Below are 56,846 nucleotides of genomic sequence, written 5' to 3'. Positions count from 1 at the left end.
GTTCCCGGTGCTGGGCAGCGTGATGGCGGTGTTTTCCCAGCAAACCCGTGGCCCGGCGTTTACCGCCGCCTTGTTGCGCGCCACGGCCACCGGCATGTATTCATTCAGCGCGTTCTGCCTGGTCCTGGCGCTGACCTTACCGGGCATGGGCCTGAAGGCCTTTGGCCTGGGCGTCGCGGTGTCGGTCGCCATGCTCGGCGTCACCCGGCGCCTGTTGGCCAAACCGGTGGCAACGCCCACAACCCGTTCAACTATTTCGAACGAGTAGAACAACAACCCCGTACGTCAATCGAACGGGTTTCGCCCACTATCAGCCTCAGTTCCTGACCAACCACTGACTGAGGCCTACACCATGAAATTCTTTTTCCACCCTTCGCCAAACCCGATGAAAGTCGCCCTGCTGCTTGAAGAACTGCAAACGCCGTACGAATTGATCGGCGTCGACACCTTCAAGGGCGAGCAACACCAGCCAGCCTTTCTGGCGATCAACCCGAACGCCAAAGTGCCAGCGCTGGTCGATGGCGACGCCACCGTGTTCGACTCCCAGGCGATCCTGTTGCACCTCGCGCAAAAACATCAGCGCTTCCTGCCGACCTCCGTTGCCGGCCAGGCCGAACTGTTGTCGTGGCTGATGTTCATCGCCACCGGCCTGTCGCCATTCTCGGGTCAGGCGGTGCACTTCCTGCACCACGCACCGGAAGACCTGGCCTACGCAAAAAACCGTTACCTCAAGGAAGTCGAACGTCATTACCGCGTGCTCGATCAGCGCCTGGCCGACCATCAATACCTGGCCGGCGACACCTACAGCATCGCCGACATGGCGCTGTGGGGCTGGGCCAATTACGCGCCGTACATCCTCGGCGAAAACGGTTTGGCGGCGTACCCGAACGTCAAGCGCCTGTTCGATGAAATCAGCGCTCGCCCGGCAGCCGTACGTGCTCACGGCCTCAAAGAGAAGCTGGTACTGAAAGCGGAATTCGACGAAGAAACCCGTCGCAATCTGTTCCCGCAAAACCAGGCGCAGTAATCCATTCCCCACGTGCGAAGGTGATGAAATGAGTGATCAAGTCGCGTTTATCGTTTACCTGCCAGCCAAACCGGAACGCTTCGCCGAAACAAAGGAGCGCCTGCTGGACGTGGTGCACCAGATGTCGGCCGAGCCGGACTTCGTCAACACCTGGGTCCACCAGTTGCAGGACGAGCCGAACACTCTGGTGCTCTATGAAACCTGGAACTGCAGCAAGGAAGACTTCATCACCCGTCACCTGAGCAAGCCGTATCGCCAGGACTACGAAAAGCTGTTGCCGGAGCTGTTGGCCAGCGACCGTCGGATCGAGTTTCTGGACGTAATCGAGAGCTACCCGGTGCGCCGCGACGTGTAACAGCGTAATCCCCGTGGTGAGGGCCAGCCTCTCACCACGGGCATCCCTATTACTCGGCGGCGTCGAGTTTATCCAGCGCCTGATTCACCGCCAGCTCCCCAAGCATGATGACCTGCGCAATGCCCAACAGCGAATTGCGACGGGTCCCCTCCATATGATCCGCCAGGTCCATGGCCATGACATTGGCCGATGCCAGCGACTCGCACGCATGGCTGAGCAGGGTCTGGACATCGAGTTCCGGGTTGACGCTGAACATGCTGTGGAGTTGCCTTGGCGTGGCGTTGATCAGGGCAATGTGCGCGGCAGGATTGGCGTAAAAGTCGAGGGCGAGCTTGATGGTCTCTTCGAGCTTCTCTTGGCCAGCGCTTTGGGCTGGAGCGGACAGGTCCGGGTTGGGGGGATTGGGTGTTGGTTTGGGCATAGATGGAACTCCGACGCTACTTAGAAGGAGCCATCATCCTCTCGCTACCAAACGGAGGGTGGCGGCCATACGAAGGTTGGTAGACCGGGCATCGGAACCGGCGCCCCCGAAGGAGCCCTGCGCATGGCCACCATAAAACGCAGCCCTGAGAAAGGGCCGAACAAGGTGACGCTATGCGTCGATGCTGAGGGTCTACCAAACCCGATCACTGTGTTTTCAGCGACCGGAAAACAATAGAACCCACCCCAAAAGCGCACAAGCCGGCGGATTCTTACGTACCTGTAGGCAACGACGCAAGGTGTTGTAGCTTTCATGAAGTAACGCTGAGCGCGGTTAAACAAGCCTTCGTAAATACGTTGATTCGCCGTAAACGCGAGGTTCAAAAGCTTTTCGCTCAGCAGAACCCGACCACCCGTTAGCCCACACTGGAATGCGTCACGACCTCCATGGGATGATCGCCCCCCACCGCGAGACCACCCTGGAGATTTTGAATGTCACTGTTGAGTAAAAAAGCCGTTGCCCTGCTGCTGGCACTGGCTGCCAGCCTGGGGGCTTTGAATGCACAGGCGGCTAAAGAGGCAGCGCCCGCGCAGAACGTCTCGATGCTGGGCGGAAAATTCAAATTCAACCTGCCCAAGGGCTTCGTTGCCAACCCGCTGCCGGCGGACGCGACCGGTGCGAGTGGCACCATGTACACCAATGCAACCACGAAAACCGTGGTGATTGCCGCTGAAAACACCATTCCTGGTGGCGTCAACGCCAAGGACAACGACGGTGAGTTCCTCGATACCACGGCGTCCGACTTCGCCACTCAACAAGCCAAGGCGCTGCCGGATTTCACCAAGCTCAGTGAGAAAAGCCTGACCCAGAAAGGCACCGGCCTCGGTCTGCGGGAGATCGACAGCATCGCCACCCAGGGCGGCGGCAAGACCCTCGATACCACGCTGATGGCCGCCTCGGGCACGCGCATGGCGCTGGTAAAGGTGATTTCCCGTCTCAGCGACAATGCCGGCCACGAAGCGCTGGTTAAACAGATCGTCAGCGGCAAGTAAGGCTCAGGGGTTGAGGCGCTGCAACCAGGCGCTCAAATCCTGCATTTCGGCGGCACTGATGTTGTGGCCAACACCTGGGTAGGCATGAAATTCAGGCTTGAGTGACAGGCTCAGCAACAGGCTGTTCGCCTCGGTGCCGTCGTTGAAGGGAAGGCGTTTGTCCGCCGTGCCATGCCCGATGAAAATCGCCAGTTTCTGAAGACTTTCATCGGGCTTTAGCTCGGACTTGAGCACCGGCAAAATTCGCCCGCTCAACGCCGCGATCCCGCCCACGGCTTCGGGATGACGCAACGCGACCTCGTAAGACATGATCGCGCCCTGGCTAAAGCCCACCAGGAAAACCTTGCTCGGTGCTGTGTGATATTTCTTCGCAGCCTGTGCGACGAAATCCAGCAACACCGGGCCGCTGGCCTTCAGGTCATCCGTCTCGCCGTTGTAGGCACCTTCTCCCTTCTTGCGAAACCACTGATAACTGCCCTCCTCCATGACCATCGGCGCGCGCACCGACAGGTAGTTGTATCGGGCAGGTAATTCATCCTTGATACCGAACAGGTCCTGCTCGTTACTGCCGTAGCCGTGGAGGAAAATCACCAGGGGTTGATTGACCGATTCGGGGTTGGCCTGCTCCAGGTATTTGAGCGGCAGATCGGTGTGCAGCGGGGTTTCAGCGTAGACGGCGGCGGACGCCAGGAGTGTCAGCAGAGCGAGAACCTTCAACATAAACCTTCCTTTACAGAGCGCAGGATTCGGGGTTGAGCCTAACATCTCTTTCAAGCAACTCACGCCCTCTGTAGGAGCCGGCTTGCTGGCGATTCAGGCAACGCGGTCTGCCTGACACACCGAGTGGTCTGAATCGCCAGCAAGCCGGCTCCTACAAGTGTTGCGGCGTTAGTCGTTGATCAGTTTTCCGACCCGGATCGGCTCACGCCCCGCAACTTTCGCCTGCCATGTCCCCGGTTGCGTGTACCGCCCACGATCAATCGCAAACAACACACCACTGGTACCGGCGCGCACAGTGGTCACCCGGTCGCTCAACGGGTCAACCACTTCAAACAGTGCATCGCCCTTCTCGACCCATTCACCCGCCTCGCGCAGGAAACTGACCACGCCATGATGCGGCGCAAACAGGTATTCCGTGCCTTCAAACGGCATACCTTCACAGCATTCACTCGGTACCGCCGGCCAGGTGCCTTTGATAAAACCCTGTTCGGCAAGGAAGCCGAGAATGGCCTCGCAATTGGCCTGAGCCTGATCGACCCGGGTATCGCCCATGCTGCCCAGCTCCAGCGTTGTCGCCAGGTTGGCCGGTGGAATCGCCGCCTCGGGGAATGCCCTGGCCAGGCGCAACCATGGTGAAGAACAGGATTCATCGAAAGAACTGCCGCCGGAATCCTCGCACAGCAGCGCAACGCCTGCCTTCAGCCGAGCCGCCAGGGACTTCCATTGCGACCAGTGTTGCGGCAGCGCATAAATATGAATCGCCGCTTCGAAATCGCAATGCAGGTCGAGGGTGATGTCGGCGTCACAGGCATGGCGCAGCAGCAAGCGATGCATGGCTTCCAGCTGCGACTTCGGTGCAGGCAAACCGTCGAGAACCTGGCCCATGGCCTGGCGAATCAACGCGATGTTGGCCTGGGCATCGGCGCCCAACTGATCGCCGATCAGCTCACCGACCGGCGCGCTCAGTTCAACGAACGAGCGGTTGAAATTCTTGCCACTGCCGAGTTCGAAACGGCCCATGTGACTGCCTTGCAGGTGCTGGTCCAGGCCGATGGGATTGGCCACGGGAACCAACTCGATCACGCCTTGCAACTGACCTTGGGCTTCGAGTTCGGCCAGGCGTTTTTTCAGCTCCCACGCCGTGCGCATGCCCGGCAGTTCGTCCGCGTGAAGGCTGGCCTGGATGTAGACTTTGCGCGAGCCCGTGCCGTAACGAAATACGCTGAGGGTGCGTTCGGAGCCCAGGTGGCTCCAGGGCAATGGGTGGTCGATGCGTTGCATAAAAACTCCTGAACATCAGAACACTGAGATCCCCTGTGGGAGTGAGCCTGCTCGCGATAGCGGTGTGTCAGCCAATGTTTTGTTTCCTGACACTCCGCTATCGCGAGCAGGCTCGCTCCCACAGGGTTCTCATTTCATTAAAGAGAACATAAAAAAAGTGGCAACCGCCTTCACGGTTGCCACTTTCTTATACGGCTGGATTACTCGCCGTAAACATCAAAATTGAAGTACTTGTCCTGCACTTGCTTGTACTTGCCGTTGGCACGGATTTCAGTGATGGCGGTGTTGAATTTGTCCGCCAGCTCTTTATCACCCTTGCGCACAGCGATGCCGGCACCGCCGCCGAAGTACTTGGCGTCTTCGTAGGTTGGACCCACAAAAGCGAAGCCCTTGCCCGCGTCGGTTTTCAGGAAACCGTCGTCGAGGTTGACCGAGTCGGCCAGCATCGCGTCGAGGCGACCGGAGACCATGTCCAGGTTGGCTTCCTGCTGCGAGCCGTAACGCACCAGGATAATACCGGCCGGTTGCAGCACTTCAGTGGCGAAGCGGTCGTGGGTACTGGCGCGCAGTACACCGACTTTCTTGCCCTTGAGCTCGGTCAGCGGGTCTTTGACGTCGGTGCCTTCCTTCATCACGAAGCGCGCCGGGGTGTGGTAGTACTTGATGGTGAAATCGACGTTTTTCTTGCGGTCGTCGGTGATGGTCATGGACGACAGGATCGCGTCGATTTTCTTGACCTTCAGGGCCGGGATCAGGCCGTCGAACTCTTGCTCGACCCAAGTACATTTCAGTTTCGCCTGCTCGCACAGCGCGTCGCCGATATCGACGTCGAAACCGGTGAGTTTGCCGTCAGGGGTTTTCATCGAGAATGGCGGGTAACCGGCTTCGATACCGATGCGGATCGGCTTGGCGTCATCGGCCACAGCGGTCAGGGACAACATCGACAGTGCCAGGGCACCGAACATCACTAGCTTCTTCATTTATAACTCCTGTGGGCGGAGGCTTTTATTGGCAGCGTTCGATTGGTAGCGTTCGGTCAGCGCTTTTTTGTTGGAGAAAACCGAAGTGGCGGGCAGTCTAGAGCGGCTTCAGGCGCGTAAATTGTGCATATGCGACAAATACTTATAGAAAAGGCGAGCTGAATGAACGATGAGATTCGCACCTTGAACCTGATCCAGCACCACCCCGCCGAAGGACCGGGCGCAATTGCCGACTGGGCTGCCTCCCGGGGATTGTCGCTGAACGTCTACCGCGCCGACCTCGGTCAATTGCCGCCAGTCAGCGCGGAACCGGCGGTTTTATTGGGCGGGCCCTATGAGTCCAACGCCGGCCCCGCGTGGCTGGAGGCTGAACGCCAGTGGCTGGCGCGCAGCCTGGAACAGGGCGCGGCGGTGTTTGCGATTTGTCTGGGGGCGCAGTTGTTGGCGCTGAGTCTGGGCGGAAATGTGCGGCGAATGGATCGGACCGAAACCGGCTGGACGCCAGTGCGCTTTGCCGATGGCCAGGTATTGAAAGTGCTGGAATGGCACGAAGACGCCATCGACTTGCCGCCCGGCGCGCAGCTACTGGCCAGCAGCGATCAGTGCGAGCAGCAGATGTATCGCGCAGGGCCTGCTCGGGTGGGTTTGCAGTTTCATCCGGAGTGGAATGCCGAATCGGTGGCAACGCTCAATGCGCACTTTGCCGAGGAATCGCCGCTGCCACGGGGAGCACCGGACAGCGCCGCCCATGCCGCCGTTTTTGACTGGTTGCAGGCGACGCTGGATGAGTGGCATTCGGCAATTGCTCGATGATCGCAACCTGTAGGAGCCGGCTTGCTGGCGATGGCGGTGGTTCAGTCGACATGTTCATCGCCTGAACGGTCGCCATCGTCGGAACGCCGCCCGCAGCAAGCCGGCTCCTACAAAAGCATTTACATCAGCATTCGCAGCCGATGGTGGCTGGCCGTTGCACCTCAGTGCTCAACTCAAACCCTTCATCCAGCCACCCGGTCACTCCGCCGATCATTTCCTTGACCGGGTAGCCCAGCGCCGCGAGTTTCACCGCGGCCTTGTTGGCACCATTGCAATGTGGCCCGGCGCAATACACCACGAACAGCGTGGATTTGGCATAGCCAGCCACCCCTTCAGCGGTCAGCAGTCGCCCCGGAAGATTGATCGCGCCCGGCACATGACCACGCTCGAACGCCAGCGGACCGCGCACGTCCACCAACACAAAATCCACTTCACCTGCCTGCTGGCTGCCGTGGACGTCGGAACAATCGGTTTCAAAGGTCAGACGGTTGCTGAAATGCATCAGGGCAATCGCCGATGGGGCGGCGGGAATGTTGCGGACCAGGCTGGTCATGAGCGGTACTCCAACGTGTCAGTGGGTGTGAGAAGACTTTATCCGCCGTGCGCTTGCGGCTAAAGTGGCGCACAAGACACCTACCGGGAATTTTCCGCCAAATGCAACCCAGCCCTGGATTAGTCGCGATTCTGGCTTACGACGGCCTCTGCACCTTCGAATTCGGCATCGCCGTGGAGATCTTTGGCCTGGCGCGACCGGAGTTCGATTTCCCGTGGTACGAACACCGGATCGTCGCCGTGGATCAGGGCCCGATGCGCGCCATGGGCGGCATTCAGGTGCTGGCCGATGGCGGCATGGAACTGCTCGGCGACGCCCGAACCATCATCATTCCCGGTTGGCGTGATCGCAACGCTGCGGTGCCTGAAGCGTTGATCACCGCCCTGCGCCAGGCCCATGCGCGGGGCGCGCGGTTGCTGTCGATCTGCTCAGGCGTGTTCGTCCTGGCGGCGACCGGTTTGCTCGACGGTCACGGTGCCACCACGCACTGGCGCTACACCTCGGAACTGGCGGCGCGGTTCCCGAACATTCTGGTGGACCCTGACGTGCTCTACGTCGACTCGGGCCAACTGATCACTTCGGCGGGCAGTGCTGCAGGTATCGATGCGTGCCTGCATCTGGTGGCACGGGATTTCGGCACCCAAGTGGCCAACTCGGTGGCACGACGGCTGGTGATGTCGCCGCAACGCACCGGCGGCCAGGCGCAGTTCATTCCGACGCCGGTCAGTCCTACGCCGCGCAGCGATCTTTCCCGCGTGATGCAGTGGGTTCGGGAGCGTTTGCATGAACCGCTGGAGGTCCGCGATCTGGCCAGCGAGGCGGCCATGAGTGAACGGACATTCCTGCGTCGGTTTACCGAAGCCACAGGCATGCCGCCCAAAGCGTGGTTGCAGCATGAACGCCTGGCGCGGGCCCGTGAATTGCTGGAGAGCACGAGCAGAAACACCGACCAGATCGCCGAGCAGTGTGGTTATCGCTCGGTGGAAAGTTTCCGGGTGGCGTTTCGAAATGTGGTCGGCGTGCCGCCGTCGGTGTATCGGGAGAGGTTTGGGCGGGAGATTGAAGCGAAGATTTGAGGTGTGTTTGAGGTCCCCTTCGCGGGCAAGTCGGATCGCCGCACCGCTCGCTCCTACAAAGATTATGTATTCCTTGTAGGAGCGAGCGGTGCGGCGATCCGACTTGCCCGCGAAGGCGGCTTCATGGCTTACGCAAAAGGTACGTATCCATAATCCACCCATTAGCCTGCCGCGCCGCCTTGCGCACTCGCTCGATCTCATCCGCCACGTCCTTGAGCTTGCCGCTGATGAGGATTTCATCCGGTGTCCCCAGGTAAGCCCCCCAGTAAATCTCTGTCTCCTGATCCGCCACCTGATGGTAGGAATCTTCCGCGTCGAGCATCACCACCAGGCTGTCGGCATCGCTCACCTGCCCTGCCGCCAGCCGACGGCCCGTCGTGATTTCGAATGAGCGCCCAATCCGGTTCAGCGGCACTTTATGCTGGGCCGCCAATGCCTGAACGCTGGTGATACCGGGGATCACGTCGAACTCGAAAACGCAGCGGCCAGACGCCAGAATCGCCTGCAAGATCCGAATGGTGCTGTCGTACAACGCCGGATCACCCCACACCAGAAATCCGCCACACTGGCCGTCGGACATTTCCTCATTGATCAGCCGTTCGAAGGTCAGCTGCTTGGCAAGGTTCAGGTCTTCCACACTGGCCTTGTAGTCCACCTCTCCGCGTTCGCGCTCCGGGCTGTGGGCTTCAACGAAACGGTAGGTGTGATCAGTGATGTAGCGCTGGCAAATCTCACGGCGCAGGTCGATCAGTTTGTCTTTGCTCTGGCCCTTGTCCATGAGGAAAAATACATCGACGAGGTTCAGAGCCTTCACGGCCTGCATCGTGATGTAGTCGGGGTTGCCGGCACCGATGCCGATGACCATCAGTTTTTTCATCAACAGGCTCCCTCAAGGTCTGTGCCCAATACACGTAAGCGCCAGCGACCATTGAAGCGCAATTCGATGGCTGACAGCGGTTCGACATCGATCAGATTGAACGCGGGACTTTGCAGCACATGGGTCAGCGCCGCGCGAATGACAAAAGGGTGGGTGATGGCAACGCTGTGCCCCGGTGTTGCCTCCAGCGTTTTCAGCCAGGCGGCCACCCGCTCGCCGAGTTGCGCTACCGACTCGCCACCGTGAGGCGCCGAATGCGGATCATCGAGCCAGCTCTGCAAGGTCTCGGGTTCGGATTGCTGCAGGTCGTCGATCCGCAAGCCATTCCAACGCCCGAAATCACACTCCCTCAGCGCCTCGACAATCTCCACGTCATCGGCGAACAACCCGGCGGTTTGCCGGGTCCGCAATTCTGGACCGCAGAACAGGCGCGATGCCTTCTTGAGTCGGGAACCCAACGAACCTCTTGCCGATTGCCAATCCATCTCCACCGGCTCATCCGTAGGAAAACGCGCCAATTTCTGTGCGACGGTTCGAGCGTGGCACATCAGGGTCAAACGGGTCGCCTGCACGAAGGATCACTCGGTAAAAGGAAAGGGAAACGGCGTCACGCCGCCAACAATCACGCAATTGTGCCGTAAGAAACACGATTGGGGGCGTTTCGTTTTACCCTTTGCCAACGCTTGTCGCCCTTAAAAAACCGCTATCTCCGACCCCCCTGTAAGCGAGGACCTACAAGGCTGATCGACTTTGGTGTAGCCCCCGACATACGGGCATTTCGCCCTATCTTGGGGCCAGAAATGGCCGAGCAAAAATTCACTAGACATGGAGCGATCGTTCCATAAATACTGCCGCCACGGCTAATGTAAACAACACCCTCATCCAGCAGGAGCCCGGATGCCCGCTTCCAGCAACATGCACCACCGCCTCCGCACCCAGAACCCGACCGACAGTGTCAGCATGACGCTGCCTGCGGCAAGCAGCGACTGACTGGAAAAGAAAAAGAGTGGCGCCTGCCAAACAGCATCAAGCGACCGCCGATTCAATGCGTGGAAACCGACAGTGATAGTCAGGTTCGTGCCAACCGCCGAACCCTTTGATACAGGAGTGCATCCATGCTGGTCTTACGCCCAGTGGAGTTAACCGACCTGCCCCAGTTGCAGCGACTGGCGCAAGAAAGCCTGGTCGGCGTGACGTCCCTGCCGGACGACACCGAACGCTTGCGCGAGCGGATTCTCGACTCCTGCGCCTCGTTCGATAAAAACGTGCAACAACATGGCCCGGAAAACTACTTCTTCGTGCTGGAGGACCTGACCACCCGGCGCCTCGCCGGCTGTTCGGAAATCCTCGCCACTGCCGGTTTCGGCGAACCCTTCTACAGCCTGCGCAACCGGCATTTCACCAGCGCCTCGCGAGAGTTGAACATCGAGCACGGCGTGCCGGCGCTTTCGTTGTGCCACGACCTCAGTGGCCACACCTTGCTGCGCGGGTTTCACATCGATGCGGCACTGGTGCGCACACCGTCCTCCGAATTGCTGTCACGGGCGCGCCTGATGTTCATCGCCGCGCACCTGCCGCGCTTTGCCGAAGCGGTCATCACCGAAATCGTCGGCTTCAGCGATGAAGAAGGACGGTCGCCGTTCTGGGATGCACTGGGCAAACACTTCTTCGACCTGCCTTACACCGAGGCCGAGCGGCTTTGCGGACTGGAGAGCCGGACATTTCTTGCCGAACTGATGCCGCAATATCCGATCTACGTGCCGATGCTGCCCCAGGCCGCGCGGGACTGCATCGGCCGTATTCACCCCGACGGCCAGGAGGCCTTCGATATCCTTGAACGCGAGGGGTTCGAGACCAACAGCTACATCGACCTGTTCGACGGCGGCCCGACCCTGTATGCACGGCTCGCCAACATCCGCTCTATCGCGCAAAGCCAGAATGGCACCGCCACACCGGGCTCGACCATCGATGCCCGCGGACGCTACCTGGTGAGCAACGATTCACTGCGAAACTATCGCGCCATCGTCGCCGATCTGGACTACACCGCCGGGCAACCCGTGGTCCTCAGCGCCGAGATGTGCGAGGCACTGAATGTCACCGACGGCAGCCCGATCCGGGTGATCGCGCTGTGAGCATCCTCGCATCCAGTGCCCAACGACAGCGCTCGAGCCTGCGCGTAGAAGGAGCTGCATCATGATTGTCCGTCCGGTCCAGATCACCGACCTGCCCGCCCTGTTGGCGCTGGTCCGGCAGGCCGGCCCCGGGTTTACCACCCTGCCCGCCAGCGAGGACCGCCTGGCGCACCGGGTGCGCTGGGCGCAACGGACTTTCGCGGAACAGGTTGAACGCGCCGATGCCGACTACCTGTTCGTGCTCGAAGACGACGATCAGCAAGTGGTGGGTGTCAGCGCCCTGACGGGGGCCGTTGGCCTGCGTGAGCCCTGGTACAACTATCGAGTGGGACTGACAGTCAGTGCGTCACCGGATCTGGGCATCCGGCGGCAAATCCCGACACTGTTCCTGAACAACGAAATGACCGGGCAATCGGAGATTTGCTCCCTGTTCCTGCGTCACGATCAACGCCACGGCAGCAATGGTCGATTGTTGTCGTTGGCGCGTTTGTTGTTTGCTGCCGAGTTTGCGCACCTGTTCGGCGAGAAGCTCATCGCCGAACTGCGTGGCAGCGCCGACGAACAAGGCTGCTCACCATTCTGGGACAGCCTGGGCCGGCACTTCTTCAAGATGGATTTCAACCATGCCGATCACTTGTCGGGGCTGGGCAGCAAATCGTTCATTGCCGAACTGATGCCACGCCAACCGCTGTATACCTGCCTGCTCACCGAACAGGCCCAGGCCGTGATCGGCAAGGCTCACCCGAATACCGAACCGGCATTGAAAATCCTCACCGCCGAAGGTTTCACGCACAAGGGCTACATCGACATCTTCGACGCCGGCCCGGTCATCGAAGCACCGCTGTCGAAAATCCGCACGGTGCGCGACAGCCAGGCGCTATCGCTGGTCATCGGCACGCCAGACGACCAGGCGCCGGTCTGGCTGATCCACAACCGCCGACTGGAAAACTGCCGCATCACCGCCGCCCCCGCCAGGCGGGTGGGCAACAGCCTGATCGTCGACCGGCTCACCGCCAAACGCTTGCAACTGCAACCCGGCAACTCGGTACGCGCAGTGCCGCTGCTCAATCAACAGCAGCAGGCTGCGGCGGCTTGAAGCAACCTCACGCCTCTCAATGGCGGTTTCGATCAGGCCCGCTCTGCAAATTCGTCATCATTCTTCCCCCCTTAGCGTGATAGCCTTTTGTTTTTTCGGCGTTGACACTTCTGCTCAAGCCCTTCCATTCCATTGGTGGAACTCATATGTCCAGGCTTTCACATCAAGATTTGCGCCGTAACTTCCGTGAACTGTTCGCTTCCAAAACCTGCTATCACACCGCGTCGGTTTTCGACCCGATGTCGGCACGCATTGCCGCGGACCTGGGTTTTGAAGTGGGGATCCTGGGTGGTTCTGTCGCGTCGCTACAGGTGCTGGGCGCACCCGACTTCGCCCTGATCACCCTCAGTGAGTTCGCCGAGCAGGCCACTCGCATCGGCCGTGTCGCCCAATTGCCGGTGATCGCCGACGCCGACCATGGCTACGGCAACGCACTTAACGTGATGCGCACCATCGTCGAGCTCGAGCGTGCCGGCATCGCCGCCCTGACCATCGAAGACACCCTGCTGCCGGCGCAATTCGGCCGCAAGTCCACCGACCTGATCGGCGTCGCCGAAGGTGTCGGCAAGATCCGCGCAGCGCTGGAAGCCCGGGTCGACTCGGAAATGGCCATCATCGCCCGCACCCACGCGGGCATCCTGCCGGTGCAGGAAATCATCAGCCGCACCCAGCAGTACCAGAAGGCCGGTGCGGACGGGATTTGCATGGTGGGCGTGCGCGACTTCGACCACCTCGAACAGATCGCCGAACACCTGAGCGTGCCACTGATGCTGGTCACTTACGGCAACCCTCTGCTGCGCGACGACAAACGTCTGGCAGAGCTGGGCGTGCGGGTCACCATCGACGGTCATGGCGCTTACTTTGCGGCGATCAAGGCGACTTACGACAGCCTGCGCGAGCAGCGGCAGATCCTCACCCAGACCTCGGACTTGAGCGCTACGGAACTGACGCATACCTATACGCAGCCTGAGGAATACATCCGTTGGGCAGAAGAGTTTATGAGCGTTAAAGAGTAATTACTGTGTGAGCCGTTCTGACGCCATCGCCAGCAAGCCGGCTCCTACAAGGGATTTGCACAGTCCTTGTAGGAGCCGGCTTGCTGGCGATGGCGGTGTAACTGCCAATGAAGAACTGACGGCCTCTTCGCCGGCAATCGCAGCTCTTACAAGGGATTTGTGCAGGCTTTCAAACCGGGTCGAACAGTTCGTGACGAGGTTCGCCCTCGCCGCTACAGATGACCCGATTGCGGCCGGTGGTCTTGGCCTGGTAAAGCGCCTGATCGGCGTCGTTGAGCCAGAGCGTCGCGTCTGTGTGCGCCAGGGTGAAAGCGGCCAGGCCGATGCTCAGGCTGACTTTCAGCGCCGGGCTCTGTTCGTAACTGAGGGTGGCAAAACGATCCCGCAGGGCATCCATGGCCGCCGCGGCGCTGCCGAGCGCAAGGTCCGGGAGAATCACACAGAACTCGTCACCGCCGTAGCGGCCGGCCACGTCAGTCGCCCGAAGGTTCTGTTTGAGCACCTTGCTCAACTGCCGCAAGACGATATCGCCGGCGACATGCCCGTAGGTATCGTTGATGGCTTTGAAGTGATCGACGTCGATCAACGCAATAGCCCCACCCCGATTCTGTCGTTTACAGCGCTGGAATTCGACTTCCAACTGGTCCTTCCAGGCACCATGGTTGAGCAGGCCGGTGAGGCTATCGGTGCGACTCAGGGCGAGCAATTCGCGCTTTTGCCGGCCAAGCGTGGTGGCCTGGCGAAAGCAGATCCAGCCCAGCGCCAACGGATAGAGACACAGCAAGGGTAAACAGGCGTAAAGCTGCAGTTGACTGGTTTCAGGAATGAAGGCCGGCGCAAACAGAAAGTATCCGACGCAAACGCCCAGAAGTTGCGCAACCGTGCCCACCAGCAGGAATCGCAAACCTCCAATGGCCACATTGTTCATCGCCATCATGGCAATGGTGGTTGCGCTGGGCAGCGGATTGAATTGCATGGCGGCGACCCAGAAGCCGCCGAGAAAGGCGTCGACCAGCAGGTTACGGTGTTCGGCGTGGTAGGGAACCTTCGCCCGACGCGCCCATTGGTAGGCCACGTGTGGCCAGAAGATTCCGTTGAAGAGCATCATCGCCCAGACCCACAATGGCGGATCGAGCGGGTACATCGCGGCGGCCACGCACACCAGTCCCGCGGCTAGCCCCAGGCTTCGCGATGCATAGAGCCTCCTGGCCAGTGAAAGTCCTTTTCCTCCCGTTTTTCCCATAAGGCCTCTGTACCGCTGAACGGAACCTGATCACACCTGGGGTTGCGGGTGTGCTCGAAGTCTAACAGGGCAACGTCAAATAGCCATCACCGGCCAGCAGTCTGAATACCGCGGTATAGACAGGAGGCGAGCCCCGAATGTTTGGCTATACCTGAAGAGGCAAATAACGAGAAAAAAGGAGGCCCATGCAGACTTTCCAAGTGTTGATCATCGGCAGCGGTTTCGGCGGCCAGTGCGCGGCGATCAATTTGCTCAAGGCCGGCATCGATGATTTTCGTCTGTTGGAACGTCGGGACTTCTTCGGCGGCACCTGGTGCCAGAACACCTACCCCGGCGCCGCCGTCGATGTGCCCTCGCCGCTGTATTCGCTGTCCTTTGCGCCCTATCGCTGGACGCAAATGTTCGCCGAACAAGCCGAATTGCACCGCTACACGCAGCACGTGGTGGAGCAATTCGGCCTGCGCGACAGGGTGGAACTGGAGGCGAACGTCGAACGCGTCGACTGGGACGACGACGCCAAACGCTGGGCGGTGCACACCGCGAGCAAAGGCACGTTCTACGCGCAGTTCCTGATCAACGCCACAGGGCCGCTGAGTCAGCCCGTCGTCCCACGCTTCGAGGGCCAGGAGCGCTTTCAGGGCAAGACTTTTCATACCAACCATTGGGATCACGCCTACGACTATCGGCATAAACGCGTCGCCATCGTTGGCAGTGGCGCCAGCGCGGCCCAGGTAATCCCGGCGATTGCTCCGGACGTCGCGCATTTGCATGTGTTCCAGCGCACACCGCACTGGGTGCTGCCACGGGGCGATCGCACTTTTGGGCCTTTCCAGCGCTGGTTGCTCGGCCTCAAACCCGCCTACAAGCTGCTGCGCTGGATGATCTACTGGCAATTCGAAACCCGGGTGATTGCCTTCAAATATTCGAAACCGGCCATCCGCATGGTCCAGCAACACGCCCTGCGCTTCCTCAAACGACAAGTGCCTGACCCTGAACTCAGACGAAAACTGACACCGGACTACGCCATCGGCTGCAAGCGGGTCATTGTTTCCAGCACCCTGTACCCGGCACTCGGCCGCGACAACGTGACCTTGCACAGCCGCGAGCAAGGCATTGCCGCCATCGACGAAACCGGCATTGTCATGCAGGACGGGCAGCACATCGACGTGGACCTGATCGTCTGGTCCACCGGTTACGACGCCACTGACGGGGTCATTTCCTACCCGGTCAGCGGAAAAAACGGCAAGCAACTCAGGGATTTCTGGGCGACCTACCCTCGTGCCTACCTCGGCACCAGCCTGCCGGACTTCCCCAACCTGTTTATCGTCACCGGTCCCAACACCGGCATCGGCCACACGTCGGCGCTGTTCATCATCGAATCGCAGATGAATTACATCCTCGACTGCATTCGCACGTTAAAAGAACAGGGTTTGCGCAGCATCGAAGTACGCCCCGAGGCAGAACGTACCTACACTGAAATGATCCACCGGGAGATGGAACGCACTGTATGGAAGTCAGGAGGCTGCCACAGTTGGTATCAAAGCAAGAGCGGTCATGTAATCGCCATGTTTCCGGGGTTCAGTTTCAGCTACCACCGATTGACCCGGGCACTGAAACCCGCCGATCACATGCTGTCCTGATCAGAGAGAAGGGAGACGCCTGATGCTTTTGTTGGTTGTTGCTATTGCGGTTTTCGCGGCCTGGAGCTGGTTGAGCTACCCGGCCATCGGTTATTGGCTCTATGACTTGAACATGGCGGCCGAAGCCAAGCTGTATCGGCTACACAAAATCGTCGTGCCCATCGCCGAAATGACCGTCTCGACCTGGCAAGGCGGGCCTTATGAAGCGTCAAGCAGTGTGCTGATGCTCCACGGCTACAGCGCCGACAAGAATATCTGGCTGCGTTTTGCCCGGCACTTTGTCGGCACCTACCGGGTGATCATCCCCGATATCGCGGGGCATGGCGAAACCGGCTTCAAGGCCGGCGGCGGTTATGACATTCCCTTGCAGGCCAAACGAATGATCCAGTTGCTCGACGTCTGCGGCGTCGAGAAGGTCCACGTGATCGGCAACTCGATGGGCGGCTACATGGCAGCCTGGCTCGCGGCCACCTACCCGGAGCGCATCGCGTCGGTCGCGCTGATCGACCCGGCCGGCGTGACCGCCCCCGAAATCAGTGACCTGGAACGCCACCTGGCCCAGGGGCACAACCCGTTCCTGGTTCACTCCCGAGAAGAATTCCGGCGCTTCTACGCCATGACCATGGCCGAACCACCGTGGGTGCCCGGCGTGGTGCTGGACGCCATCGCCCAGCGTTATGAACAGTCCCGGGATGAGTTGGCAGAAATCTTCAGCGACTTCCGCGCCAGCCCGCCGATGGAGCCAAAACTGCCCGACATCAAGTGCCCGGCGCTGCTGCTGTGGGGGCGCAAGGACCGCTTGATCGATGTCAGTAGCGTGGCGATCTGGAGCAAAGGCATCGAGGATCTGCGTGTAGAAATCTGGGACGGCATCGGCCATATGCCGATGGTCGAAGAGCCAGGGAGCACGGCGCGGTTATATCGGGAGTTTTTGGCATCCCAACGCTCGGAAAGCCCTCAGGACCAGAGGATGCATTGAGCAAGCAGTCCTTGGAAGAATGAAGTCCGTAAGATTCTTCGTTTGTCGGCGGCGCTGAAGGCTGCGATCTTTTCCGCATCCTTTACGTCACCGCGCCAGGAATTTTTTCATGAGCCACCCGAGCTTTGTCAGCCCTGACCTGATCCGCCAACGCTTCTCCAAAGCGATGTCCGACATGTACCGCGAAGAAGTGCCGCTGTACGGCGCGCTGATGGAACTGGTGGAACAGACCAACCGCCATGTACTGGAGAGCGATCCGCAGATCGCCCGACAGTTGAACAGCACCGGTGAAATCCAGCGCCTGGACCTGGAGCGTCATGGCGCCATCCGCGTCGGCACCGCCGCTGAACTGGCCACCCTCGCCCGGCTGTTTGCGGTGATGGGCATGCAACCGGTCGGCTATTACGACCTGACCCCGGCCGGCGTGCCGGTGCATTCCACGGCGTTCCGCGCTGTGCATGAAGCCGCACTGCAGGTCAGCCCGTTTCGAGTGTTCACCTCGTTGCTGCGTCTGGAATTGATCGAAGACCTGGAACTGCGCGCCTTTGCCCAATCGGTGCTGAATAAGCGCTCGATCTTCACGCCAAAAGCATTGAACCTCATTGATCGTGCCGAAACCGAAGGTGGCCTCACCGAGTCCGAGGCCCAGGACTTCGTCGAGCAAGCGCTGGAAACCTTCCGCTGGCACCACAGCGCGACGGTCACCGCCGAGCAGTACCAGAAACTCAGCGCTCAGCATCGCCTGATCGCCGACGTGGTGGCGTTCAAGGGCCCGCACATCAACCACCTGACGCCGCGCACACTCGACATCGACATCGTGCAGGCGCAAATGCCGGCCCACGGCATCACCCCTAAAGCGGTGATCGAAGGCCCGCCCCGCCGGCAGTGCCCGATCCTGTTGCGCCAGACCAGTTTCAAGGCGCTGGACGAGCCTGTCGCCTTCACCGATCAAGCCGAAAGTCGCGGCAGCCACAGTGCCCGTTTCGGTGAAATCGAGCAGCGCGGCGCGGCGCTCACACCTAAAGGACGAGCCCTGTATGACCGTTTGCTCAATGCTGCTCGCGACGAACTCGGGGACTTCCCCAACGAAGGCAACGCCGCACGCTATAACGCGCTGATGACGCAGCACTTCAGCGAATTCCCTGACACTGTCGAGGGCATGCGACTACAGGAACTGGCGTACTTTCGCTATTTCGTCACGGAGAAAGGCGTGGGAGCGCAGGCGCTTAAATCCTCGTCTCTGGAAGATCTGCTCAGCGGAGGCTATTTGCGGGTTGAACCGCTGGTTTACGAAGATTTCCTGCCGGTCAGCGCGGCGGGAATTTTCCAGTCAAACCTGGGGGATGCCGCGCAAACCCACTACGGCGAGCATTCGAACCGGCAAGCATTCGAGCAAGCCCTGGGACGATCGACCATCGATGAGTTGGGGTTGTATGCCGAGACGCAACGGCGCTCGATCGAGGAATGCTTCGCAACACTCCGTTAATCACCACCCCTGTAGGAGCCGGCTTGCTGGCGATGGGGCCCTTGGATTTGTATTGCTCTTAAGGGCCTTATCGCCAGCAAGCCGGCTCCTACAGGTTTTGTAGCGGACTTTTGTACCTATTTCAGCTTCGTCAGCAGCGCTTCAGCCGCCGCCTCGGACGACGCCGGATTCTGCCCGGTCAGCAGCAGACCATCGGTCACCACATAACTCGCCCAGTCATCCCCCTTGGAAAAAATCCCGCCCTTCTCCTGGAGCATGTCCTCCACCAGAAACGGCACCACATTGGTCAGTTGCACCGCCTCCTCCTCGGAGTTGGTGAAGCCGGTCACACGCTTGCCTTTGACCAGCGGTTGGCCATCCGCGCCCTTGACGTGACGCAACACGCCCGGCGCATGGCAGACCAAAGCGACCGGTTTACCCGCCTTGTAAAACGCCTCGATCAATGCGATCGAAACCTTGTCTTCAGTCAGATCCCACAACGGGCCATGCCCGCCCGGATAGAAAACCGCATCGTAATCTTCGGCTCGCACGCTGCCGAGCAACGCGGTGGACGCCAATGCGGACTGGGCTGCGGAATCCTTGCGAAAACGCTCCGTCGCAGCGGTCTGCGCATCGGGCTCATCGCTTTTGGGGTCCAGTGGTGGCTGGCCGCCCTTGGGCGACGCCAGCGTCAGCTGAGCGCCGGCGTCTTTGAAAGCGAAATACGGTGCCGCGAATTCCTCCAGCCAGAAGCCGGTTTTCTTACCGGTATTGCCCAATTGATCGTGGGACGTCAAAACCATCAGGATTTTCATGTCGCGCTCCTTGAATGTGGGAAATGTACGGTTATCTCAGCGCAGTTTTGACCACCCGGCTGCGCAGTTCGTTGCACTTGTTACACGGGTTCTCTCAGTGATGGCTAACCGCCTTGATGCGCAAGAAGTTGCGCAATCGACCGAGCAAATCCTCCGGCTTCACTGCGCAACATCCGGCTAATCAGGGCCTCCAGCCGAGTGCGCAAGAAGTTGCGCAGTGCTGCGCAACTTCTTGCGCACATTACGCACAGATCCTTGCGTGGCGTTTCAAAAACAGTCGCAAAACCTTCTCAAAGCTTTGTTTTATATGGCTTTTATCGTTTATGGCACGGACCTTGATAACAGTCATGCACCCACCGGGCGATACCGCCTCCCGGGCACCTTTATTTATTCAGCAAGGAGAGCATCCATGGCAACACCAGCGTACATGTCCGTCACTGGCGAAAAACAAGGCCTGATCACTGCCGGCGCCTTCACTGCCGACTCCGTTGGCAACACCTACCAGGAAGGTCACGAAGACCAGGTCATGGTTCAGGCTTTCAGCCACGACGTGATCATCCCGCGTGACCCGCAATCCGGCCAACCGACCGGTCAGCGCGTACACAAGCCAGTCGTGATCACCAAGGTCTACGACAAGGCTTCGCCTCTGCTGCAAGCTGCTCTGACCTCCGGCGAGCGCATGAGCGAAATCGTTATCCAGTGGTTCCGTACTTCGGCTCAAGGTACTCAAGAGCACTACTACACCACCAAACTGGAAGACGCGATCATCGTCGCCATCAACAACAAAATGCACAACTGCCAGGATCCAGGCAACTCGCACTTCACCCACCTGGAAGAAGTGCAGTTCACCTACCGCAAAATCACCTGGACCCACGAAGTATCCGGTACTTCGGGTTCCGATGACTGGCGTGCTCCAGTCGTTTAATTACGGCTGATCGTTACAAGCATCGGCCAGCTCTGCTGGTCGATGTTGTTTACGCCCCTCCAGAATTTCGCGTGCGTTGATCCGCTTTGCGGTTGTCGACGAACGCCGCTCCACAGCACGAGGAACAAGGGATGTTCGCGCCGGCCAATCAGACTCACTTTGCCCTGACCATCGAAGGTCTTTCCAGCGACTTCCAGGTTTTATCCCTGCAAGGTCGGGAAGCCATCAGCCAGCCGTTTGTGTTTGAGGTGGAACTGGTCAGTGAAAAGCCGTCCCTGGACCTCGAAAGCCTGCTGCACAAACCGGCCTTTTTGCAGCTCTCGCCCGACGGCAGCGGCATTCATGGCCAGATCTATCGCGCCGCCCAGGGTGATTCCGGCAAACGCCTGACCCGCTACGCGGTGACCCTGCGCCCGCAACTGTCCTACCTCGCGCACCGCATCAACCAGCGCATCTTCCAGAACCTCACCGTACCGAAAATCATCGGCCTGGTCCTCGAAGAGCACGGCATCCAGAGCAATGCCTACCAGTTCAAAGTCGGGGCGATTTATCCCGAGCGCATCTACTGCGTTCAGTACGATGAATCGGACCTGCAATTCGTCCAGCGCCTGTGCGAGGAAGAAGGTATCCACTACCACTTCGAGCACAGCGCCACGGCCCACAAACTGGTGTTCGGCGATGACCAGACGGTGTTCCCGAAACTCGCGCCCGTGGCCTATCAGCAAGACTCCGGCATGGTCGCCAGCGACCCGGTGATCAAACGCTTCGATCTGCGCCTGGAAACTCGCACCAGCCGCATCACCCGCCGCGACTACGACTTCGAAAAACCGCGCATCAACCTCGAAAGCGAACACCGTGGCGACGCCCTGCCCGACCTCGAAGACTACGATTACCCTGGTCGCTTCATCGACCGCGAACGCGGCAAGCACCTGGCCAAACGTGCCCTCGAACGTCATCGCAGCGACTTCCAGCTGGCCGAAGGCAAAAGCGATCAGCCGTTGCTGGTCAGCGGCCATTTCCTGGCCCTGACCCAACACCCGAAAGCTAAATGGAACGACCTGTGGCTGCTGACCGAAGTCCTGCACGAAGGCAAACAGCCGCAAGTGCTGGAAGAGTCGGTCACCAGCAGCACGACCAACCTGAAAGACGACTTCCATCAGGGTTATCGCAACCGCTTCCAGGCCACTCCGTGGGACGTGCCGAACCGCCCGCCGCTGACGCAGAAGAAACCGCGCATTCTCGGCAGCCAGAGCGCCGTGATCACCGGGCCCAAGGGTGAAGAAATCCACTGCGACCAGTACGGCCGCGTCAAAGTGCAATTCCACTGGGACCGCGAAGGTCAGGCCGACGACAAGACCAGCTGCTGGCTGCGCGTCTCCTCCGCCTGGGCCGGTGCTCACTACGGCGGCATCGCCATCCCGCGAATCGGCATGGAAGTGCTCGTCACGTTCCTCGAAGGCGACCCCGACCAGCCGCTGATCAGCGGCTGCCTGTACCACAAGGAAAACGTCGTCCCGTACGCCCTGCCGGCGAACAAGACCCGCACCACCTTCAAAACCCTGAGTTCACCGGGTGGCGCAGGCTTCAACGAACTGCGCATCGAAGACAAGAAAGGCCAGGAACAGATCTTCCTCCACGCCCAGCGCGACTGGGATGAAAACGTCGAACACGACCAGAAGATCCGCGTCGGCAACGAACGCCACGACACCGTGGAGAAGAACAGCTACAGCGAATTCAAGGCCGAAGAACACCACACCGTTTATGAAGACCGCAAAGTCGAAGCCCGCGCCAACGACCACCTGACCGTGGGCGTGAACCAGCACATCAAGATCGGCACCGGGCAATTCATCGACGCGGGCCAGGAAATCCACCTGAGCAGCGGCATGAAAATCGTGCTCGAAGCCGGCAGCGAACTGACCCTGATCGGCGGCGGCAGCTTCATCAAGATCGATGCCGGCGGCGTCACCCTGAGCGGCCCGGCGATCAACATGAACTCCGGTGGCGGACCGGGCAGCGGGACGGGGGCGGCGCCGATATTGCCGGGGCCGTTGAAGCAGGCGGATGCGGATAAGCCAGGCATGCCTATCGAGGCATTGGTAAAACAGAACATGGTGTTCAGGCAGACACCTTCGGGGGTCTGTGAAGTATGTGAGGCAGCAAAAGCAGCGAAAGAGGCGCACAAATGACCAACATCAATGGCCGCAATGGATTTCTGCTGATGGATGGTGCGCATTTGGAAGATGCAGTGGTTTGGCTCTATCAAAACTACCCAAGCCACCAGCCGATGCCCCTGCTACTCGGAACACCTTACGAACCCATTGCCGAAGCCGGCCCCATTCTGCTCGACGCCCCGATGGGTAGTCCCGCTTATCAGGCGTGGTCGCATGCGGATGGAAACCTGAGTAACGGGATATGGCTGCAAACCCAGCAATCGGCTAGCCAGGTATTCAATACGTTACAGCGACGAATCCGAATCTACTCCCCGGATCGAAGAGAGTTCTGGCTGCGCCTCGGTGACGCAGCACCGATACGACGAGCGTGGCTCGCAGGCGCAGTCTGGCCAATCGGCTTTTGGCATGGGATTGATTGCGTGTGGGTCAATCATGAAGGCACTGCGAAACGTGCGTGGGCAAATGAAAAACCCAAGGAAGATTGTGCCCCCAACGATAGCGGCATCAATGCGCAGATCGTTTTAACCTGGCCGTTGCTTGAGGCATTGGCACCTGATACCGATACATCACAGGAAGTCGTGTAATGACCCAACCTGCGCCAGCAAAAGCAGAATTCAAACCGGCCGGCTGCCCATTACTCACCGCCGTGATACCACTACGTTACGCCATTGGCCCAACGCCCAGCCTTGATGTCAGCGCAATGAATTTGCCGCCGCTTAACGGCAACTTTCCCGAGTTGGGTGACAAGAATGCGGTAACTCGTGGCAAGCCATTGAATTATGTCGCGCGCTTCCTCCGCAACGGTCACCTGTACGTATGGCAAACCTCCCCGGCAAAGCTGGTCGAGTTCACTGTCGAAAATACGATGCTGCAAGAAACCGCTCGCGGCGGCAAAGTCATCGACAAGAGTAAAAAACCATATTTGATGCTGCCAGCTGGTACACCGGCGATGCTCGCCTGGTCGCCAACCCAATGGACCGATCAACAGTTCGCGGCGGCTAAATCAAAAGCCAGCACGCGCACGCGGGTGATGCGAGCGTTCACACCTGGCGCCGCCCCAGCCAGCGGTAAAGCAGAGGGCATTTATGACTTCATTGGCGACTATAAAGAGCCGGAAGGTTTTCAATGGAGTTGTGAGTCATCTACCCAAAATGCGCCTAAATGGAAGCCAACCTTGCAGGCTATGCAGCGTTGCGAGCAGCAGGCGTATGTCATTGCTGATGATGCGTGGGGTGTCTGGAAAGATTTGGCCGCGATGACACGAGCCAGACAAGCTGCGTTTGACGATCTTCGTCAAAAACGCAGCGATGATTGGGCTATTGCTGGTGCGCTTAAATCACTAAGCGATAACGACTCTAAAATTAAACAAGAACTGCCTTCAATGACCCGCCATGCCGAGCTTCTGAAGGTATGGAAGGAGCAGGAAACTGAAGAGTCCAGAAACAAGGACGATATTCGGCGGATAACCCAACTTTGGAGTGATTGGCTTCAAACATTTAATACCAAGGGCCCATCCACTCTTGATACAGCGGCAGGCCATTATGATATTACCCAACCGGAGGCTCGAGTTGAGCTGGAGAAAAACTTTGCAGCAGCTTGCTTGGGACCTGCTGGCTGCAGCATCAGCGCCAAGGCTCTGGCTGTAGCACTTGACCCTGAAAAAGGAAAAGAAGGACACTCTTGGTTGATTTGGTCCTTGTTGGGGTTATCTCAGCGTATGGGCCTCGCTGAGCTGAAATCACTGTTAGATATTTCTGACTCTATTAATGACAATGGCGCTGCCATGGCTACTGCGGCGAGCAGCAAGGTCAAAGATTTTTTCGCTGCAATTAATAAAGTTGCTCATAATCTGGCCTCACATACGCCCGCCCCGATATTAGAGGCGCTGTTCCTGTCTCTTGCTCCCGTTGCTGGTAACGAGTTACATGATAACGGGAAGCCTCCAAGCACCTTGGCAAGGATTTACATGGGTGCTGCCATGGCGCGAAGCGGTCAACGCATCGAGGCTGTCAACGCCACCCCGAAACAAATAGGCGAGTGGCTAAGCGATTTGATGGGAACACGCCCAGCTGTGCCGAGTAAAAAGTTAAAATTAACGCCAATTGCTTCCGCTGTACAAGACGCACTTCCCTTCTTTATTCTTGTTCCTGCAAAAACAACAGGAGCCGCAGCTGAAAAACTTGCGTCTGTTTCTGAAATGGTTACACCGGAGACAAACCTGAAAAATTTGCTCAACCTTAGTAAAGATTCAATGGACAAAGCCCCAGTAAAATGCGTAGTTGCTTTAATGGCCGCTGTAAATTTTGGATACGCATTAAAACAACTAATTGATAAACGATCAGCGAAAGGCGTGATAAACCTTGTAGGTGCTGGCGTGGGTCTTGGAGCCGCAACAGCAGCGGTTTGGCAAAAAGTCGCCGAAGTAAACTGGGAAGCAGCAGTTAAATCTTCGGGCAACAATTCCTCAACAGCTCGAATTGCATTGGCAGATGCTCTTGGATTTAGCTGGAAAGCAGCGGGCTTACAAAGCGTTGTCTCAGCATTCGATATTGTCGTGTATGGCATGGAAGCATTTGAGTCCTATCAGGACGGGGACTTTAATACATCTGTTATCAATGCAGGCTTAAGCGTTGCGTCAGCGGCAAACCTCGCTATATATGTTCAAACTTTCCGGACAATTCGTGCTGCACGCGCGGCAGTAATATTTGGCGAAGCAGCTGCAGTTGGTCGAGGCGTAAGCCAAGCACCTCACCTGGCTTTTAAAGCAGTGGGCATAACAATAATCATTGTGGGCGGCGTCGTAGCCAGACTTTATACTCAAGACACCCCTCTAGAGAAATGGGTTAAAGGCACGCGCTTTGGCACAAGCCCAGCTGACTGGTCAAAAACTTATGCTGAGACCATGACTGAATTTTATAAAATTGTTTTCCCTATCAGTTTTGATGCATACCGTTTGAACGAACTGAACCCCTACAGGGGAATGGTAGAAAGCACCTACCTGATGCTTAAACTCCCCGGAAAAACTGAAATAACTGACAACATGATTCTTTTCGAAGGCGAAGAGATATGGGGAGGTATTTTCGGCTATGGCAGCAAGCGCGAAAAGGTAACGTGGACTGGAGACAACTTTGATCGCCACGAAGGCACCCGCGTAGCGAATGATCCAGGTGTTGCCACTTACAGGCGCGTGTATCATACCGACCGAGAAGGCCGAGCGTTAAATCGTATCCGTGGTCAATTGACCTACTCTCCACTTGAAGGTGTGTCTTTACCGCCGATAGAAATCAAGGACATCGCATGGCTCTGAAAGACCTCATAAAACAGGCAAATGCAAAATATGGAGCCCCGCCTACGGTAGTTCTCAGGGCTGACGAGCCAACAGGCAAGGCCCCTTTAGAGCTATTCATTACCGATGAGCACACCGAAAATTATCTTACATTGAAAATGAGCGGCGACGCTGAACGGGGTGCAATGACAGGCATGCTTGCAGGCATCGCATCTCCGCTTGGACTGCTTCTGTCGCTATGGATGGCGATGGAAGCTGAATGGGCGTTGGCAGCTTTATCTCTCGCCATTGCGATTCCTATGTTTGTAATTCCTTTCTTATTTGAAATCAGCCGACCTCTTCCTTTACCCGTTCTATTCAATCGCCGCACTCGTGAAGTTTACTTTGAAAAAAAAGGCGAACTATTCCATTCCCCATGGGATGGAATTCAAGCTATGGCGTGCGAATTTCAAATTGTCGGACCCTATACTGGCGGCATTGGAAATACGTCTTTAGATATAATGCTTCATCGTTTTTGCGACCCTGGCAATTCATTAATGATTAGCCTCGGATCACCAATAGGTAAAACCCTGGATATGCAAAAAGGATTTTGGGAATACATACGCTCCTACATGAACAATGGACCATGGTTTGACGAGAAAGGCAATCACAGCCAATCAGATACTTTTGTGAAAAGTCAACTAAACCTAAACACGAAACCCTCTAGCTTTCTTGCTCATTGGCGAAAAACCATCGCTGACAAAAAAACCGCAACAAATGGAAAGAACTATCTCAGTGGTATGGATGCGCTCATGCTTCTAGGACACATAATGTTCTATCCTACCCATTGGATTCAGGATTTCACCTATAACATTGCAAAACGTAAATCTCGTAATCGGTGGCCAAAGGTCGTGCTGGAGCGTTTACAGTCAGATGGCCCCACTACTAGATTGATTGATATTGAGAAGTAGAAGAAAAAATCAAGAACTTCCGCCATCTCTATCCTGGGCATGGAGTTGTGGATAGCGCTTTTAGGCCGATGGGAAGCCGTAATATCGCCAGTGGTGTTCGGAGCACCATTTTTCCTCCCCCACTCCTGTGGGAGACACTTTAGCCACCTCTACCGATACTTTTCAACCGCACGACTCGCTGCCAGAAAATAGGAAATCACATGGCTCTGGATGACCTTGTAAGACAGGCGAATACAAAATATGGAGCCTCAAAAACCACAACCCTTAGTTTTGATCAGTCAACAGGCCAACTCCCTATGGAACTGTTCATTACCGACGAGCACTCCGAGCATTTTTTGTCACTAAAAACTGGCGGAGATACAGACCGTGGGCTCATCACTGGATTAATGGCTCTCGGATCGATTCCATGCTTTCTAATAGCCCTATGGCTATTAGCGACCGGCAATTATGAAGGCGCCAGCAATGGGTTAATCGTGGCTGTGCCATTGGTAGCAATTCCCTTCCTCTGGGAGACATTTCGCCGATTACCGCTGCCCATAATTTTCAATAGACGCACTCGCGAAATCTACTATGACAACAATGGGGAGTTGTATCACGCACCTTGGGATGGGCTAAAAGCGCTGACATGTGAATTCCAGATGGTCGGACCTTATACAGCGGGCATGACTAATGCCTCTCTGGAAATACTGGTTCACCAATTCGGTAATGCTGAGAACGCGCTGATGATCAGTCTTGGTACCCCGATGGGAAAAACGCTAGACATGCAAAAGGGCTTTTGGGAATACATCCGATCATACATGAACAACGGCCCCTGGTTTGATGAAAATGGAAATCCGAGCGACTCCGACAAATTCGTTAAGACTCAGCTCGCATCGAATCTTAAACAGTCGGGATTTCTTGGTCATACTCGCAAAGTAATAGCTGACAAAAAAGCCGCTGCTAACGGTAAAAACTACTTAAGTGGTATTGATGTCGCAATGCTTTTGGGCAACCTATTTTTTCACCCCTCAAGCCTAATTCAGGATTTCACCTACAAAATCGCTAACCGTCGTTCGCGTAATCATTGGCCGAAAATCGTGCTTGAACGTTTACGGTGTGATGGACCATCATCTAGATTAATCGACCTTGAGAAAGAAGCTGACTCCTGAAAAAGTTACAGTTTCAGACAACATAAAAAAGCGGGCGATCAAACGATCGCCCGTTTTTTATGCACGCTCAGCCAATAAACTCTCTTCAACCTCATACTTGACCACCACCCGATTCTTATAAAGCCGCGCACTCTCCAATACCTGACTCTCCTGCCCCTTGCTCCTCACATCCCGCCAGATTTCATTCTCCCGAAACACCCGCCCGCCTTCACGCACAAACCGGTGTTCCCGTTGATAAACGTGATACCGAAACGCCCGGATCTGATCACACAACAACTCCCCCTCCAACTGCTGCTCAGCCACTTTCAACTTCAGCTGAAAGTGCCGATCCGTCGGGTTGTGCAACACTAGGTCGATGTAGTTGTAAAAGATTGCCGCCCCGGAACCGAATGGCAGCACGCGCCCCTCGTCAGGAAATGGGTCGAAGCTGTGATTCGATCGTTCGACTACCAGCAGCGGGGAGTGAATCGCCATCCAGTGGATCAGGTTGCTTAGTTGGCAAATCCCGCCACCGACGCCGCTGCGTGCTTCACCAAAGGACAGCTCCATGCCTTCGACGTAACCGCGTTTTCGGGTCGGTCGGCCGACCAGACGGCAGAAGGAAAAGTATTCACCGGGGCCAATGACCACGCCGTCTATTGAAGCCACCGCCAATTTCAGGTTCACGACTTTGTTGTGTTGCAGCTGCACATCGGAGTTGCCGAGTTTGCGGATCAGTTTGGAGGTGTGTTTGAGGTATCGGTACGGCAAGCGCTCAAAGGTGTCTTTCGGGCGAGCGTAACGTTTGCGGGAGAAGCGCCACGCCAGTTGGCGGAACAGTCTTTTTTGCCACACGCGCAGCCAGTAGAGGGCCGGGTGATAAAGGGAGAGAGGTTTCATCCGTGTCAGAACGGCGGCTGCCGTTTTCATCCTTTACAAGAAATGCTGGGCATCCTATCGGATTTATGCAGTGCATATTGCACTTGAAGAAGGTGTTCGCCCAGTGTAATGGCCTCGGCAATCCATGCACTGGTAAAGAGCCCTGACACTGGGCGAACGGGAGGGATTTTAATAGAAGTTGGCGGATATGTCCGTGTGCATAAACATGAAATTTGTGTACACAATGTTTAACAAAATGTCGATTGCAATATTACACCGACAACTATTAAACCCACCAGTTAGACCATTAAATCTGATCATTCCTATACAAGAAACTGTACAGGAATGATCAAGCTGTAGAGCCAAGACTCAACTTTAGTGTTGAGTGGTCACTTTCAATACATCGGTATACGTCACGACGACGCTCTGCCCTACTTTCAAGTCTTTCAGTTTTTTCTGAACTTCAGGCTTTTCAACGTTGACGGTTTTCGAGTGTCCGCGGGGCCCCTTGAAGGTCACCTGATTTTTCGCCAAATCAATTTTGGTGATTTGCAGTTGTACTTGCACCTGACGGAAGGCTTCACCCCCAGGGTTGGGGTCGTCTTTGGTGGCGCGGATTTCTCCGGTGCGTTCGGTAGAGCCCGGCAGACCTTTGTCGACATCAGTGTCGAGGTAAGCGGCAACCGAGCGGATAACCTCGACAGTGACCTTATCACCGACCTTCAGGTTACCCAGATTCTTGGCCTTGTCGCTCAGTTGTAGATTAACCTCACGGCCTTCAGCACCTTCAAGGACGACTTGATGGTTAGCGGCGTCTACGGCCAGGACTTTGGTCGTGACTTGATCGGCTTCAACGACGGCAGACAACGGAATGTCCGCCGCTACGGTGCTAAAGCTGACAGTGGACAGCACAGTGGCGAGGGCGATGGCTTTGGTCAGAGCATGAAGTTTCATAAGCGGGACATTCCCTGTGGTGGATGGCAGCAGACGGCTCTGAATCGAGGTTCGGCGCCGTCTGTGCCACTGAGCATAGACGCTGTTCAGCGATTGTCCGCCGTCTCTTGCACGGGTGGATGCGGTACGTCGGAGTATTTCGAGGCACGCGCTGTCGAGAGCTGCGACTCAATACCCGGTCATTTCCAGATAGCCCTGCCCCGCGTGACTGCCGCTCAGGCGCACGGGGCCTTCCCAGTACGGAATGCGCAAATTCATCCAGGCATTGCGATTGAGGGCATCGAGGGTGATGTCGAGGTGCTTGGCGGGAATTTTGATTGACCAGCGCACCGGCATCGAACGACCGGCGACTGTCGCGGTGTCTTGTGGCGTGAGGGTGATGTCGGCGGCGTGCAGTAACTGAGTCTGGCCCTGCGCGTCGATCCAGGTGCCGGTGAGATACGGCTCGCCGTTTTTCTGCCGCATACGGTACAGCATGACCTGTTCGCCGCTGTCCAGGTGCAGGGAAAACCAGTCCCACCCCGTCTGATTGGCGGTCAGTGGCTGGCTGCTCCACTCGCGGTCAAGCCAGGCTGGACCGCTGACCTGATAGGCCTTGCCGTCGATATCCAACGTGCCGTTGGCCTGAAAAAATGGCTGGCTGTAGTAGTACGACGCCTGGCCCTGTTCGGATTTCTGACTGAAACCCTTGTCGCCCTGCAGCACCAGCGGACGCGTAGACGTCAGCCGCAGCTGGTAGCCGAACGCCTTGTCGCGGGCACTGAGTTGAAGCTCCGCCAGAGGATCGGCGCCCTGGCTGCTGAATCGCCAGTCGTCGATCCACGCATTGAACGGGTCAAGACTCACACCCGCCTGACCAACGCCGCCCCGGGAATAGCGCTCGGCAGCATGATGCACCGCGGCAGAGGTCACCGCAGCATGCCCCAACCAGATCACCTGATTGCCCCAACCCGCCACCTCGGGTGCGGCTTTCAACGCACTGCGAAACAGCGTCCATTGCACGCCGAACTCGCGGCCCTGATCGTCCTTGAGGTTAGCCGTGACGTACCACCACTCGATCCGAAAGCCATCGTGAGGACCGTGATCCGCCGGGAAACTGAACACCCGGCCGGGCACCACCGATGTGAACGCGACGGCTTCGCCCCCGAGCCCGGCGAAACCTTTTTCAACCGGCGCCGTGTCATCGCAGCCGCTCAAAAAAAGTGCCAGCAACAGCGCGCCGAGCTTAATCCTCATGAGCAAACGTCCTCAGCAGGTCCGCCGGTTGCGAGCGATACAGCGCGTACAGCGGCCACGCCGACGCCAGCAAGGTCGCGAACAACGCCAGCCCCATCAACTGCAACAGCTGCAACGGAAAGACCCGCAACGGCAGGCGCCAGCCGAACGCCTGAACGTTGATCACCGTGTCCAGGCACCACGCCAGCGCGATGCCCAACGGCAACGCCAACATCAGCGTCAGCACCGCCAGCAGCCAGGTTTGCCCGAGGTTGAGCAGCATCAATTGTCGGCGCGTCACGCCCAGCGCCCACAGGGGCGCGAGTTGTCCGAGGCGGCTCTGGCTCTGGGTCAGCAGGCTGATGAACAGCGCCACGCCCGCAACTGCGAGGGTCAGGCTGTTCAGCGCGGCAGTGGCGGCGAAGGTGCGTTCGAACACTTGCGTGGACCAGCCCTTGAGCCGGGCCTGATCGACGATGCGACTGTCATCGAGGGCGAAGCGCGCTTGCAGGGTTTGCAGGAACGGCGCAATCAACGGCGGGTCGATGCGCAGGTTGAAACGGTTCGGCGTCAGTTGCGGCCAGCCGCGCAGCAGGTGGTTGACGTTGACCAGGAGGTGGCCCTTGGGGTTGCCGTAGTCGGCGTAAATCCCGACGATTCGCGGCGACCAGGGTCCCGCCGGTGTGGGAATCGTCAGGTGGTCGCCCAAATGCACTTTCAATCGCCGCGCCAGTTGTTCGCTGAGCATCAAGGCGTCGTCCTTGGCCAGACGGTCCCACGGGTTGTCGCCCAAGGCTTCCAACAGCGGCCAGTGCTGGCGATAGGTCGGGTGATCGATCACGCCGAACACGTCCGCGGGCCAGCCTTGCAACTGGATCGACACCTGCCAGTTGGGCAGCACCGCGCTGAGTGAGGGTTGCTGTTTGAGCCAGCTCTGCAGTTCTCGGGCCTGGGCCGGATTTTGCGGGTTCACGTACAACTCGGCAGTCAGGCGTTGTTCGAGCCAATTGCTGAAGGTCTGGCGGAAACCGGCGGTCATGCTGCCGGCGCCGATGTTCGCCGCCAATGCCAACAGCAGCGCCATCAGCGCCAGGCTCAGGGCCGGCAGTTGCTGGCGGCAATCGGCGAGAAACCATTGGCCGAGCACCGAACGGCTGCGATGCAGCGTCAGGTTCAGCACGCTGTTGAGTACTACCGGCAGTGCCAGTGCGGCACCGATCAACAACGCCGCCATCAGCACAAATCCACTGGCGAGGCTGTCGCCCCGGATCAGCGCCAGCAACGCGATCACGCCGGCAATCGCCGCGACCCAGGCCTGGCGCCGCAACCAGCGAGCGTGAGCCTGATGCCAGGCTTGCGGATCGGCCAGGGCCAGCAACGGCAGGCGCGCCGCCCGCAACAAACTGTTGGCACCGGCCAGAAACGCGCCGAACAGGCTCAGGCCGACGCCACTGAGCCACCACCATGGACTGAGGCTCAACTGCCCCGCCACTTCGGCACCGTACAAACCGCGCAAACTGGCGGCGACATCCGGTAGCAACACGCTGGCCAGCAGGTAACCGCTGGCAACCCCGGCGAGGCCGCCGATCAGTGCCAGGCCGCCCAGTTCAACGGCGAGGCAAGCGATCAACATCCGTGCGCTGACACCACAGGCGCGCAAGGTTCGCAGCAGCCCTCGGCGTTGTTCCAGCGCCAGCCCGATGGCCGCGTGAACGATGAACAGGCCGACCACGAAAGACAGAAAACCCAAGGCATCGAGGTTCAGGTGAAAGCTTTCGGTGAGGCGCGAGAGGTTGTTTTCTTCGCCGCTGCTTTTGAGTTGGAGCTGGCTTTTGAACTGATCCGGCAAGGTCGCGGTGAAATCCTTGGGCAGCAGCAGACGTGACAGTTGCTCCGGCAGCCCCAGAATCTGCTGGGCGAAGCCGATATCCACCAGCAACACGCCGGGGGCCATGTCGGTTTGAACATGCAGCGGCGGCAATGTCGCCCCGCTCAACGTCAGCGGCTGCTCGCCTTCGCGCATGCCCAACGCTTGCAACGTCTGCGGCGAAATCCAGGTGCTGCCCGGCGGGCTGAAAAACCGGACGATCTGCTCGATGTCCAATGCCCGCCCGGCCACCGCTGACCCGGCCGGCAGCGACACCGGCTCGATGCCCATCAGTTGCAAGCGCTGGTCTTCATGGCCCTTGAGCGTCACCCGCCCTTGCAGCACCGGCGACACAGGCCAACCGTCGCGGCGCAGTTCGATAAACAATGCCTGAGAAAAAGTCCCGCCACCGGGTGCGCTGAGGCTGGCCTGCGGCTCACCGCCGATCAACTGACTGGCCCGCGCATAACTTTCCCGCGCCTGACTGTTGAGCGCCTGCACGCCGGTCAGCAGGCTGGTGGCCAGCCACAGCCCGGTCAGCACACTGAAAAACTGCACCGGGTGCTGCCGCCAATGGCTGAGCAGCGCCCGCAACGTCTCGCGAAAGACCCGCACCTCAGTGCTCGTCCGCGCCAGCCAGACGGCCACGGTGCAGCACTACTTTTTCTGCGAGGCGCGCGGCCACTCTCGGACTGTGGGTGACCATCAACAACGTCGTCGGACTGTCGTCGAGCAGTTCCAGCAACAACTTCAGCACTTCATCGCTGGTGGCTTCATCGAGGCTGCCGGTGGGTTCGTCGGCCAGCAGCAATTTGGGTTGCGATGCCAGCGCCCGGCCCAGCGCGACTCGCTGTTGCTGGCCGCCGGACAACTGCTCGGGATAACGCCGCAGCACATCGCCCAGGCCCAGACGCTTGACCAGATGCGCCTGCCAGCGCGCATCATGCCGCCCCGCCAGTCGCGCCTGGAACGCCAGATTGTCTTCCACGCGCAAACTGCCGATCAGGTTGAACTGCTGGAACACCAGGCCGATTTCGGTGCGTCGCCAGTTCGCCAGTTGCCCTTCACTCATTCGTTCAAGCTGATGTTCACCACTGCGGATGCTGCCGCTATCGACCTTGTCCAGCCCGGCGATCAAGTGCAGCAAGGTGCTTTTGCCGCTGCCCGACTCGCCCATCAGCGCCAGGCTGCTGCCGGATTTCAGCGTCAGGTCGACACCTTGCAGCACCGACAGCGGACCTTGCGGAGTGGCGTAGCTTTTGAAAACGCCTTGGACCGAAAGCATGGGTGAACCTGTTTGAGGGGCGTGGGGCAAAGGATAGCTGCAGCGAAACTGGAGTTGGGGCAGATTTCAGGTTTGCGTTGCACGTTAGGGCCCCATCGCGAGCAGGCTCGCTCCCACATTGGATCTTCGTTGCGCCAAAGATCAAGGTGGGAGCGAGCCTGCTCGCGATAGGGGCAACTCATTTTCGGCTCAAAAACTCAGCTCTTCACCCCCACCCACGTAAAACACAACGGCAATTGCGCCTCTCGCTGCTGATACTGATCATAAATCTCCTCCCGGTTGGAATGCGGATATTCCTTGAAGTGGCTGATCTGCAACCCCGCTTCGATGGCGCCGGTGAACATCTCGCTCAGGGTGTGGACGAACCAGTAGGACGTCGCGGCCTGCTGTTCGACTTTGCCTTCGTAGACGATCGGCTGGTCCTGCACGAAAGGTTCGCGGCGGAAGTACGAAGTGACCGGGCGAAAGGGATCGTCTGATTCGGGGTCGAACATTTCCAGGAACGGGTGGGTTTCGTACACCACCAACGCCCCGCCGGGCTTGAGGGTGCGGGCGACGTGGCGGAAGAATTCGCCGATGTCCGGCATCCAGTTCAATACGCCGATGGTGATCAGGGCCACATCGAACCGGTGGTGCAGTTCACTCGGCAGGTGATGAATGTCGGCCTCGACGAATTCAGGCGCGTGCGGCGAGCGGGAAGCCAGTTCCCGCGCCTGATCGAGAAACGCCGCGGATTGGTCAACGCCGACGACGCTGCGGGCACCGAGCGCAAACAGCGAAAGACTTTCGCGGCCGTTGTTGCAGCCCAGTTGCACCACGTCCTTGCCGTCGACCCCGACCTGCTCCAGCACGCCGCGCAACGTGTCGTCGATGCAGCAGAAATCGCCCAGTGCCACGGCCTTCAACAGGGACGGCCATTCGGGATTGTCTTTGTGGTGTCGGGCGGAGTCATTCCACGCATCGCGGTTGCTGGCGATGGCTTTTTCTTTGGTCAGCATTTCCATTGCACGCTCCAGAACTCGGTTTTATCAGACCGGCCCGAGTCTAGATCAGCGTTTTTGAAAAACCCATGTGGTGTTTGTTGGAATGTTGTAAGCCGGCAACGCCCCCGTACGGCAGCTATAGTTAATGGCCTTGGGGAATTGCGGGACAACCGATTTCGCAGGTGCTGCCATGAAACACACCGATTTGATGCTGTTGCTCATCTTCTGCCTGACCGCCACCACGGGGGTTCACGCGGATGACAACCTGCCGCCGCCGTCCGGGTACAGCAGCGAGTTCAACTATTACGGTGAAAACCAGCCGTTCGCCCACCCCGTTCCGCCGACGCTGAGCACCGTGCCACCGCGCTCGTACATTCCCACGGCGCCGCAGGATTTCATCCCGATCTCCAGCGAGCACGTGTTCTCCGATTCACGGTTGCCGACTGTCGCGGATGCCACCGTCCGGGTGTTCATCCGCTCCTATGACCCGGAACTCGGCGTCTACGTCAACGAAGAAGTCGTCGACCCGACCTGCTTGCTGGCCTGCCTCAGTCGACAGGGCCAGGCGACGCCCGTCTACCACTGACGCTTGTCCGGGCGGGCGAGGCCGAGTTTTTCGATCCGGTAACGCAGCATGTCGCGGCTCAAACCCAGCAGGCGCGCGGACTTGGTGACGTTCCAGTCGGTCTTGTCGAGCATCTTGCGCACCATGTCGCGCTCGACCTCCGGCAGGTTCATCGACTCGTTGCCGTTGTACGCCGGGCGCACTTCGTTGTGGGGCGCCTCGGGCATCGCCACCGGCTCGTCCACCAGGCTCAGGCAGACGTTCAACTGGTGCGCGGCGATGGTGTCGTACTGGGCCAGCAGCACGGTTTGTTCGAGCATGTTGCGCAACTCGCGCACGTTGCCCGGCCAGCTGTAGCTCATGAGCAATTCTTCGGCCTGTTCGCTGAAATGCAGGTTCGGTTTGCCATAGCGTTTGCCGTGGATGGCGAGGAAGTGCCGGGCCAGCAACAGGATGTCTTCGCCACGGGTATACAGGCGCGGCACCTTGATCGAAATGATGCGCAAACGGAAGAACAGGTCGCGGCGGAACTTGCCCTGCTGGACCATTTGTTCAAGGTTGCAATTGGTTGCGCTGATCACCCGCAAATCGACCTTGCGCTCCTTCACCGAACCGACCCGGCGAATGGTCCGGTCTTCCAGCAGCTTCAGCAGTTTGGCTTGCAGCAGAAGGTCCATTTCCCCGACTTCATCGAGAAACAAGGTGCCACCATCCGCCGCCTCCACAAGACCGACGCGACGGTCCTTGGCGTCGGTGAATGCCCCCTTCTCGTGACCGAACAGCTCTGACTCCACCAGATTGGAGGGAATCGACGCGCAGTTGAATTCAATGAACGGGCCCTTGCTGCGCGGGCCGTCGAAATGCAGCGCGCGGGCCACCAGTTCCTTGCCGGTGCCCGTCTCGCCTTCCACCAGCACCGGCGGCAAATCCGCGTTGGCCATCCGGCGCTCGGCGTCGAGCAACTGGCCGATGGTGTTTTTCAGAAAGACCATGGGCCCCGATTCGCCGATCAACGCCTGCACCCCCGACTTCTGCGCTTCGCGTTCCTGATAGAACGACAGCGTGCGCTCCATCCGCTCGGTGGCCAGGGCCTTGTCCAGCAACAGCTTGAGTTCCGGCAGCGCCACCGGTTTGGTGACGTAATGGAACGCGCCTTCTTTCATCGCCACCACGGCGTCTTCGACATTGCCGTAGCCGGTCATCATGATCACTTTCAGGTCCGGCGCGCTGATACGCAGCTTCTGGATCAGATCGTGACCGCTCATGCCCGGCAACGAGTTGTCGGTCAGTACGACGTCCGGGGCAAACGTGTTCATTTGCTGCAGCGCATCTTCAGCCGAGTGGCAGACCGTCACCTCGAAGTCTTTGCGTTCCAGGTAGGTCTGAAGATTCCCGGCGAGGATTTCGTCATCCTCGACCAGCAGAATGCTGTACCCCATATTCCCCTCCCGTTGCCACTTTGAAGTTCAGACAAACGCGGGTTCCTTCCTGCTCTTGGCTGGTCAGTTCGACCGAACCTTCAAAACGCTCCATTATTCTTTTGACCAGGGCCAGGCCCACACCCAACCCGCCTTGCTTGGTGGTGAAAAACGGTTTGAAAACCATTTGTTGCTGCTGTTTGGTCATGCCCTTGCCGGTATCGCTCAGGGTCATGCGCAAGAGTCCGGACTGCGGCGACTCGATATCGATGCTCAGCACGCCGCCCTTGGGCATGGCTTCCAGGGCATTGGCGAACAGGCTATTGAGAATTTGCGTGAACAGCACCTGTTGGCTGACGACCGGTGGGCAAACCTGCGGCGTGAACCGGACTTCGACACCGGAGCGCTTGATCAGCGCGTCAAAGGCACTCAGGGTGTCGTCGATGGCCAACACCAGGTCTACGGTTTCGTAGTCGTCATTCACCGGCCGCAACGACACCAGCAACTCGCGAACCCAACGCGACATGCGATCGACCTGGTTGATGATGTCGCCGATGTTCTTTTGCGCGCTCTGACTGGCGATTTCCTGGGCCAGTTCGGCGCTGGAGCGAATGTTCGCCAGCGGGTTGCGCAAACTGTGGGCCACGGCCGAAGACATTTCCCCCAGCGCGACGAAGGTTTCGTTGGCGATCAGCTGTTTCTGCTGACTCTCGATCAGCTTCGCCGCACGCCGCACAATCCAGAACAGCCCCAGGTAGATGGCGGCACCACCGAGCACAGTGGCCAGCCAGATGGCCTTGAAACCGCGCTGGATACGTTCAACCAGATCAGTAGGCTCCTTGTAGACCTCGACCATGGCGATGACTTTGCTTTTGTCGGCGTTGAACATCGGGATGTAGTTTTCAACGAACAGGTACTGGGGCTCGTGCAACAGTTTTTGTTCGGGACGTTCTTCATCGACTTCGTGGTAGCTGGTGGAAACGGGCTCCTTCATTTCGAAAGATTCGTCCAGTTCATCGTCGTCTTCGATACGTACGCCGATCAGCTCCGGGTTGGTCGACCAGACCACGGTGCGATCCTGGGCATACACCGTGGCCAACAGCAGGTCCGGCAGGTTTGCCACATGATCGAGAAACTCGATGCGCGCCGCAGCACGTGCGCCCGGGTTCACGTCGGGATGGGCGTTATCCTGGCGAGAGTCGAGCATTTCGCCCATGGTTCTTTCCGGGGAAATCGATGCGTGGCGGATTTCGGCAGCACCGATGGCCTGGATAAATTGCGCGGTCAGCATGGAATCGCGTTCGATGCTCTCCTCCACCACGAAACGGGTGGAGATGTACCCCAGCCCCGCCGCCACGGCGGCAATGATCAAAAAACTGGCAAAGGAAAACCAGCGCAGCAGATTGAACTCGCCACGCCAACTCGTGCATTCCCCCGCCGGAAGGTTCGACGGAGCAGGTACTTTTTGTTGTTCGAGTATCTGCATGGTGGGTCCTGAATTCGGTACTGGCATGAAGCCTATTCAGTGGCGTATCGCATCAGTGTAGGTGTCATTGATCGAGTCGGCGGTTCAATGATAGTAATTCGCCGCTATGGCACCTGCGCCGCTTGCAACGATTGCTGACGATCGGTTTCCTCCTGCAAAAAATCAATGATGGACTGCGCCGCTTTCTCATCAAGGCGCAGGTTTGGCATCGGGATTTTGTCGAAGCGTTGAAACAGTTCCAGCGCAATCGGGTCTTTTTCGGCCAGCATGCGATCCGGTTCGCGGATCCAGCGATTGAGCCAGGCGGGATCGCGCACGCGGGTTACGCCGATCAGGTCCGGGCCGATGGCGCGCATGCCGATGCCCTGCCCGTCTTGCGGCCCGAGGCTGTGGCACGAGGCGCAACGGGTGCGAAACAACTCTTCGCCGTTGCTCGGCGGGCGGATCTCGGGCGCATCTGCATAATTTTCTTCAACACTGGGTTGCTTCCAGTTCTGCAAGGTATTGGCCAACTGATCGGCGAGGATCCATGGGTTCTCGAACGGTGAGGCTTTCATCCAGCGACCGGTGCCCTGGTTGCCGACGATCAGGCTCAGGTTGTGGTCCTTGCTGCGACCGTTGTCGACGCCCTCGATGAACAGCCCGAGCTTTTTGCGCAGGTCGGTGACGGCCTCGAACTCCCCGGTGAGGAACTGCCAGCCCGGTCCGACTTTGAAGCGCTGCGCGTAGGCCTTGAGCACCTCGGGTGTATCGCTCAACGGATCGATGCTGATCGAGTAGAAAAAAATATCCTGGCCGACCCGGGGCCCCAACAACTGCTGCACCTGGCGTAGGCGCGCGGTTTCCAGCGGGCAGGAATCGCTGCACGTGGTGAAGATGAAGTTGATCACCACCACTTTGCCTTTGATCATGTCATCGAAAAAACGCACCTGCCGACCGTCCTGGTCGGTCAGCAAGGTGTTGGGAAAGTAATCGCGCCCCCAGGGTGTCGCCGAATCCGTCGGTGCCGGCGACAGTGCGCCTTCATGAGCGAGCAGCACCTGGCTGGCCAGCAAAAACGTCACCAGTACCAGAATCAGGTGCATGCCCAGAGCGCGGGAGCGCGGCGTGTGCAGTGTCATGTCGGCTCCCCTGCGGATCATGGCTTGATCACCACTTGTGGGCCGTAGCCATCGCCAGTGCGGAAGGTTGGCAGTGCAGCAGAGTTCACGTAGCGCACGCCATCCCAGCTCGGCAGCGGAACCGGCATCAATTGCAGTTGCCCCGGTTTCTCAACGTCCCAACGCAACAACATGGAGTTGTCCTCGTGTTGAGTGTTGTGGCAGTGCTCCATGTACGTCCCGGCGAATTCGCGGAAGTGGATCGCAATCTCGACGTTGTCCAGGCCGTCCTTTTCCGGACCGATGCGGTACACGTCCTTACGTGCCCATTTTTCCCATTCCGGTGGTAGCTTGCCGCCGCGACTGAGGATGATCCCCTCCTCGAAGTGCACGTGAACCGGGTGGCTCCAGCCTTCGCCGCCGAGCTTGATGTTCCACACTTCCAGCGTACCGAAGCCCGTGGCGCCGGCATCGGTCGGACCGGAGGCCAGTTTGGTCGAGACGTTCAGCCGACGAGGGTCCATGCTGAAACCGAAACCGCCGTCGGTCTTGATTGTCCACGGCGCCGAATCGGTGCCGTCGGAACGACCGAAGGTGAAGGTGCGATGACGGGCCTTGGCCAGCAGCGCCTTGTCGGCCACATTATCGCGGTGAATTTTCAGCGGGATCATCACCAGGCCTTCAGCCTTGCCCGGTTTGGCCGGTTCATAAGCCGCCGGGTCCATGGCCAGGTCCTGACCGGTGTAGGCCTTGACGTTGAGTTGCAACACTTTGCCTATCGCCGGATCACCGTCCTCCCATTTCGGCCCCTTGCTGGTTTGCTTGATGACGGCCTTGTACTTCTCGGACAGCACGTCAGCCAGGGCAACGGGTTCTTCCGGGCCCTTGCCGTCTTCGTGCACCAGCAGGTTGACGAAGAACAGCTTGTCGCCCGCCTTGACCCCGTTTTTCGAGAAGTTGACGATGATGTCGAAGCGTTCGGCGATGCCCATGGTTGGCAGGATCGCGTTGTGATTTTTAGTATCGCCGTCGGCATCCAGGTCCATGGTGCCGTCGAACGGCACGGCGTGTTCCATGATATTGCCGTCGTTGGCAATCATGTGGAACGGCACGCGGGCATACGACACGCCCGACCCGACAGGCCCTGGGAACTCGCCGCCGGTGCCCTTGATCTCGCGCACCAGCGCCAGTTTGAAGTAGCGCGATACCGAGCCATTGAGCATGCGGAACCGATAGCTGCGGGCGCGCACATCCAGGACCGGTTTCCACTGCCAGTTGACCAGCACCTGATCACCGAGGAAGCCGTCGGTATTGAACGGGTTAAACCACAGTTGACCGTTCTTGTCCCACGCTTTATCGGCAAACAGCAGGTTGACGTCGTAGTCGCGGTTGCCCCAAGGCAAGGCGTTGCCACTGGGGAAACGCAGGTTGACGCCGTCATTCACCGCTTCATTGCCACGGTCCAGGGCGCTGTAGTAGTTCATCATCGCCGCGTTGCCCTTGTAGACGTTCTGCGCGGTGAAATCGAGCATGTGGTCGTGAAACCAGTGGGTGCTCATGGTTTCGCGCCAGTCGCCGCGGATCTTGATCGTGCCGTTGTCGCAGGTCTTGCGGCTGGGGATGAGGTCGTTGGTCCACAGGGTTTCGCCCGGCGAGCACGGAAAAGCTGCACGCGGGTCTGTAGCCGTGGTGTTGATGCTGTCGTAGCCGGCCAACTGGATCGGCCAGCGATAGTCGTAGAATTGCCCGGGGAAGAAAAATGCGCTGGCATAACCGTCGCTTTCCGCCGGTTGGTGACCGTTGTGTTCGTGGGTACTGAGGGTGTGCAGACCAAAACCCATGTTCGCCGACGGGTCGATCGGCAAGGCGTTGTAATGGCGCATCAGCACAGGTTGTCCGTAACGCACCATGAGCAATTTTGGCGGCAAGGTGCCGTCGAAGGTCCAGACCGATTTGTGGTTCTGCACCGGCATTTTCGGGTGAAAACGCGCATCGACGCCTTTTGCGGTGCCTACGGTCGTCGGCAGGCCAGCCACATTGTAATAGAGGCCACCGGGGCCAAACTCGCCCATGGCATAGCGGTGCATCTGACGACTGTCACGCAACCCGGTATTCACCCGTGCGCCGGATTGCACAGTCTTGTAGGCGATCTGCGGGTAAAACTCGTTCCAGCGCTGGTGCGACCAGCCTTTTCCTGGTGGACGGCCTTCAGCCGACGAACCGATACGGCGGTTGAGGAAAAATTCGATCTGCTTCTGCCAAGGGTTGCGGTCGACCACGTTGGAATAATGGCTGGGAAACGGGGTCAGTCCGGGTTGGCGCATGAAAGCGTCGAGCGCCGCACTCGGCGGAGCGCTGCGAGCGACGCTGGTGGGATCCTGTTGCGGCAGCGGGCCGATGGCGGCCGGTGGAAACGGCAACTGTGCCGCCGGGGTGGTGGGGTCGAGTTTTTCCGGACCGAACTCTTCGAACAGCACCAGTTGCTGGGTGAACGGCAGAGCACCGTACAACGGGCTGGGTTTGCCGTTGGTAGGGTAATTGAAGCTGGTCTGTATCGCCGGCGGAAGGACATTTTCCTTGAGCGGGGTCTCTCGGGTGCCTTTGACGCCAGCCGGCAAGTCGAAGGCATCCAGGTTGGCGGGGGGCATGGTCAAAATGGCGTTCAAGGCACCTGCTTTGTCAGCCGGCTCGTCGTAATACGCCGAAGGGTCGGAAGGTGGCGGCTGCCCTTCGTCGTCGATCGGGCTGGCGCGCAGGCTCGTTGTGCCGAGCGTCATGGCCACAAAAACGCTCAGGGGCGTCAGGAGACCAAACCATTTGCAGGGGTGCAGCGCTTTTCTGTCCATCACCAGCCGCCTCGAAGTCGTGAAGGGGGTAATGGGGGTTTTGCAAGGAGCTCGCCAGACTTGCTACAGCCTATACAAACGCACTAATGCTCGTGGAAACAATGGCTTATCAACATCAATTTGCCATTCCCCGAAAAACGACTGGGGAATGACACCCGCAACCGGGGAAAGTTCGCCCCCATTTCAGGGACTGCGTTGGAACGACAGGCGAACACTTGTGCCCTCGCCCTCGCGACTGTCCAGGCTCACCGTACCGCCGCAACGCTCCATAATCCGCTTGACCAGTACGAGCCCGACGCCGAGCCCGCCTTGCTTGGTGGTGAAAAACGGCCGGAAAGCCATGCTGCGCTGTTCCTCGTTCATGCCTCTGCCGGTATCGCTCACCACCACGCTGACGTCTCGGGCATCCGTCGGCTCCAGAATGACGGTGAGCGTGCCGCCCTGGTCCATGGCCTCCAGCGCGTTGGCCAGCAGACGGTTGAGTATCTGCGTCAACTGCATCTGCTGGCTCAGGACCATGGGCGTGTCCTTCGGCTCGAACACCACATGAACGCAGGCCTTGGCGATCTGCTGCTCGAAGGCCATGAGGCTGTCGTGCACCGCCGCCACCAGGTTCACCGGTTCCGGTTCATCGGTGAGCGGGCGCAAGGATTGCAGCAATTCCCTGACCCACGTCGACATGCGGTCGACCTGACCGATGATGTCGTTGATGTTCTGGTGCGCCGGGCCATTGTCGAACTCCAGCGCCAGTTCGGCACTGGAGCGAATGGTCGCCAACGGATTACGCAAACTGTGGGCCACCGCCGATGACATCTCGCCCAAGGCGACAAAGGTTTCGTTGGTGATCAATTGTTTTTGTTGCGCCGCCAACAGGATCGCCGCACGCCGCACAATCCAGTACAGCCCCAGATAAATCAGCCCGCCGCCCAATGCAGTGGCCAGCCAGATCAACACCAGACCGCGCTCCATGCGGCTGATCAGGTCTTCGGGTTCCTTGTAGATCTCGACCATCGCCGTGACGTGCTCGCCGTCGGCATCGAACAGCGGAACGTAGTTTTCGATGAAGATGAATTCCGGCGGCGTGACGAACTTTTGCTCCATGCGTGACTTGTCGACGTCGTGATAACTGGCCGACACAGCCGTCCTGGAGACGAATGCGCGCTCAAGGTCTTCGTCGGCATGGATCGTGGTGCCCATCAATGCCGGGTTGGTCGACCAGATCACCATGCGGTCGGGGGCGTAGATGTTGGCAAGGATCACGTCAGGCAAGTGCTCGATGTGGTCGAGAAATTCGCCCCGGGCGTTGGCGCGGGCCATCGGGTCTACGTCGGGGAAATCCTTGTCCTTGCGCGGGTCCAGCAGCTCGCCCATGCTGCGCACATTGGGAATCGAGACGTGGCGCACCTCGGTCAAGGCAATCGTCTGAATGAACTGCGAGGTCAGCAATGCATCGCGCTGCACGCTCTCGGTAATCACAAATCGCGTGGACACAGCCCCCAGCGCCACCGCCACCGTACCAATCACCGCCATGCTGATGAGGGAAAACCAGCGCAGCAGATTGAACGGTTGCTTTCGCGAGCTCAAGCGCACATCGCCCTCTTCGGACTGGAGCGATTGTGTGGGCATGTTCATGGGCGTACTTCCCGGCGATTCCCCCCATTGGTTATAGCCCACGGTCAGGCATTTGCCCGGTATTGGGTGTTGACTTGACGCCCCCTGTTGGATCCATCACTCGATACACGCCGTAACCGTTCGGCAACCACAAATGCCGTGGCTTTGACTTTGCGCCCTGGCACGAGCACAGTCTGGCGCTACGTGAGGATGGATGCCTCGGTGAGGCTCAAGGAGAATGCCATGTTTCCGACCAATGTCTGGCTTGCCTACACGGCCGCGTGCTTACTGTTGGTAATCGCACCTGGCCCGGACAATCTGCTGGCCGTAGGCCGTGGACTCAGTCAGGGCAGGATTGCCGCTATCGTCTCGGGCATAGCCTCCGGGGCAGGAATTCTCTTTCATGTGGCAGCCGCTTCGCTGGGGCTGACGTTGCTTATGCAGACGTCCGCCGTTGCGTTCTGGGTCGTCAAGCTGATCGGTGCCGGTTATTTACTGTGGCTTGGCATAAAAGTCCTGCGTTCTCGTAGCCTGATCAGCTTCCAGCCTGCGACCCGGCAATCACTGCCGAGCATTTTCCTCACGGGATTCCTCTCGGCAGCGCTCAATCCGAAGCCCGGTTTTTTCGTCCTTGCGTTCATCCCGCAGTTCGTCGACCCACAACGCGGCTCGGTGAGTGTGCAGATGCTGGTGTACGGCATCTGGTTCGCCGCACTTACGGCAGTGGGATTCGCACTTATGGGCGTATTTGCCACGGCACTGTCCGGTTTTTTGCGTCAGAGGCCACGGCTGATAAATGGCCTGAACGTAGGGGCGGGACTCACCTTCGTTGCTTCGGGCGTATCGATAGCGGCGCTCAGTCAAAAATAGGGTCCGTGCAGGGGTGTCGCGGGGCCGCCACCCCTGAAGAGATATCCGACGTTTTCCGCGATGTTTAGCAATGCTTGCTCATGTTTAACGACGCGTGTTTAAAAACATTCCGTGTTACTTCGCGCAGGCTACAACGCCTTGCGCCATTGCCTACGCTTGCGCCAGAATCCGCCGGCTTGTGCGCCTTGGGCCTGGGCTTTATCGTTTTCCGGTCGCTGAAAATCAGTGATCGGGTTTGGTAGCCCGAGCTGCATAAGGTGCATTGCATCGCCATTTGAGGCTTCTGGTCTCGCATTTATGGTGGTCATGCACAGGGCGCCTTCGGGCGCGCCGGTTTCCTTGTGCCCGGTCTACCAACCTGCGTATGGCCACCACCCCTCGTTTGGTAGCGAGGGTGATGGCTCCTTGTTGTTAGCATAAGGAGTTTTATTTATGTTCAAAGTAACGCCCAATCCACCGGACACCGATCCGGCATCGCCGCAAGACAATCCCGATTCAGAAGCACATCGCGAAGCTGTCAATCGCGCCCTCGATTTCTACTTCAACCCTGCCGCCCAGAACGCTCACATCAAATCCACTCCGCGAACACCCACCACCCTGTTCATCGTCAACCCGGAACTCGATACCGAAACCCTGCTGGCCCATGCGTGTGAATCCCTGGCATCGGCCAATGTCATGGCGACGGACCTGGCGGATCAACTGGACGGGACATGCCGCAACTCCCTGCTGGGGATTGCGCAAGTCATCATGCTGGGCGAGTTGGCGGTGAATCGGGTGCTGGATCAATTAGCCCCCACCGAGTAACGACTGCGTCCAGCTGTCTGTAGGAGCAAGCTTGCTCCTACAGGTTTCCCGCCCTCCCCGGTATCCCCATCGCCCCCCAATGCTGGGGACAGTCGCCCGTTGGTTCGTCCGGCATCCAGGCAACGCTTAATAGCGAAACGCTGTAATGCCGGGCCTTTGCCGGCCGTTTCCAACGATTGGTACGGAAGTTGCCGACTCCCCCGTCAACTGACCCACCCCCCCAAGGGGCAGGTCTCTGATAGAGGGAATACTCATGCACCCTTTACTGTCCAAAACCACGATCGCCCTGGTCGTGTCCGCTCTGGCCCAAGGTGTCGCCCAGGCTGCGCTGTTTGCTGTCGACCCCGGCCCCTATGTTCCCGCCAACGGTAACTTCGCTTCCTGGTATCAGGACACCCACGGTCGAACCCTCGACTTGTGCCTGTCCAAGGCCGTCAGCTCCAGGGTTCCAGGTGCGCCCGGCGCACCGTCCTACATGTGCCTTTTGAATCCGAATCCCGGCATTTTCGATGACACTCAACCCATCGTTTTCCCGACCAACTTCCCCGACGAAGCGTTCTGGTTCACCGGCGACGGATCCATCGTCGACGCCGCACGGGGCATCGACCTGACCTATGTCAGCGCCGTTGAAGCCGCGTTCAGTGGTGGCGACCCGCTGGAAGGCGATCAGATCAGTTTTGGCCGTATCCGTATTCGGGTCGACGTGCCCACTGCGGGCACCTATGTCATCACCCACCCTTACGGCGTCGATGTCTTCAACGTCGATACCCCCGGGCGCCGCGCGATCAACATGACCCGGGACATCGGCATCGGCTCGCCGAAAACCTACGACGGTGCGCTCAAAGCGGACATCGGCCCCTTCCTGCGCAGCCTCAACGGCCCTTACGTCGAGCCCAACCCGGTTACCGGTTCAACCGACACGTTCGTGGGCGATCCGAACCTGGAAGAGGCCTTCACCGGCAGCCCTTTCAATACCAACTACATCCGCATTGAAGGGCCTAACGGACTGGACTTGCGCACGACGGTGATGGCCATTTCCGGCAAGTTATCGACGCTCGTTCGCCCCACTCCGATCATTGCCGAACGCAGCACCTATTCGCGCACAGCCGGCGCCAGCGCCCCGGTGGCCCACCAGGATGTTTTCGTCATGGCCCCGCCACCACCGGCCACCGTGACCCTGGACAGCAACACCCCGGTGTTGAACCTGATCGAGGCCAACACCACCGGCCACTGGTACGCCCAGTCAGCCACCAACCCGACGTTGCCGAGCAGCTTGCTGGTGACGGCCGACAACCATCTGGCCATCCCGACCAGCACGCCAACCTCCTTGTCCATGCCGCTGACCGACCTGGTGGTGATTTCACGGGCCGAGTACAGCCTGAGCAGTGGGCAAATCACGGTAGTGGCCTCGACCAGCGATGAAACATCGCCACCGATTCTCACCGCCACCTCCGGCACGGGTGTCGCCATCGGCGCCCTCAGTGGCAGCGGCGCAGAGAAATCCCTGTCGACCGGCATCTCGCCGATTCCACCGGCCAAGGTTCAGGTGACGTCATCCAATGGCGGCAGCGATACCGAAGAAGTGGTCATCGTGCAATGAACGCTCTCATGCCCAGATCCGCATCAGGAGGCATCATGAACAAGTGGCCACGCTTCGCGCTCAAGGCGCTCGGGCTGACTCTTTCGCTGTCCGGCAGTGCGTTCGCGCAACTCACTGCCGTCGATACCGGCCCCTACACTTTCGCCACGGGGAAATTCCCCATGTGGTATCAGGACAGCAACTTGCTGTCGCTGGAACTGTGCCAGTCACGGGCTACCAGCACGCGGGCACCGGGTGCTCCTGGCGCCCCCGCCTATATGTGCATCCTGAACCCGGAGCCCGGCATTTTCGACGACACCCTGCCGATGGTGTTCCCGGATAACTGGCCGCCGGAAGCGTTCTGGTTCCTCGCCGAGACGAGCATCAATGATGTAGGAGGTTATGGCGTGGATGCCTACGTGGCCGGGGTCGAAGCGGCATTCACTGCGGAAAACCCTGTCGACGGCGATCAGGCCAGCTTCGCGCGGATTCGCATGCGGGTGAACATACCTGTCGCAGGCACCTACACCATCACTCACCCGTACGGCGTGGAAACAGTCAACGTCACCACACCGGGCCGCCGGGCGATCAACATCACCCGCGACATCGGCATCGGTGCACCGGGCAACTTCGCCGGGGCACTCAACGGGGAGGTCGGGCCATTTCTGCGCAGCGTCAACGGGCCGTACACCGAAGTGAATCCGGACACCGGTGCCATCGAGACATTCGTGGGTGATCCGAACCTCAGCGAAGCGGTCACCGGCAGCCCGTTCAACAACAACTTCCTGCGAGTCCAGGGTCCGGCCGGGACCATTCAGACCAACCTCTTTACCGTGTCCGGCAAAGTCCTCGACAGCCGTGCGCAAACCCCTGTGGAAATCGGCCGCGCCACTTACCGCCGCCTCCCGACAGGTCCGGGCACGAGCAGTACCCGGGTCGAAGTCTTCGGCAAATCGGCCATCAGTTCGAGCCTGTGCTTCCGTGAAACCGTGCCTCTGGTTCCCGGGCCACCGCAATCGCCCTGCCTGGTCACCATGCTCGGCAACAACACCGGCCAGTTCTTCGGCCATCGTCTGACAGGCAGCACGGTTCCTCCGGTGGTGGTGGTCACCGCGACCGACCCGAGTGGCACCAACCGGCCAACGGCGGTGTCGAGCAAAGTCACCGACATCGTGAAAATCCAGACCGCACGCTACAACTGGAGCAATCACAGCCTGCTGATCGAAGCCACCTCGTCAGACGAAGTCGTGGTGCCGGACATGGTCGCCCAGGGCTTCGGACGGCTGACGAAAACCGGCACCTTGCAACGCCTGAGCGTTGCCGATCTGTCGCAGCCACCGGCCACTGTCACGATCAAATCCGCAGCCGGCGGCAACGACACCGAACCTGTGGTGGTGATCGGCACACAACCGAACAGCGGTGAAAACCAGGCGCCGCTGGCCGTTGCCGACACCGGCAGCACCAGCTTCGGGGTGCCGATCACCCTCAACCTGCTGGCCAACGACAGCGACCCGGACGGCAACACGCCATTGAGCATCGTCGCGCTGACCTCACCGGCCGCCGGGCAAGGCACCGTGGCGATGAGCGGCACGACCGCCGTGGTCTACACACCGCCCCCCGTAGTCACTGCACCGCTGACCACGACCTTCACCTACAAGGCTCAAGACATCAAAGGCCTGGCCTCGGCCACTCCGGCGACCGTGACCATCACCGTGGCACCTAACCGGCCACCGGTGGCCGTCGCCGACAGCGCCGCAACCCTGGGCGTGGCGATACCGATCAGTGTGCTGGCCAACGACACCGATCCGGAAGGCAACGTGCCGCTGGCGGTCGCCAGCTTCACGCAACCACCGAACGGTCGCGGCAGTGTCAGCAGCAACGGTACGGTGATCACATACACCCCACCGGCCAACTTCACCACGGCGTTCACCACGACCTTCACCTACTTCGTCCGGGACAGCTTCGGCGCCCAGTCGACGGCACCGGCGACGGTCACCGTGCAAGTCTCGCCACGGCCACCGGCAGAAACCTTCACGGTGACCACGGCAACGGTGTCGGCACGCTCCAACAACCGCTTCACCTGGGACTTCGCGGGCACCTCATCGGTGACCACCGGCAACGTCGTCACCATCCGGGTGAGCACCCCAACCGGGTTGGCAACCCTGGGCACCGCCACGGTGGCGGTGACCGGTCGCTGGCGGCTGACGGTGAACAACACCACCACGGTGATTCCATCGGCGAACCCGACGGCCACCATCACCTCGTCCCAAGGCACCGTGCGCACCGTGACGGTGATCTCCAACTGAGCCTTGGCCCCATCGGTCACGTGGCCGATGGGGCTGGCCTCTTGCGAAAGGACAGTCTCATGAAAACGTCGACCGCCGCCCTGCTCTGCCTGCTTCTGCTTTGCAGCAGCGCGGGCGTGCGCGCCGACGATCTGATGGAGAACGATGACCTGGGCCCCGGCACCGACCTCGGCGAGTTGCCACCGCCGATTGGCCAGCACGCGCTGATCGACCAGAACGGCCAGGCCAACGTGGCGCTGCTGCAACAGAACGGCCAGTCGCTGCTCGGCACCATCGTCCAGTCGGGGAGCAATCAGGAAGCCTACATCCTGCAACAAGGCAGCGACCTGATGGCAATGATCACTCAGCAAGGCTCCGGCAACTCGGCCTCGATCACCCAGACCGGCAGCCAGAACCGCGCGCAGATAGCCCAGAACGGCAACAACAACGACGCCAGCATCGACCAGGCCGGCACGGGGCTTTCCAGCGCCGTGACCCAATCGGGAAACGGCATGAGCGTTTCAGTCAAACAATACCGCTAAAGCACCGCACCACATGGAGGTTTCATCATGTTCAAACTGACGCCCCTCACCGCCGCGATCCTGGTCATTGCCAGTGCCCATGCGTTGGCCAACGACAGCATTTCCACCCAGGACCAGGTCGGCACCGCCAACATCGCCAATGTGAAACAGACCAAGGCCCCCTACAGCACCGCCACCCAGCAGCAACTCGGTGAAGGCAACGATGCGGCTGCGGTGCAGGACTCGGCCACCAGCACCATCGACCAGAACCAGGTCGGTGAATACAACGCCGGTTACGCCGAGCAATTGTATGAAGACAACAGCACCATCACCCAGAAACAGACCGGCAGCTTCAACACCAGCCATGCCAGTCAATCGATTGGTGCGGGCGGCGGCGAAGTGCTGCAACAACAGGAAGGCAGCGGTAACTTTTCGTTCGTCTATCAGGACAGCCAGGAGGGCACTTCCGGTCAAACTTTCCAGTACGGCGACAGCAACGAAGCCAACATCGAACAGATCCAGCCCGGCATCGGCAACATGGCGGTGATCATCCAGTACGGCACCACCAACTACGCCACCGCCGAACAGATCAACCACATGGGCGGCCAGATAGACATCAACCAGTCCGGCGCCAACAACTATGCCTACGGCGACCAGCGCAACGGCGACGGCGGCAACCTGACCATCAACCAGAACGGCGACGGCAACGGCACCGAAATCTGGCAAGACGGGCAAGCGGGCAGCACGGCCACCGTCGACCAGATGGGCGAGACCAACGAAACCGTGGTAGACCAGAGCTTCGGCGAAAACAACACCGCTCAGGTCTTCCAGGTCGGCAACCTCAACGCGATCTACGCCGACCAGTTCGAGTCCACCGGCTCGACCCTGGCGCTGTACCAGACGGGTACGGGCAACGTGCACTTCACTTACCAGTCCGGCGAAGGCCATTCGCTCACCGCGACTTCGGTGGGTAGCGACAACAAGGTCTACGCCAGCAACTGGAAAGGTCCGCAAAAAGGTGGTCAATTTGGCAGCAACCAGAACGCAACCATCACTCAGAACGGCAAGGAAAACATTGCCAACTTCACCCAGGACGGCGTCGGCCACGTCATGACCACCAGCCAGACCGGCATGGGCAACAAAACCATCGTCAGCCAGGCGGAGAACTACAACGAGCTGTACTTCGATCAGAACGGCACCGACAACATGCTCATCGCCGACCAGCGCGGCACCACCAACCTGGTCGAGGGCAGCAGTAACGGCATGAACAACCGTAGCGAATTCGACCAGTCCGGCACCAGCAACCTGGCCTCTACCAGCCAGTGGGGCAACGATAACAAGATCACTCTGAAACAGACCGACAGCATGAACGTGGCGTATGTGACCCAGAGCGGGATCGGGAACATTGCCAATGTTGATCAGAGTGGCGTGACGCAGATGGCGACCATTCAACAGGTGGGTATGGATAACCAGGCAACGGTGTTGCAGCAGTAATTGCAGGGGTATAAAAAACCGCGGCCCTTGAGGGGGGCGCGGTTTTTTTGTGGCCTGCTTTCTCTGTAGGAGCCAGCTTGCTGGCGATGGCGGCCTGACAGCCGAGCTGTGTTTTGGTCGGAGTACATATCCATTTCTGCGGTGATGGCTGCTATTGGTTCCGCTCTTACAGCGGGTCACTTGGAAGAGCGCCAAGTAACCAAGCGCTCTTGCCCCTTTCGTTCGGTGCCTCGCTCCGGTCCTGCTCCGTGGGCCCGCCGCCATCGGCCATCCCTGGCCGGGGGCGGCTAACCCGGCATCCATGCCGGGTTGCCCACTACGCAGAACCTCCACTCGGCCTCTCGAGGGGGCGCTCAGATCAAAAGCTGAAGGCGAGCTAACGCTCGGCCTGATGAGTGGTGGGAATCAAAAGCGTATGGGATTCCTGTAGGAGCCGGCTTGCCGGCGATGGCGGTGGCGGTGGGCCAGTCGACGCATTTATCGCCTGAAAGGACGCCATCGCCAGCAAGCTGGCTCCTACAAGGGAAATGCATATGTGTTGGATAAATACGATCCCCTGTAGGAGCCGGCTTGCTGGCGATAGCGGTGGATCAGTCAACGTATGTATTGGCTGGACAGACGCCATCGCCAGCAAGCCGGCTCCTACAGGGGGTTGAGTACAGTCGTGAGTGAAGGGTTGGCTGGAAGGACGTCATCGCCAGCAAGCCGGCTCCTACAGGGGGTTGGGGACTTTTGTGAGTGAAGGGTCGGCTGGAAGGACGTCATCGCCAGCAAGCCGGCTCCTACAATGGTACGGCGTACACCCACCAAACCACGAGGCCGAGCGTTAGCTCGCCTTGCGCTTTTGATTTTGATCTGCCCGCCCCTTCGGGAGGCCGAGTGGAGGTTCTGCGCAGTGGGCAACCCGGCATGGATGCCGGGTTAGCCGCCCCCGGCCATGGATGGCCGATGGCGGCGGGCCCACGGAGCAGGACCGGAGCGAGGGAACGCCGAGCCTTAGCGAGGGGCCGAACGAAAGGGGCAAGAGCGCTTGGTTACTTGCCGCTTCTGCAAGTGACTCGCCGTAAGGGCGAAACCAATAGCAGCCGTTACCGCAGGAATGGATATGTCCACCAGATAAAAAATGGTCGGCTGTCAGGCCGCCATCGCCAGCAAGCCGGCTCCTACAGGGGTTCGGGTACATCCGCATGAACCAGGTCGGCCCGGAGGCCGCCTCGGTCACTCTTCTTCAGGCACCACCTTGTTCTGGGTCAGATACCGGTCAAGCGTCTCACCGCTCTCAGGCGAATTATCCCCCGCCACCTGCCACAAACGCCGCTCGATCCCCTGGGCCAGAAGATGCCCCACCGCCGCCTCGATCGCCGACAACACACACAACTGCGCCGGCTCGTTCGTGGTGTAGCCAACCTCCGCCTCAAGCAACTTCTTGAACTCGATAAACTTGAACACCCCGGCACTACGGCCCACAGAGTAAATCGTCTTGCTGGTCATCACATTGGCCAGCACCTGCCCACTGCGCACATCCACCGCCCGCAGGTTCACCGTGACCTGATCCACCCGATACTCCCGGGAAATATCGATCCCCAGGTAACGCGCCCCTTCCCCCCCGCTTTTGACGTTGGTGTCGTACGCAATAATCCCGCCCTCAAGCATCATGTTCGCCGCTTGCAACGGCGGCAGTTCGCCCTGGATATTCACCGGCGTGTTCGGTTTTTTCTGTGAGGCGCGGATGATCTTGCGCTCGGTCAGCAGGTTCTGCAGCCCCTCCCGCTCCAGCACCACAAACCAGCCGCTGGCCTGCAACGCATCCATCAGCATGCTCGCCGCGCCTTGAGTGACACTGGTAGAAAACGAACTGGCCGGGGTCGGTTTGTATTGCCCGGTCTGGTCGCGGAAACCGTACACCACCGCCATCAACCGGCCCTTGGGTCGTGGCATGTTGATCAAGTCGTAGTAAGTCGAAGCCCTCGGGGTCAGCGTCGGGGTTTCGGTGTCCTGCTCAGCCCCGATCGGCTCGCGCAGACTGCACCCCTGTAACGCCGCCAACATCAGCCCTAGCACCATTATTCTTTTCATATCCTTCCCTCCCCATCAACCCGGATCCCTTCAAGGGGCCAGGCCGCTCACCTGAATTTCGGAGACTTCACCGGTCGCTCGGTCGGTCACGACAATGGTCAATTGGCCGGAGTCGTCGACCACGTTGACGATAAAAGCGTCGGTGGTCAGGCTCCCGGTGTTGCCCGCGGAAATGTTGTCCAGCAACTGCCCGAGCAACCGCGACTGCAACTGACTGGAGAACCGCTCCAGCGCCGAAGTACCGGCCGCGGCGGTGCGTTTTTTCAAGTCAGGATCGTCGTAATCGTTTTGCGCCTGGGCGTTGTTGAGCAGCCAGGTCCCGTTCAGCGGGTTACCGCCAAACGAGGGGTTGATGGGCGTGTAGACCAGCTCGGTGGCCTGGACCAGGCCGCAACTGCCGAGCCCGACCAACCAGATGCCTGCCCTTGAAAACAGGCGGTGCTGCGAGAACGTTGTGGTTTTCATAGTTCGTCCCTCTCAAGGTCCGTTGTGTCCTGCAACAAGGCTTCCAGCTTGCGCTGGACGATCTGCCCGCGGACCCAGTCGGCGGCGTCATAGGCCTCTTCCTTGAGTTCCACGGTGTTCGGCGGCAAAAAACGCCGGTAAACCAGACGCTGCTGATATTCCACAGTGACCAGGGCGCCCCACCGCGCCGAAGGTCGTTCGCGTACCACCAGGTTGAAATCCATCGGGCTGGTGGCGCGCAGGCGTTCACTGAACGAGTAGTAAAAGTCGTGACCGATGTGCGAGATCGTGTCATCGACGATGAACCCCATCATTTCGTCCTCTTCGCCGGCCGTGGCGGCAGCAGACGCCAGCATCAGGATCACGGCCACGCAGAATCGGTTCATGGCTGCAACGCTTCGGGCGATTTTGACTGGCCCTTGGCAGGTCCCGATGTGCCCTCGAGAAAGGCTTTCTCGGCCACGAACTGCCAGTCCTTGTAACTCGCCATGCCGGCAAAATCCGACCACTGAGAGGGGAAGTCCGCCTGCTTGAGCGGCGTGTCCGTGGAGGCGCTGTTGAGGCCGGTGATGCGGCCATCGAAACCGCGCATCAGGCTCCATTCGCCGCCGCCGATCGGGTCCGGATACAGCTGCCGGATATGGTGTTTTGGGCTGGGAAAACGCTCGTCCTGCAACAGGTCTACCAGCTCCTTCGGGTATTGGGCCAGGCCAGGTGAACTGCGGTAGTAGCTGCGTAGCGCCTGGGCGTATTGCGTGCCGACCCAGAGCAACTGGCGCTCACGATCACGGCGCGAGAGGGTCGACCACAACTCGCCGGCAGTGGCCAGGCCCATGCCCATCAGCATGATCAGGAACAGCACGCCCAGGTAAGTGAAACCGCCCTCGTACGAAGGTTTACCACTCGGAATAGAGGCTGCCATCACGCGCCCTCCCTGTGGCCCCGCTTTTGATATCGGCAACGCCACCCGGTACGCCGTCCGGTGGTGCGACCATGACCCAGAGGTCCTTGCGTTCGGCAATCGGGTCCATCGGCGGGTTGCGCAGGTAGCGTTGTTCCACCAGTTGCTCAAGGGAATCGGGATAACGCCCGGTGTCGCCGTAGTAGTGATCCAGGGCTTCGCGCATCACCGACAGGCTCTGGCGCAGCGTGGTCTCTTTCGAGGCCTCGAGGCTGTTGAAATAACGTGGCAAGGCGATGGTCATCAGGGTTGCGATGATTGCCATGACCACCATCAGTTCCAGCAGGGTAAACCCCTTTTCCCGACGCATAAGCTCACCACTCCCGGTAGGCGATGCCGTTAAGCCCTTTGCCCCGCGCCTGGGAGTAAACGTCAAAGACGTCTTGGCCCTCACGCGGGTTTTGAGCCGTGCTGTCATAGGAGCGCAAGCCCCAGCCGCCGTCGTCGTCACGCTTGACCGGCTTCAGCGGGTCATGGGGCACGCGCCGCAGAAAATAGAACTTGGCCCCCTTGGCGCTGCGCACATCGCGCACCCCCTCCACCAACACTTTCAGGTTCGGCGGATAGCCGCTGCTGTTCAGGGATTTCTCGATGTAACCGGCGTCGAACGCGCGTTTGTAAGCGTCGATGGCATCGCGAATCTGGTACAGCGCGGTGCGCAGTTCCTGCTCTTTGCCCCGGCGCACCACAGTCTCGGTCAGCGGCGCGGCCATGCCGGCCAGCAAGCCGACCAGGGCCAGCGTCACCACGACTTCGATCAGGGTAAAACCGCGTTGCGAGGCGTTCATGATCAAGGCTTCTCGATAAACACTTGAGTGGTTGAGGCCGCCACCGGCCGATCGATGTGCTCGTTCTGAATGGGCGGTTCCATCTGCCGGTCCGGTGCCTGAATGCGCATGCTGGTTTCGGTGCCGGTCGGGAATTCCATGTCCGACGGGCTCTGGTACGGCAGGTTGCGCACGATCCGTGGCGTGATCGACAGCACCAGCTCCGATTTGCTGACGTTGTCCTTGTTGCTGCCGAACAACCGGCCCAGGCCAGGAATGTCGCCAAGCCCCGGAATCTTGTTGCCGGTGGCGCCATGGTCATTGCGCATCAGGCCGGCGAGAATCTGGGTTTCGCCGTCATGCAGGCGCAGGGTGGTCTGGGCGTTACGGGTATCGACCTGCACCGGAATCGTGCCCTGGCGGGTCGGTTCCAGGGGCGTGGCGTTACTCACTTCCAGCGCGATTTTGATCGCCACTTCGTTGTTCAGGTGCACGGTCGGCTGCACTTCCAGCTTCAGACCGACGTCCAGGTAAGTGACGCTTTCGGTGATCACCGGGCCTTGGGTCGACGGCACCGACGTGGCGCTGATGATCGGCACGCGCTGACCAATGTGGATGCGCGCCTGCTCGCGGTTGCTGACACGAATCACCGGGCTGGCCAGGGTGTTGATGTCGTTGTCCTGGGCATTGATCTTGGCTTGCGGCGAAGGCGAGATGGTGATCCGGCTGGAGTCGATGCCTTTCAATTGATCGAGAATCTGCACCGGCGAACCGTCGCCGTTGACCACGCCGAAGGTGTTCGGCCATTGCAGGCC

General features: G+C 59.2%; 53 protein-coding genes (2 of these 53 running past the window's edge). 25 read left to right on the top strand and 28 right to left on the bottom strand.

Annotated features, from left to right (window positions below; genetic code table 11):
* From IB254_RS17865 to IB254_RS17855, 3 genes are all read left to right on the top strand, one after another.
* Positions 1 to 268 carry the end of a hypothetical protein gene (locus IB254_RS17865; RefSeq protein ID WP_192418422.1) on the top strand. 524 nt of this gene lie to the left of the window's left edge, so 268 of the gene's 792 nt are visible here — the last part of the coding sequence; its start codon lies off the left edge, out of view; it ends in the stop codon at positions 266 to 268.
* Positions 269 to 352: 84 nt separating this feature from the next.
* Positions 353 to 1,027 (top strand): glutathione S-transferase family protein, encoded by a 675-nt coding sequence (locus IB254_RS17860; protein ID WP_008026724.1) that lies wholly within the window; start codon positions 353 to 355, stop codon positions 1,025 to 1,027.
* A gap of 28 nt (positions 1,028 to 1,055) precedes the next feature.
* Complete coding sequence (locus tag IB254_RS17855; protein WP_192418420.1) at positions 1,056 to 1,382, top strand: putative quinol monooxygenase; 327 nt, start codon at positions 1,056 to 1,058, stop codon at positions 1,380 to 1,382.
* A gap of 49 nt (positions 1,383 to 1,431) precedes the next feature.
* Here the strand turns inward: IB254_RS17855 and IB254_RS17850 are convergent, their stop codons facing one another.
* Positions 1,432 to 1,803 carry a DUF6124 family protein gene (locus tag IB254_RS17850; protein ID WP_192418418.1) on the bottom strand — a complete coding sequence of 124 codons (372 nt, stop codon included), beginning with the start codon at positions 1,801 to 1,803 and terminating at the stop codon, positions 1,432 to 1,434.
* 491 nt (positions 1,804 to 2,294) lie between these two features.
* On the opposite strand from IB254_RS17850, the gene IB254_RS17845 reads away from it, so the two are divergent.
* Positions 2,295 to 2,855 carry a hypothetical protein gene (locus IB254_RS17845; RefSeq protein ID WP_192418416.1) on the top strand — a complete coding sequence of 187 codons (561 nt, stop codon included), beginning with the start codon at positions 2,295 to 2,297 and terminating at the stop codon, positions 2,853 to 2,855.
* A gap of 3 nt (positions 2,856 to 2,858) precedes the next feature.
* Here IB254_RS17845 and IB254_RS17840 read toward each other — a convergent pair whose 3' ends face one another.
* From IB254_RS17840 to IB254_RS17830, 3 genes are all read right to left on the bottom strand, one after another.
* Positions 2,859 to 3,575, bottom strand: a complete 717-nt coding sequence (locus IB254_RS17840; protein ID WP_192418415.1) for an alpha/beta hydrolase — start codon at positions 3,573 to 3,575, stop codon at positions 2,859 to 2,861.
* 168 nt (positions 3,576 to 3,743) lie between these two features.
* Complete coding sequence (locus IB254_RS17835) at positions 3,744 to 4,856, bottom strand: M14 family metallopeptidase (RefSeq protein ID WP_192418413.1); 1,113 nt, start codon at positions 4,854 to 4,856, stop codon at positions 3,744 to 3,746.
* A gap of 200 nt (positions 4,857 to 5,056) precedes the next feature.
* A complete protein-coding gene (locus tag IB254_RS17830) occupies positions 5,057 to 5,836 on the bottom strand; it encodes an ABC transporter substrate-binding protein (protein WP_192418411.1) in 780 nt (259 codons plus the stop codon).
* A gap of 162 nt (positions 5,837 to 5,998) precedes the next feature.
* Between IB254_RS17830 and IB254_RS17825 the strand changes: the two genes are divergently transcribed.
* Complete coding sequence (locus IB254_RS17825; RefSeq protein ID WP_225602397.1) at positions 5,999 to 6,649, top strand: type 1 glutamine amidotransferase; 651 nt, start codon at positions 5,999 to 6,001, stop codon at positions 6,647 to 6,649.
* Positions 6,650 to 6,773: 124 nt separating this feature from the next.
* Here IB254_RS17825 and IB254_RS17820 read toward each other — a convergent pair whose 3' ends face one another.
* On the bottom strand, positions 6,774 to 7,202 hold the full coding sequence (locus IB254_RS17820) for a rhodanese-like domain-containing protein (RefSeq protein WP_192418409.1): 429 nt from the start codon (positions 7,200 to 7,202) through the stop codon (positions 6,774 to 6,776).
* 101 nt (positions 7,203 to 7,303) lie between these two features.
* Here IB254_RS17820 and ftrA point away from each other — a divergent pair, with 101 nt between their 5' ends.
* Positions 7,304 to 8,278: a transcriptional regulator FtrA gene (ftrA, locus tag IB254_RS17815; protein ID WP_192418408.1), complete on the top strand. Its 975-nt coding sequence runs from the start codon at positions 7,304 to 7,306 to the stop codon at positions 8,276 to 8,278.
* A gap of 121 nt (positions 8,279 to 8,399) precedes the next feature.
* Here ftrA and cobF read toward each other — a convergent pair whose 3' ends face one another.
* On the bottom strand, positions 8,400 to 9,155 hold the full coding sequence (gene cobF, locus IB254_RS17810) for a precorrin-6A synthase (deacetylating) (RefSeq protein ID WP_192418407.1): 756 nt from the start codon (positions 9,153 to 9,155) through the stop codon (positions 8,400 to 8,402).
* Positions 9,155 to 9,727, bottom strand: coding sequence for a histidine phosphatase family protein (locus tag IB254_RS17805; RefSeq protein WP_192418406.1), 573 nt, complete (start codon positions 9,725 to 9,727; stop codon positions 9,155 to 9,157). Before IB254_RS17805 ends, cobF begins: the two co-directional genes overlap by 1 nt.
* Before the next feature lie 543 nt (positions 9,728 to 10,270).
* On the opposite strand from IB254_RS17805, the gene IB254_RS17800 reads away from it, so the two are divergent.
* The 3 genes from IB254_RS17800 (at position 10,271) to IB254_RS17790 (ending at position 13,399) form a co-directional block, all read left to right on the top strand.
* Positions 10,271 to 11,287 carry an arginine N-succinyltransferase gene (locus IB254_RS17800; protein ID WP_192418405.1) on the top strand — a complete coding sequence of 339 codons (1,017 nt, stop codon included), beginning with the start codon at positions 10,271 to 10,273 and terminating at the stop codon, positions 11,285 to 11,287.
* A 61-nt stretch (positions 11,288 to 11,348) separates the two neighbouring features.
* Positions 11,349 to 12,383 (top strand): arginine N-succinyltransferase, encoded by a 1,035-nt coding sequence (gene astA, locus IB254_RS17795; protein WP_008026743.1) that lies wholly within the window; start codon positions 11,349 to 11,351, stop codon positions 12,381 to 12,383.
* Between the two features lie 146 nt (positions 12,384 to 12,529).
* On the top strand, positions 12,530 to 13,399 hold the full coding sequence (locus tag IB254_RS17790) for an isocitrate lyase/PEP mutase family protein (RefSeq protein WP_008026744.1): 870 nt from the start codon (positions 12,530 to 12,532) through the stop codon (positions 13,397 to 13,399).
* Between the two features lie 169 nt (positions 13,400 to 13,568).
* Here the strand turns inward: IB254_RS17790 and IB254_RS17785 are convergent, their stop codons facing one another.
* Positions 13,569 to 14,642, bottom strand: a complete 1,074-nt coding sequence (locus IB254_RS17785; RefSeq protein ID WP_192418404.1) for a diguanylate cyclase — start codon at positions 14,640 to 14,642, stop codon at positions 13,569 to 13,571.
* A gap of 185 nt (positions 14,643 to 14,827) precedes the next feature.
* Between IB254_RS17785 and IB254_RS17780 the strand changes: the two genes are divergently transcribed.
* From IB254_RS17780 to IB254_RS17770, 3 genes are all read left to right on the top strand, one after another.
* On the top strand, positions 14,828 to 16,282 hold the full coding sequence (locus tag IB254_RS17780) for a flavin-containing monooxygenase (RefSeq protein ID WP_192418395.1): 1,455 nt from the start codon (positions 14,828 to 14,830) through the stop codon (positions 16,280 to 16,282).
* A gap of 22 nt (positions 16,283 to 16,304) precedes the next feature.
* Complete coding sequence (locus IB254_RS17775) at positions 16,305 to 17,261, top strand: alpha/beta fold hydrolase (protein WP_008044917.1); 957 nt, start codon at positions 16,305 to 16,307, stop codon at positions 17,259 to 17,261.
* Between the two features lie 109 nt (positions 17,262 to 17,370).
* Positions 17,371 to 18,747 carry a VOC family protein gene (locus IB254_RS17770; protein ID WP_192418393.1) on the top strand — a complete coding sequence of 459 codons (1,377 nt, stop codon included), beginning with the start codon at positions 17,371 to 17,373 and terminating at the stop codon, positions 18,745 to 18,747.
* Positions 18,748 to 18,863: 116 nt separating this feature from the next.
* On the opposite strand, the gene IB254_RS17765 is transcribed toward IB254_RS17770, so the two are convergent.
* Positions 18,864 to 19,541 carry a type 1 glutamine amidotransferase domain-containing protein gene (locus tag IB254_RS17765; protein ID WP_192418391.1) on the bottom strand — a complete coding sequence of 226 codons (678 nt, stop codon included), beginning with the start codon at positions 19,539 to 19,541 and terminating at the stop codon, positions 18,864 to 18,866.
* A 409-nt stretch (positions 19,542 to 19,950) separates the two neighbouring features.
* On the opposite strand from IB254_RS17765, the gene IB254_RS17760 reads away from it, so the two are divergent.
* The 6 genes from IB254_RS17760 to IB254_RS17735 all read left to right on the top strand — a co-directional run bounded on the left by IB254_RS17760 (position 19,951) and on the right by IB254_RS17735 (position 28,021).
* Positions 19,951 to 20,466: an Hcp family type VI secretion system effector gene (locus IB254_RS17760; RefSeq protein ID WP_007919523.1), complete on the top strand. Its 516-nt coding sequence runs from the start codon at positions 19,951 to 19,953 to the stop codon at positions 20,464 to 20,466.
* Positions 20,467 to 20,597: 131 nt separating this feature from the next.
* On the top strand, positions 20,598 to 22,652 hold the full coding sequence (gene tssI, locus IB254_RS17755; protein ID WP_192418389.1) for a type VI secretion system tip protein VgrG: 2,055 nt from the start codon (positions 20,598 to 20,600) through the stop codon (positions 22,650 to 22,652).
* The gene (locus IB254_RS17750) at positions 22,649 to 23,221 is read left to right on the top strand and encodes a DUF4123 domain-containing protein (protein ID WP_223480498.1); all 573 of its coding nucleotides are present in this window, start codon (positions 22,649 to 22,651) and stop codon (positions 23,219 to 23,221) included. The genes tssI and IB254_RS17750 overlap by 4 nt, the downstream gene beginning before the upstream one ends.
* Positions 23,221 to 25,944 (top strand): toxin VasX, encoded by a 2,724-nt coding sequence (locus tag IB254_RS17745; protein WP_192418387.1) that lies wholly within the window; start codon positions 23,221 to 23,223, stop codon positions 25,942 to 25,944. Before IB254_RS17750 ends, IB254_RS17745 begins: the two co-directional genes overlap by 1 nt.
* Positions 25,935 to 26,873 carry a DUF6708 domain-containing protein gene (locus IB254_RS17740; protein ID WP_192418385.1) on the top strand — a complete coding sequence of 313 codons (939 nt, stop codon included), beginning with the start codon at positions 25,935 to 25,937 and terminating at the stop codon, positions 26,871 to 26,873. The genes IB254_RS17745 and IB254_RS17740 overlap by 10 nt, the downstream gene beginning before the upstream one ends.
* 200 nt (positions 26,874 to 27,073) lie before the next feature.
* Entirely contained in the window at positions 27,074 to 28,021 is a 948-nt protein-coding gene (locus IB254_RS17735) for a hypothetical protein (protein WP_192418383.1), read from the top strand.
* A 57-nt stretch (positions 28,022 to 28,078) separates the two neighbouring features.
* Here IB254_RS17735 and IB254_RS17730 read toward each other — a convergent pair whose 3' ends face one another.
* The 6 genes from IB254_RS17730 to IB254_RS17705 form a co-directional block, all read right to left on the bottom strand.
* Positions 28,079 to 28,900, bottom strand: coding sequence for a VanW family protein (locus tag IB254_RS17730; RefSeq protein WP_192418381.1), 822 nt, complete (start codon positions 28,898 to 28,900; stop codon positions 28,079 to 28,081).
* 354 nt (positions 28,901 to 29,254) lie between these two features.
* Positions 29,255 to 29,833: a hypothetical protein gene (locus tag IB254_RS17725; protein ID WP_192418379.1), complete on the bottom strand. Its 579-nt coding sequence runs from the start codon at positions 29,831 to 29,833 to the stop codon at positions 29,255 to 29,257.
* A 168-nt stretch (positions 29,834 to 30,001) separates the two neighbouring features.
* Positions 30,002 to 31,069, bottom strand: a complete 1,068-nt coding sequence (locus IB254_RS17720) for a lipocalin-like domain-containing protein (protein ID WP_192418377.1) — start codon at positions 31,067 to 31,069, stop codon at positions 30,002 to 30,004.
* The gene (locus tag IB254_RS17715) at positions 31,059 to 33,530 is read right to left on the bottom strand and encodes an ABC transporter permease (RefSeq protein ID WP_192418455.1); all 2,472 of its coding nucleotides are present in this window, start codon (positions 33,528 to 33,530) and stop codon (positions 31,059 to 31,061) included. The genes IB254_RS17720 and IB254_RS17715 overlap by 11 nt, the downstream gene beginning before the upstream one ends.
* Position 33,531: 1 nt before the next feature.
* The gene (locus IB254_RS17710; protein ID WP_008034147.1) at positions 33,532 to 34,200 is read right to left on the bottom strand and encodes an ABC transporter ATP-binding protein; all 669 of its coding nucleotides are present in this window, start codon (positions 34,198 to 34,200) and stop codon (positions 33,532 to 33,534) included.
* 197 nt (positions 34,201 to 34,397) lie between these two features.
* Complete coding sequence (locus IB254_RS17705; RefSeq protein ID WP_192418375.1) at positions 34,398 to 35,204, bottom strand: class I SAM-dependent methyltransferase; 807 nt, start codon at positions 35,202 to 35,204, stop codon at positions 34,398 to 34,400.
* Between the two features lie 169 nt (positions 35,205 to 35,373).
* On the opposite strand from IB254_RS17705, the gene IB254_RS17700 reads away from it, so the two are divergent.
* Positions 35,374 to 35,769, top strand: a complete 396-nt coding sequence (locus tag IB254_RS17700) for a hypothetical protein (protein WP_192418373.1) — start codon at positions 35,374 to 35,376, stop codon at positions 35,767 to 35,769.
* Here the strand turns inward: IB254_RS17700 and IB254_RS17695 are convergent.
* The 5 genes from IB254_RS17695 to IB254_RS17675 form a co-directional block, all read right to left on the bottom strand.
* A complete protein-coding gene (locus tag IB254_RS17695; protein ID WP_192418371.1) occupies positions 35,760 to 37,187 on the bottom strand; it encodes a sigma-54-dependent transcriptional regulator in 1,428 nt (475 codons plus the stop codon). The genes IB254_RS17700 and IB254_RS17695 overlap by 10 nt on opposite strands.
* The gene (locus tag IB254_RS17690) at positions 37,156 to 38,652 is read right to left on the bottom strand and encodes a sensor histidine kinase (RefSeq protein WP_192418369.1); all 1,497 of its coding nucleotides are present in this window, start codon (positions 38,650 to 38,652) and stop codon (positions 37,156 to 37,158) included. Before IB254_RS17690 ends, IB254_RS17695 begins: the two co-directional genes overlap by 32 nt.
* Positions 38,653 to 38,756: 104 nt before the next feature.
* Positions 38,757 to 39,773: an SCO family protein gene (locus IB254_RS17685; RefSeq protein WP_192418366.1), complete on the bottom strand. Its 1,017-nt coding sequence runs from the start codon at positions 39,771 to 39,773 to the stop codon at positions 38,757 to 38,759.
* Positions 39,774 to 39,790: 17 nt separating this feature from the next.
* Entirely contained in the window at positions 39,791 to 42,598 is a 2,808-nt protein-coding gene (locus tag IB254_RS17680) for a multicopper oxidase domain-containing protein (protein ID WP_192418364.1), read from the bottom strand.
* Positions 42,599 to 42,781: 183 nt separating this feature from the next.
* The gene (locus IB254_RS17675) at positions 42,782 to 44,230 is read right to left on the bottom strand and encodes a sensor histidine kinase (protein ID WP_192418355.1); all 1,449 of its coding nucleotides are present in this window, start codon (positions 44,228 to 44,230) and stop codon (positions 42,782 to 42,784) included.
* Between the two features lie 222 nt (positions 44,231 to 44,452).
* Here IB254_RS17675 and IB254_RS17670 point away from each other — a divergent pair, with 222 nt between their 5' ends.
* The gene (locus IB254_RS17670; protein WP_192418353.1) at positions 44,453 to 45,079 is read left to right on the top strand and encodes a LysE family translocator; all 627 of its coding nucleotides are present in this window, start codon (positions 44,453 to 44,455) and stop codon (positions 45,077 to 45,079) included.
* A gap of 128 nt (positions 45,080 to 45,207) precedes the next feature.
* On the opposite strand, the gene IB254_RS17665 is transcribed toward IB254_RS17670, so the two are convergent.
* Entirely contained in the window at positions 45,208 to 45,387 is a 180-nt protein-coding gene (locus IB254_RS17665; RefSeq protein WP_192418351.1) for a hypothetical protein, read from the bottom strand.
* Positions 45,388 to 45,511: 124 nt separating this feature from the next.
* On the opposite strand from IB254_RS17665, the gene IB254_RS17660 reads away from it, so the two are divergent.
* From IB254_RS17660 to IB254_RS17640, 5 genes are all read left to right on the top strand, one after another.
* Positions 45,512 to 45,883: a DUF6124 family protein gene (locus IB254_RS17660; RefSeq protein WP_192418349.1), complete on the top strand. Its 372-nt coding sequence runs from the start codon at positions 45,512 to 45,514 to the stop codon at positions 45,881 to 45,883.
* Between the two features lie 253 nt (positions 45,884 to 46,136).
* Positions 46,137 to 47,483 carry a hypothetical protein gene (locus tag IB254_RS17655; protein ID WP_192418347.1) on the top strand — a complete coding sequence of 449 codons (1,347 nt, stop codon included), beginning with the start codon at positions 46,137 to 46,139 and terminating at the stop codon, positions 47,481 to 47,483.
* Positions 47,484 to 47,518: 35 nt separating this feature from the next.
* Positions 47,519 to 49,768, top strand: coding sequence for an Ig-like domain-containing protein (locus IB254_RS17650; protein WP_192418345.1), 2,250 nt, complete (start codon positions 47,519 to 47,521; stop codon positions 49,766 to 49,768).
* 59 nt (positions 49,769 to 49,827) lie between these two features.
* On the top strand, positions 49,828 to 50,289 hold the full coding sequence (locus tag IB254_RS17645) for a curlin (RefSeq protein ID WP_008034167.1): 462 nt from the start codon (positions 49,828 to 49,830) through the stop codon (positions 50,287 to 50,289).
* A gap of 27 nt (positions 50,290 to 50,316) precedes the next feature.
* Positions 50,317 to 51,762, top strand: coding sequence for a curlin (locus IB254_RS17640; RefSeq protein WP_192418343.1), 1,446 nt, complete (start codon positions 50,317 to 50,319; stop codon positions 51,760 to 51,762).
* Between the two features lie 1,218 nt (positions 51,763 to 52,980).
* Here the strand turns inward: IB254_RS17640 and IB254_RS17635 are convergent.
* The 7 genes in view from IB254_RS17635 to IB254_RS17605 are tightly spaced (at most 30 nt apart) and all read right to left on the bottom strand, a layout consistent with a single transcriptional unit that may run on beyond the window.
* A complete protein-coding gene (locus IB254_RS17635; protein WP_008034033.1) occupies positions 52,981 to 53,838 on the bottom strand; it encodes a CsgG/HfaB family protein in 858 nt (285 codons plus the stop codon).
* 30 nt (positions 53,839 to 53,868) lie between these two features.
* On the bottom strand, positions 53,869 to 54,303 hold the full coding sequence (locus IB254_RS17630) for a curli assembly protein CsgF (protein ID WP_008043342.1): 435 nt from the start codon (positions 54,301 to 54,303) through the stop codon (positions 53,869 to 53,871).
* The gene (gene csgE / locus IB254_RS17625) at positions 54,300 to 54,689 is read right to left on the bottom strand and encodes a curli production assembly/transport protein CsgE (RefSeq protein ID WP_008034030.1); all 390 of its coding nucleotides are present in this window, start codon (positions 54,687 to 54,689) and stop codon (positions 54,300 to 54,302) included. Before csgE ends, IB254_RS17630 begins: the two co-directional genes overlap by 4 nt.
* On the bottom strand, positions 54,686 to 55,225 hold the full coding sequence (locus tag IB254_RS17620; protein WP_192418341.1) for a type II secretion system protein: 540 nt from the start codon (positions 55,223 to 55,225) through the stop codon (positions 54,686 to 54,688). Before IB254_RS17620 ends, csgE begins: the two co-directional genes overlap by 4 nt.
* Positions 55,200 to 55,574 carry a type II secretion system protein gene (locus IB254_RS17615; protein ID WP_008034019.1) on the bottom strand — a complete coding sequence of 125 codons (375 nt, stop codon included), beginning with the start codon at positions 55,572 to 55,574 and terminating at the stop codon, positions 55,200 to 55,202. Before IB254_RS17615 ends, IB254_RS17620 begins: the two co-directional genes overlap by 26 nt.
* 4 nt (positions 55,575 to 55,578) lie before the next feature.
* Positions 55,579 to 56,052: a type II secretion system protein gene (locus IB254_RS17610; protein ID WP_008034018.1), complete on the bottom strand. Its 474-nt coding sequence runs from the start codon at positions 56,050 to 56,052 to the stop codon at positions 55,579 to 55,581.
* A gap of 2 nt (positions 56,053 to 56,054) precedes the next feature.
* Positions 56,055 to 56,846 carry the end of a secretin N-terminal domain-containing protein gene (locus tag IB254_RS17605; protein WP_192418339.1) on the bottom strand. The gene runs 1,047 nt beyond the window's last position, so 792 of the gene's 1,839 nt are visible here — the last part of the coding sequence; its start codon lies beyond the right edge, outside the window; it ends in the stop codon at positions 56,055 to 56,057.

This window comes from Pseudomonas sp. PDM03 (genome assembly GCF_014852385.1).
Lineage (GTDB): Bacteria > Pseudomonadota > Gammaproteobacteria > Pseudomonadales > Pseudomonadaceae > Aquipseudomonas > Aquipseudomonas migulae.
This window is presented reverse-complemented; position numbering and strand designations above follow the sequence as displayed.

Bases quoted from the DNA above. Each gene is read 5' to 3' on its own strand.
- IB254_RS17660 (WP_192418349.1), top strand. From the start codon at position 45,512: ATGTTCAAAGTAACGCCCAATCCACCGGACACCGATCCGGCATCGCCG.
- IB254_RS17720 (WP_192418377.1), bottom strand. From the start codon at position 31,069: ATGAGGATTAAGCTCGGCGCGCTGTTGCTGGCACTTTTTTTGAGCGGC.
- csgE (WP_008034030.1), bottom strand. From the start codon at position 54,689: ATGAACCGATTCTGCGTGGCCGTGATCCTGATGCTGGCGTCTGCTGCC.
- IB254_RS17740 (WP_192418385.1), top strand. From the start codon at position 25,935: ATGGCTCTGAAAGACCTCATAAAACAGGCAAATGCAAAATATGGAGCC.
- IB254_RS17620 (WP_192418341.1), bottom strand. From the start codon at position 55,225: ATGGCAGCCTCTATTCCGAGTGGTAAACCTTCGTACGAGGGCGGTTTC.
- IB254_RS17670 (WP_192418353.1), top strand. From the start codon at position 44,453: ATGTTTCCGACCAATGTCTGGCTTGCCTACACGGCCGCGTGCTTACTG.
- IB254_RS17745 (WP_192418387.1), top strand. From the start codon at position 23,221: ATGACCCAACCTGCGCCAGCAAAAGCAGAATTCAAACCGGCCGGCTGC.
- IB254_RS17700 (WP_192418373.1), top strand. From the start codon at position 35,374: ATGAAACACACCGATTTGATGCTGTTGCTCATCTTCTGCCTGACCGCC.
- IB254_RS17640 (WP_192418343.1), top strand. From the start codon at position 50,317: ATGTTCAAACTGACGCCCCTCACCGCCGCGATCCTGGTCATTGCCAGT.
- IB254_RS17705 (WP_192418375.1), bottom strand. From the start codon at position 35,204: ATGGAAATGCTGACCAAAGAAAAAGCCATCGCCAGCAACCGCGATGCG.
- IB254_RS17610 (WP_008034018.1), bottom strand. From the start codon at position 56,052: ATGAACGCCTCGCAACGCGGTTTTACCCTGATCGAAGTCGTGGTGACG.
- IB254_RS17850 (WP_192418418.1), bottom strand. From the start codon at position 1,803: ATGCCCAAACCAACACCCAATCCCCCCAACCCGGACCTGTCCGCTCCA.
- IB254_RS17855 (WP_192418420.1), top strand. From the start codon at position 1,056: ATGAGTGATCAAGTCGCGTTTATCGTTTACCTGCCAGCCAAACCGGAA.
- IB254_RS17835 (WP_192418413.1), bottom strand. From the start codon at position 4,856: ATGCAACGCATCGACCACCCATTGCCCTGGAGCCACCTGGGCTCCGAA.
- IB254_RS17750 (WP_223480498.1), top strand. From the start codon at position 22,649: ATGACCAACATCAATGGCCGCAATGGATTTCTGCTGATGGATGGTGCG.
- IB254_RS17860 (WP_008026724.1), top strand. From the start codon at position 353: ATGAAATTCTTTTTCCACCCTTCGCCAAACCCGATGAAAGTCGCCCTG.
- IB254_RS17780 (WP_192418395.1), top strand. From the start codon at position 14,828: ATGCAGACTTTCCAAGTGTTGATCATCGGCAGCGGTTTCGGCGGCCAG.
- IB254_RS17615 (WP_008034019.1), bottom strand. From the start codon at position 55,574: ATGCGTCGGGAAAAGGGGTTTACCCTGCTGGAACTGATGGTGGTCATG.
- IB254_RS17730 (WP_192418381.1), bottom strand. From the start codon at position 28,900: ATGAAACCTCTCTCCCTTTATCACCCGGCCCTCTACTGGCTGCGCGTG.
- IB254_RS17775 (WP_008044917.1), top strand. From the start codon at position 16,305: ATGCTTTTGTTGGTTGTTGCTATTGCGGTTTTCGCGGCCTGGAGCTGG.
- IB254_RS17645 (WP_008034167.1), top strand. From the start codon at position 49,828: ATGAAAACGTCGACCGCCGCCCTGCTCTGCCTGCTTCTGCTTTGCAGC.
- IB254_RS17735 (WP_192418383.1), top strand. From the start codon at position 27,074: ATGGCTCTGGATGACCTTGTAAGACAGGCGAATACAAAATATGGAGCC.
- IB254_RS17840 (WP_192418415.1), bottom strand. From the start codon at position 3,575: ATGTTGAAGGTTCTCGCTCTGCTGACACTCCTGGCGTCCGCCGCCGTC.
- IB254_RS17685 (WP_192418366.1), bottom strand. From the start codon at position 39,773: ATGACACTGCACACGCCGCGCTCCCGCGCTCTGGGCATGCACCTGATT.
- ftrA (WP_192418408.1), top strand. From the start codon at position 7,304: ATGCAACCCAGCCCTGGATTAGTCGCGATTCTGGCTTACGACGGCCTC.
- IB254_RS17630 (WP_008043342.1), bottom strand. From the start codon at position 54,303: ATGAAAACCACAACGTTCTCGCAGCACCGCCTGTTTTCAAGGGCAGGC.
- IB254_RS17760 (WP_007919523.1), top strand. From the start codon at position 19,951: ATGGCAACACCAGCGTACATGTCCGTCACTGGCGAAAAACAAGGCCTG.
- IB254_RS17800 (WP_192418405.1), top strand. From the start codon at position 10,271: ATGCTGGTCTTACGCCCAGTGGAGTTAACCGACCTGCCCCAGTTGCAG.
- IB254_RS17725 (WP_192418379.1), bottom strand. From the start codon at position 29,833: ATGAAACTTCATGCTCTGACCAAAGCCATCGCCCTCGCCACTGTGCTG.
- IB254_RS17635 (WP_008034033.1), bottom strand. From the start codon at position 53,838: ATGAAAAGAATAATGGTGCTAGGGCTGATGTTGGCGGCGTTACAGGGG.
- IB254_RS17690 (WP_192418369.1), bottom strand. From the start codon at position 38,652: ATGCAGATACTCGAACAACAAAAAGTACCTGCTCCGTCGAACCTTCCG.
- IB254_RS17655 (WP_192418347.1), top strand. From the start codon at position 46,137: ATGCACCCTTTACTGTCCAAAACCACGATCGCCCTGGTCGTGTCCGCT.
- IB254_RS17680 (WP_192418364.1), bottom strand. From the start codon at position 42,598: ATGGACAGAAAAGCGCTGCACCCCTGCAAATGGTTTGGTCTCCTGACG.
- IB254_RS17765 (WP_192418391.1), bottom strand. From the start codon at position 19,541: ATGAAAATCCTGATGGTTTTGACGTCCCACGATCAATTGGGCAATACC.
- tssI (WP_192418389.1), top strand. From the start codon at position 20,598: ATGTTCGCGCCGGCCAATCAGACTCACTTTGCCCTGACCATCGAAGGT.
- IB254_RS17820 (WP_192418409.1), bottom strand. From the start codon at position 7,202: ATGACCAGCCTGGTCCGCAACATTCCCGCCGCCCCATCGGCGATTGCC.
- IB254_RS17825 (WP_225602397.1), top strand. From the start codon at position 5,999: ATGAACGATGAGATTCGCACCTTGAACCTGATCCAGCACCACCCCGCC.
- IB254_RS17770 (WP_192418393.1), top strand. From the start codon at position 17,371: ATGAGCCACCCGAGCTTTGTCAGCCCTGACCTGATCCGCCAACGCTTC.
- IB254_RS17785 (WP_192418404.1), bottom strand. From the start codon at position 14,642: ATGGGAAAAACGGGAGGAAAAGGACTTTCACTGGCCAGGAGGCTCTAT.
- IB254_RS17665 (WP_192418351.1), bottom strand. From the start codon at position 45,387: ATGACCACCATAAATGCGAGACCAGAAGCCTCAAATGGCGATGCAATG.
- IB254_RS17845 (WP_192418416.1), top strand. From the start codon at position 2,295: ATGTCACTGTTGAGTAAAAAAGCCGTTGCCCTGCTGCTGGCACTGGCT.
- IB254_RS17830 (WP_192418411.1), bottom strand. From the start codon at position 5,836: ATGAAGAAGCTAGTGATGTTCGGTGCCCTGGCACTGTCGATGTTGTCC.
- cobF (WP_192418407.1), bottom strand. From the start codon at position 9,155: ATGAAAAAACTGATGGTCATCGGCATCGGTGCCGGCAACCCCGACTAC.
- IB254_RS17675 (WP_192418355.1), bottom strand. From the start codon at position 44,230: ATGAACATGCCCACACAATCGCTCCAGTCCGAAGAGGGCGATGTGCGC.
- astA (WP_008026743.1), top strand. From the start codon at position 11,349: ATGATTGTCCGTCCGGTCCAGATCACCGACCTGCCCGCCCTGTTGGCG.
- IB254_RS17710 (WP_008034147.1), bottom strand. From the start codon at position 34,200: ATGCTTTCGGTCCAAGGCGTTTTCAAAAGCTACGCCACTCCGCAAGGT.
- IB254_RS17650 (WP_192418345.1), top strand. From the start codon at position 47,519: ATGAACAAGTGGCCACGCTTCGCGCTCAAGGCGCTCGGGCTGACTCTT.
- IB254_RS17790 (WP_008026744.1), top strand. From the start codon at position 12,530: ATGTCCAGGCTTTCACATCAAGATTTGCGCCGTAACTTCCGTGAACTG.
- IB254_RS17695 (WP_192418371.1), bottom strand. From the start codon at position 37,187: ATGGGGTACAGCATTCTGCTGGTCGAGGATGACGAAATCCTCGCCGGG.